Origin of the sequence: Vibrio caribbeanicus ATCC BAA-2122, assembly GCF_000165125.1 — a bacterium.
Taxonomy (GTDB): Bacteria; Pseudomonadota; Gammaproteobacteria; order Enterobacterales; family Vibrionaceae; genus Vibrio; species Vibrio caribbeanicus.
Genome location: NZ_AEIU01000075.1, coordinates 1 through 57,671, shown reverse-complemented (window position 1 = coordinate 57,671; position 57,671 = coordinate 1). Strand labels below are relative to the sequence as shown.

48 protein-coding genes and 1 pseudogene (1 of these 49 running past the window's edge) are annotated in these 57,671 nt (G+C 40.3%); 16 read left to right on the top strand and 33 right to left on the bottom strand.

Going from position 1 to position 57,671, the window contains the following annotated elements; all coding sequences use genetic code 11:
• Nucleotides 1-4,187 carry the 5' portion of a bifunctional hemolysin-adenylate cyclase precursor gene (locus RH40_RS11275; RefSeq protein ID WP_009601635.1) on the bottom strand. It extends 586 nt beyond the left edge of the window, so the window shows 4,187 of its 4,773 coding nt (coding positions 1-4,187); the start codon lies at nucleotides 4,185-4,187; its stop codon lies off the left edge, out of view.
• Between the two features lie 577 nt (nucleotides 4,188-4,764).
• Nucleotides 4,765-6,348: a S8 family peptidase gene (locus RH40_RS11270; RefSeq protein WP_009601634.1), complete on the bottom strand. Its 1,584-nt coding sequence runs from the start codon at nucleotides 6,346-6,348 to the stop codon at nucleotides 4,765-4,767.
• Nucleotides 6,349-6,783: 435 nt separating this feature from the next.
• On the opposite strand from RH40_RS11270, the pseudogene RH40_RS21310 reads away from it, so the two are divergent.
• Nucleotides 6,784-7,548, top strand: a pseudogene (locus RH40_RS21310) (PAS domain-containing protein); the annotation flags it as partial.
• A 15-nt stretch (nucleotides 7,549-7,563) separates the two neighbouring features.
• The gene (locus RH40_RS21305) at nucleotides 7,564-8,091 is read left to right on the top strand and encodes a methyl-accepting chemotaxis protein (RefSeq protein ID WP_241209888.1); all 528 of its coding nucleotides are present in this window, start codon (nucleotides 7,564-7,566) and stop codon (nucleotides 8,089-8,091) included.
• Between the two features lie 57 nt (nucleotides 8,092-8,148).
• On the opposite strand, the gene RH40_RS11260 is transcribed toward RH40_RS21305, so the two are convergent.
• Complete coding sequence (locus RH40_RS11260; RefSeq protein ID WP_009601631.1) at nucleotides 8,149-10,794, bottom strand: M4 family metallopeptidase; 2,646 nt, start codon at nucleotides 10,792-10,794, stop codon at nucleotides 8,149-8,151.
• A 214-nt stretch (nucleotides 10,795-11,008) separates the two neighbouring features.
• On the opposite strand from RH40_RS11260, the gene RH40_RS11255 reads away from it, so the two are divergent.
• Complete coding sequence (locus RH40_RS11255; RefSeq protein ID WP_039954625.1) at nucleotides 11,009-11,755, top strand: helix-turn-helix domain-containing protein; 747 nt, start codon at nucleotides 11,009-11,011, stop codon at nucleotides 11,753-11,755.
• A 165-nt stretch (nucleotides 11,756-11,920) separates the two neighbouring features.
• Nucleotides 11,921-13,774 (top strand): MFS transporter, encoded by a 1,854-nt coding sequence (locus RH40_RS11250; protein WP_009601626.1) that lies wholly within the window; start codon nucleotides 11,921-11,923, stop codon nucleotides 13,772-13,774.
• Here the strand turns inward: RH40_RS11250 and RH40_RS11245 are convergent.
• The 3 genes from RH40_RS11245 to RH40_RS11235 all read right to left on the bottom strand — a co-directional run bounded on the left by RH40_RS11245 (nucleotide 13,771) and on the right by RH40_RS11235 (nucleotide 15,199).
• On the bottom strand, nucleotides 13,771-14,295 hold the full coding sequence (locus RH40_RS11245; protein ID WP_009601624.1) for a nucleotidyltransferase family protein: 525 nt from the start codon (nucleotides 14,293-14,295) through the stop codon (nucleotides 13,771-13,773). The genes RH40_RS11250 and RH40_RS11245 overlap by 4 nt on opposite strands.
• Before the next feature lie 31 nt (nucleotides 14,296-14,326).
• Complete coding sequence (locus tag RH40_RS11240) at nucleotides 14,327-14,596, bottom strand: DksA/TraR family C4-type zinc finger protein (protein WP_009601622.1); 270 nt, start codon at nucleotides 14,594-14,596, stop codon at nucleotides 14,327-14,329.
• Nucleotides 14,597-14,722: 126 nt separating this feature from the next.
• Entirely contained in the window at nucleotides 14,723-15,199 is a 477-nt protein-coding gene (locus RH40_RS11235; RefSeq protein ID WP_009601620.1) for an Lrp/AsnC family transcriptional regulator, read from the bottom strand.
• Nucleotides 15,200-15,338: 139 nt separating this feature from the next.
• Between RH40_RS11235 and RH40_RS11230 the strand changes: the two genes are divergently transcribed.
• The 5 genes from RH40_RS11230 to RH40_RS11210 all read left to right on the top strand — a co-directional run bounded on the left by RH40_RS11230 (nucleotide 15,339) and on the right by RH40_RS11210 (nucleotide 19,871).
• Nucleotides 15,339-15,935, top strand: a complete 597-nt coding sequence (locus RH40_RS11230) for an OsmC family protein (RefSeq protein ID WP_009601619.1) — start codon at nucleotides 15,339-15,341, stop codon at nucleotides 15,933-15,935.
• 272 nt (nucleotides 15,936-16,207) lie between these two features.
• Nucleotides 16,208-16,744: a superoxide dismutase family protein gene (locus tag RH40_RS11225; RefSeq protein WP_009601617.1), complete on the top strand. Its 537-nt coding sequence runs from the start codon at nucleotides 16,208-16,210 to the stop codon at nucleotides 16,742-16,744.
• 182 nt (nucleotides 16,745-16,926) lie between these two features.
• Complete coding sequence (locus RH40_RS11220; protein WP_009601616.1) at nucleotides 16,927-18,024, top strand: flavin monoamine oxidase family protein; 1,098 nt, start codon at nucleotides 16,927-16,929, stop codon at nucleotides 18,022-18,024.
• 9 nt (nucleotides 18,025-18,033) lie between these two features.
• Nucleotides 18,034-19,077 (top strand): alcohol dehydrogenase catalytic domain-containing protein, encoded by a 1,044-nt coding sequence (locus tag RH40_RS11215; RefSeq protein ID WP_009601615.1) that lies wholly within the window; start codon nucleotides 18,034-18,036, stop codon nucleotides 19,075-19,077.
• A gap of 119 nt (nucleotides 19,078-19,196) precedes the next feature.
• Complete coding sequence (locus RH40_RS11210) at nucleotides 19,197-19,871, top strand: hypothetical protein (protein WP_009601614.1); 675 nt, start codon at nucleotides 19,197-19,199, stop codon at nucleotides 19,869-19,871.
• A gap of 88 nt (nucleotides 19,872-19,959) precedes the next feature.
• On the opposite strand, the gene RH40_RS11205 is transcribed toward RH40_RS11210, so the two are convergent.
• Entirely contained in the window at nucleotides 19,960-21,279 is a 1,320-nt protein-coding gene (locus RH40_RS11205) for a S8/S53 family peptidase (RefSeq protein ID WP_009601613.1), read from the bottom strand.
• A 194-nt stretch (nucleotides 21,280-21,473) separates the two neighbouring features.
• A complete protein-coding gene (locus RH40_RS11200; RefSeq protein WP_009601612.1) occupies nucleotides 21,474-22,400 on the bottom strand; it encodes a LysR family transcriptional regulator in 927 nt (308 codons plus the stop codon).
• A 109-nt stretch (nucleotides 22,401-22,509) separates the two neighbouring features.
• On the opposite strand from RH40_RS11200, the gene RH40_RS11195 reads away from it, so the two are divergent.
• Nucleotides 22,510-23,121, top strand: coding sequence for a short chain dehydrogenase (locus RH40_RS11195; RefSeq protein ID WP_009601611.1), 612 nt, complete (start codon nucleotides 22,510-22,512; stop codon nucleotides 23,119-23,121).
• Nucleotides 23,122-23,375: 254 nt separating this feature from the next.
• On the opposite strand, the gene RH40_RS20075 is transcribed toward RH40_RS11195, so the two are convergent.
• From RH40_RS20075 to RH40_RS11170, 5 genes are all read right to left on the bottom strand, one after another.
• Nucleotides 23,376-23,870: a hypothetical protein gene (locus tag RH40_RS20075; protein ID WP_009601610.1), complete on the bottom strand. Its 495-nt coding sequence runs from the start codon at nucleotides 23,868-23,870 to the stop codon at nucleotides 23,376-23,378.
• A gap of 138 nt (nucleotides 23,871-24,008) precedes the next feature.
• Nucleotides 24,009-24,560, bottom strand: coding sequence for a hypothetical protein (locus RH40_RS11185; protein WP_009601609.1), 552 nt, complete (start codon nucleotides 24,558-24,560; stop codon nucleotides 24,009-24,011).
• A gap of 280 nt (nucleotides 24,561-24,840) precedes the next feature.
• Nucleotides 24,841-25,254: a VOC family protein gene (locus RH40_RS11180; protein ID WP_009601608.1), complete on the bottom strand. Its 414-nt coding sequence runs from the start codon at nucleotides 25,252-25,254 to the stop codon at nucleotides 24,841-24,843.
• A gap of 272 nt (nucleotides 25,255-25,526) precedes the next feature.
• Nucleotides 25,527-27,683, bottom strand: a complete 2,157-nt coding sequence (gene ovoA / locus RH40_RS11175) for a 5-histidylcysteine sulfoxide synthase (protein WP_241209887.1) — start codon at nucleotides 27,681-27,683, stop codon at nucleotides 25,527-25,529.
• Between the two features lie 216 nt (nucleotides 27,684-27,899).
• Nucleotides 27,900-29,294: an aminotransferase-like domain-containing protein gene (locus RH40_RS11170; protein ID WP_009601606.1), complete on the bottom strand. Its 1,395-nt coding sequence runs from the start codon at nucleotides 29,292-29,294 to the stop codon at nucleotides 27,900-27,902.
• Nucleotides 29,295-29,395: 101 nt separating this feature from the next.
• Here RH40_RS11170 and RH40_RS11165 point away from each other — a divergent pair, with 101 nt between their 5' ends.
• A complete protein-coding gene (locus RH40_RS11165) occupies nucleotides 29,396-30,289 on the top strand; it encodes an EamA family transporter (RefSeq protein ID WP_009601605.1) in 894 nt (297 codons plus the stop codon).
• A gap of 120 nt (nucleotides 30,290-30,409) precedes the next feature.
• On the opposite strand, the gene RH40_RS11160 is transcribed toward RH40_RS11165, so the two are convergent.
• The 17 genes from RH40_RS11160 to RH40_RS21255 all read right to left on the bottom strand — a co-directional run bounded on the left by RH40_RS11160 (nucleotide 30,410) and on the right by RH40_RS21255 (nucleotide 46,380).
• Nucleotides 30,410-30,817: a GNAT family N-acetyltransferase gene (locus RH40_RS11160; protein ID WP_009601604.1), complete on the bottom strand. Its 408-nt coding sequence runs from the start codon at nucleotides 30,815-30,817 to the stop codon at nucleotides 30,410-30,412.
• An 80-nt stretch (nucleotides 30,818-30,897) separates the two neighbouring features.
• A complete protein-coding gene (locus tag RH40_RS11155) occupies nucleotides 30,898-32,553 on the bottom strand; it encodes a phosphoethanolamine transferase (protein ID WP_009601603.1) in 1,656 nt (551 codons plus the stop codon).
• 6 nt (nucleotides 32,554-32,559) lie between these two features.
• Nucleotides 32,560-32,931: a diacylglycerol kinase gene (locus tag RH40_RS11150; protein WP_009601602.1), complete on the bottom strand. Its 372-nt coding sequence runs from the start codon at nucleotides 32,929-32,931 to the stop codon at nucleotides 32,560-32,562.
• Between the two features lie 314 nt (nucleotides 32,932-33,245).
• Nucleotides 33,246-33,917 (bottom strand): hypothetical protein, encoded by a 672-nt coding sequence (locus RH40_RS11145; RefSeq protein WP_009601601.1) that lies wholly within the window; start codon nucleotides 33,915-33,917, stop codon nucleotides 33,246-33,248.
• A gap of 95 nt (nucleotides 33,918-34,012) precedes the next feature.
• Nucleotides 34,013-34,633: a peroxiredoxin gene (locus RH40_RS11140; protein ID WP_009601600.1), complete on the bottom strand. Its 621-nt coding sequence runs from the start codon at nucleotides 34,631-34,633 to the stop codon at nucleotides 34,013-34,015.
• A gap of 4 nt (nucleotides 34,634-34,637) precedes the next feature.
• Complete coding sequence (tpx, locus tag RH40_RS11135) at nucleotides 34,638-35,138, bottom strand: thiol peroxidase (RefSeq protein WP_009601599.1); 501 nt, start codon at nucleotides 35,136-35,138, stop codon at nucleotides 34,638-34,640.
• Between the two features lie 609 nt (nucleotides 35,139-35,747).
• On the bottom strand, nucleotides 35,748-37,004 hold the full coding sequence (locus RH40_RS11130; protein WP_081455000.1) for an MFS transporter: 1,257 nt from the start codon (nucleotides 37,002-37,004) through the stop codon (nucleotides 35,748-35,750).
• A gap of 257 nt (nucleotides 37,005-37,261) precedes the next feature.
• Entirely contained in the window at nucleotides 37,262-37,795 is a 534-nt protein-coding gene (locus RH40_RS11125; protein WP_009601597.1) for a GNAT family N-acetyltransferase, read from the bottom strand.
• A 138-nt stretch (nucleotides 37,796-37,933) separates the two neighbouring features.
• Nucleotides 37,934-38,530: a pentapeptide repeat-containing protein gene (locus RH40_RS11120; protein WP_009601596.1), complete on the bottom strand. Its 597-nt coding sequence runs from the start codon at nucleotides 38,528-38,530 to the stop codon at nucleotides 37,934-37,936.
• Nucleotides 38,527-39,567 (bottom strand): substrate-binding domain-containing protein, encoded by a 1,041-nt coding sequence (locus tag RH40_RS11115; RefSeq protein WP_009601595.1) that lies wholly within the window; start codon nucleotides 39,565-39,567, stop codon nucleotides 38,527-38,529. Before RH40_RS11115 ends, RH40_RS11120 begins: the two co-directional genes overlap by 4 nt.
• Nucleotides 39,568-39,577: 10 nt before the next feature.
• The gene (gene rbsK, locus RH40_RS11110; RefSeq protein WP_009601594.1) at nucleotides 39,578-40,498 is read right to left on the bottom strand and encodes a ribokinase; all 921 of its coding nucleotides are present in this window, start codon (nucleotides 40,496-40,498) and stop codon (nucleotides 39,578-39,580) included.
• A 144-nt stretch (nucleotides 40,499-40,642) separates the two neighbouring features.
• Nucleotides 40,643-41,521: a ribose ABC transporter substrate-binding protein RbsB gene (gene rbsB, locus RH40_RS11105; RefSeq protein WP_009601593.1), complete on the bottom strand. Its 879-nt coding sequence runs from the start codon at nucleotides 41,519-41,521 to the stop codon at nucleotides 40,643-40,645.
• A gap of 67 nt (nucleotides 41,522-41,588) precedes the next feature.
• Nucleotides 41,589-42,569, bottom strand: coding sequence for a ribose ABC transporter permease (rbsC, locus tag RH40_RS11100; protein ID WP_009601592.1), 981 nt, complete (start codon nucleotides 42,567-42,569; stop codon nucleotides 41,589-41,591).
• Nucleotides 42,566-44,071, bottom strand: a complete 1,506-nt coding sequence (gene rbsA / locus RH40_RS11095) for a ribose ABC transporter ATP-binding protein RbsA (protein WP_009601591.1) — start codon at nucleotides 44,069-44,071, stop codon at nucleotides 42,566-42,568. The genes rbsC and rbsA overlap by 4 nt, the downstream gene beginning before the upstream one ends.
• A 21-nt stretch (nucleotides 44,072-44,092) precedes the next feature.
• Complete coding sequence (gene rbsD, locus RH40_RS11090) at nucleotides 44,093-44,512, bottom strand: D-ribose pyranase (RefSeq protein WP_009601590.1); 420 nt, start codon at nucleotides 44,510-44,512, stop codon at nucleotides 44,093-44,095.
• 449 nt (nucleotides 44,513-44,961) lie between these two features.
• Complete coding sequence (locus RH40_RS11085) at nucleotides 44,962-46,026, bottom strand: ion channel (protein ID WP_009601589.1); 1,065 nt, start codon at nucleotides 46,024-46,026, stop codon at nucleotides 44,962-44,964.
• Nucleotides 46,027-46,218: 192 nt separating this feature from the next.
• On the bottom strand, nucleotides 46,219-46,380 hold the full coding sequence (locus RH40_RS21255; RefSeq protein ID WP_081454999.1) for a glutathionylspermidine synthase family protein: 162 nt from the start codon (nucleotides 46,378-46,380) through the stop codon (nucleotides 46,219-46,221).
• Between the two features lie 681 nt (nucleotides 46,381-47,061).
• Here RH40_RS21255 and RH40_RS11080 point away from each other — a divergent pair.
• Complete coding sequence (locus tag RH40_RS11080) at nucleotides 47,062-49,239, top strand: beta/gamma crystallin family protein (RefSeq protein ID WP_009601587.1); 2,178 nt, start codon at nucleotides 47,062-47,064, stop codon at nucleotides 49,237-49,239.
• Between the two features lie 114 nt (nucleotides 49,240-49,353).
• Here the strand turns inward: RH40_RS11080 and RH40_RS11075 are convergent, their stop codons facing one another.
• On the bottom strand, nucleotides 49,354-49,920 hold the full coding sequence (locus RH40_RS11075; protein WP_009601586.1) for a hypothetical protein: 567 nt from the start codon (nucleotides 49,918-49,920) through the stop codon (nucleotides 49,354-49,356).
• Nucleotides 49,921-50,183: 263 nt separating this feature from the next.
• Nucleotides 50,184-51,101 carry a LysR family transcriptional regulator gene (locus RH40_RS11070; protein ID WP_009601585.1) on the bottom strand — a complete coding sequence of 306 codons (918 nt, stop codon included), beginning with the start codon at nucleotides 51,099-51,101 and terminating at the stop codon, nucleotides 50,184-50,186.
• A 108-nt stretch (nucleotides 51,102-51,209) separates the two neighbouring features.
• On the opposite strand from RH40_RS11070, the gene RH40_RS11065 reads away from it, so the two are divergent.
• From RH40_RS11065 to RH40_RS11055, 3 genes are all read left to right on the top strand, one after another.
• On the top strand, nucleotides 51,210-52,322 hold the full coding sequence (locus tag RH40_RS11065; protein ID WP_009601583.1) for an MBL fold metallo-hydrolase: 1,113 nt from the start codon (nucleotides 51,210-51,212) through the stop codon (nucleotides 52,320-52,322).
• 124 nt (nucleotides 52,323-52,446) lie between these two features.
• Complete coding sequence (locus tag RH40_RS11060; RefSeq protein WP_009601581.1) at nucleotides 52,447-53,157, top strand: lipoate--protein ligase family protein; 711 nt, start codon at nucleotides 52,447-52,449, stop codon at nucleotides 53,155-53,157.
• A 213-nt stretch (nucleotides 53,158-53,370) separates the two neighbouring features.
• Entirely contained in the window at nucleotides 53,371-55,293 is a 1,923-nt protein-coding gene (locus RH40_RS11055; RefSeq protein ID WP_009601579.1) for an LTA synthase family protein, read from the top strand.
• 52 nt (nucleotides 55,294-55,345) lie between these two features.
• On the opposite strand, the gene RH40_RS11050 is transcribed toward RH40_RS11055, so the two are convergent.
• Nucleotides 55,346-55,984: a hypothetical protein gene (locus RH40_RS11050; RefSeq protein WP_039954622.1), complete on the bottom strand. Its 639-nt coding sequence runs from the start codon at nucleotides 55,982-55,984 to the stop codon at nucleotides 55,346-55,348.
• 396 nt (nucleotides 55,985-56,380) lie between these two features.
• Between RH40_RS11050 and RH40_RS11045 the strand changes: the two genes are divergently transcribed.
• The gene (locus RH40_RS11045) at nucleotides 56,381-57,172 is read left to right on the top strand and encodes a CLCA_X family protein (RefSeq protein ID WP_009601577.1); all 792 of its coding nucleotides are present in this window, start codon (nucleotides 56,381-56,383) and stop codon (nucleotides 57,170-57,172) included.
• The last annotated feature ends 499 nt before the right edge of the window (nucleotides 57,173-57,671 follow it).

Below are 57,671 nucleotides of genomic sequence, written 5' to 3'. Positions count from 1 at the left end.
AAATCGTAAGTAACAAGGCCTTGGTAGCCACCTTCGGTACTGCGATTTAGAAATGCTCGCGCAGCTAAGTCATAATCGGCTAATTCGACTTTTGACTCAATTGCCTTGCCAAGGACGTCATGAATAGCTGTTGTATCCCACTGAATTTCTTCTATTTCAGAGAAAGCTAAGAAAGAACTTGATACATCATTCTCTTTGCCTAGCATGTTGGCGATTAGAGCAACAGTAACGTCTTCCATCTTTTCGGTGCCGTTGGCGCTTGGCAATAGATTTTTACGTAAACCTTCATTCTGGGTCAAAAACTCTTCAGCGACCGCATACAATGCTCCAAATTTAAATGCTTGCTCTGACCAGCTGTGAGAGAGGACAATTTTATCATTGCCTTCACCACCAACAACTTCTGCAAACTTGGGTAGCGTGTTTTCGTCATTTTGTGGTAATTCGATATCACCCACTAATGTGAAGGTGTCGTCACCTTTCCCTCCGAGCGCTGCGTGTTCTTGTGCCAAAGTAAAGCTGTCATCTCCATCGCGACCAGCGACAAGGAATGCACCGTTGTAATTAGTGATATCAAAATTATCATCCAAGTCACTGCCTGCAAGTAATTCAATATTTTTAAACTCATCATACAGAATGACCGACTCACCTAACTTACCAGATTCGATATAACGATATTCAACTAGCTCGGTTTTCTTACCCTTAGACACTTCGTATTCTCCGATCTTATCGAGATAAATACGAGCATCGCTATCAATCGTCTTTGCAACTTGAATATTGCCATATTGATTGACCGATACCTCTATTCCTTGCTCAAGATGTTTAAGATTTGCATAAGTTGCAGAGTCTTTACCAGAACCACCATCAAAGATACCTGTTCTATCTGTTTCAGTAATCCGCCCAGTAATATCAGACATTAAGAAGTTGTCATCACCAGCATTGGCCTCGATTGACAATGGAATATCGATCAATTCTTTTTGAGCTCGGAATGACTGCGCTTTAGTAACAATATTGTCCAAGTCAAAGGTTGTATTGTCACCGCCATCTTTAATCGTCCAGCCTTTGAGATTGCTAATATTAATTGTTGTTTCATATCTATTTTTTGATACATGTTCGGTTGATATATTTTCGTTTCCTGCCGCTGCCATGGGAGTAACAAATGTGAGCATATTATCTTTGCCTGTCGCAGCCCCATTCACGTTCGTACGCTCAATAACGCCCTGACTAGCATCAATCTTAATTTCTTCACGATTCCATTCACCAGTTTCAAGATCGGCTTTCTCGATAAATCCTGAAAAATGCTTTTGTGTCTGTTTTAGCTCTCCACCGACACCGGACAAACCAGCTAATTCTAGGTCACTTGCTGTCATTTGAACGGAACCTAAACCTGAGACTGAATCGTAACCTTTTTCGATAAAATGCTTTGCGTCATCAACAAAGTCAGATAAAGCTTTATCAGTAGAATGCTCAAAACTTTGGTCAAAGAAACCTGCAACACCTTCATTAAAGGCACGAATTTTCTCTGCCATATCTTCTGCTACATTATCAAGGTGAACTTGCTTCAAGCCCTCTAGCATTCCTTGCAGACCAGCGGTAATGCCTGCAATAACTAGTGCAACTGGGGCACCAACGCCAGTCGCAGCAGCCGCTGTCGTCCCAATTCCACCAAGAACACCCACCGCGGTACTGGCTGAATAAAAACCAACTTCAGTTCCATGGATATCTTCCAATAGCTCCGTTAGATATTGAGCGCTCGTTTCGTAGGCATCACTTGATTCATCGGTTTTGGCATCGACATCGTTGATATGATCTTTCGATTGTTCAAATGCCGCCCACTGCACTGGATTTATTGCACTTGCTAAAGAAGCGACGATCCCAAGAACAGGTACCGCACTAGAGACCGTTGTTCCTGTGATAGCGGCTTTCGCAGTAAGCACACCAACTGTGAGTCCCATAGCAAGGTTGGCACCTTGCATCACTGCCTCACCAATGTAATGTGCTTTATACTCATCTGGAGCGTCTTTAACGTTAAGGACTGCCTGAACTAGTGACGCAATTTGTGGGCCGACGCCAACTATCGCCGACCCTGCTCCTGTCCCCGCATGCAGGTTCTTCATCCCTTTAGTCGCATCAAAAAACTTAGACAACTCAACAAAACCATCCATACCGTCTTGGACTAGACCCATGTAGGTACTTGCTAGCGAGGTTGCCTGTGCTACTTGACCAGCGTGGTCATTTTCATCAACATCTTTTGAATGCCATTTAACAGCAGAAGCTATATTGTTACCGATAGATAGTGCTCTCATACCAGCATCAGACAGATCTGCAGCCTTACTCCATTTATCGAACTTGTCGAGGTGCTCTGTTTTTATGGTTTCTATATCGGTTTCTAGTGATGTTTTATTCTCTTTCTGAGTATTCAGTTCTTGTTGTGAAGCTTCATAAGCTTCAGAGTCTTGCCTAAGAGTTTCTTTTTTAGATGTAGCTTCAGCTTGTTTAGATATTACATCAGCGTTCACAGCATCAAAATCTGACTGGGCAACGTTTAAATAGCCCTGTTTAAGCTCAAGTTCTTGTGTGTCGATAGCCAATTGATTTTTGCTATTGATCAATTGGCTATCAAGTTGTTCTAGATGTCCTTTACCTTTTGCAATGTCGCTCGCCAAAGTCTCAATTTTTTGTTCAAGTTGAAGCTTTTTAGTTCTGATTTCAGAAGCTTCACTCTGCAAAGCACTCCTCTCTGATGTCAGAGACTCAATTTTTTGTTTGGCATTTGCAATATCTATTTTTTCTTTATCAACCTGTTCCTTTAGCTTGATGACTATCGGTTTATTTTTATCTTCTTTTTCGCTCAAGTTAGCGTTTAATTGCTCTAATTTAACCCGTTCAGAGGCGATGGCAGCATCTAACTCCTCTGTTTTTACTTTATTGTTATTAATTGCGTTCTCGAAAGCCGCAACACTTTTGTTCCCCTCGGCCTTCTCGAGTTCGAGTTGCTTCAAGTGGGATTCCTTGATTTCTTTCTCACTGGTGTATTTATTTTTCTCAGCTTTACTAGAAGCTACTTTCTCCTTCGCACTATTCACTTCCTGCTTTGCATCAGAGAGAGTTTGAACCTTCGAAGCAAGAAGAACCTCAGCAGCACTTAATTTATCGTTAGCCAATTCCGAAGCCTTTTCTGACGCCTCAAAAAGCACCTTTTTTTCGCTGTTTTCCGCTTCGAGTCCTTTTAATTCTTCCTCCAATGCCGTTAGTTTGTCATCCAGTTTGCTCTTGAATTCTGTTAGTTTGGATTTAAAGTTGTCCACCAATTGGTCTTCTTTACCGGGCCGGCCTTCGTGGCCCGTAAACTTCAAATTGACAACCTCTTGGTCTAACGTTGAATTGGTAAGTAGCTCCCTAATTTGAGATTGTACGTTTGCGTCTTTGAATTCGGTTTTCGCGAGTGCTGCAAAGCTATCTTTAGATTGGTTTTTCTCGAATTCGGCTATGGCCAATTGAGGAACCTGCAATGCACTTTTTATTGCTGTAAAAGCAAATTCAGCCATTGCAGCATCGTCTTCTCCAAAAATACCTTTTTTACCGATTAGTTGCCCTAAGGCTCTGCCGTTTTCTATCAGGGCAAGGTTGGTAATCAACTCTTTTCGATAAATATCTACTTGGCTTTTGCCCTTAGCAACGTCGAGTAACTCGCCGTCACTGAGGTATTTTGTCCAGTTGGTGTTTTCTATATCAGATGTATTGTTCTTACCCGTGTCTTTGTCCGCAAAAAAGTCACTGGCTTTCAAATCTCCCCAGTTCTTTTTTACCATGTGACCAAAGTAAGCTGTATTGTTTTCTAGCTTATCAACACTATTGATCATAGAGGCAGTCTTGGCTTTCCATGCTAAGCTCCACTCAACTTCATTTTCGTTTTGTGGAGGGACTCCGAAGATATCCTGACTTGCATGGACGATTTCATCTGCCTGAGATGCATAAAGCTCAACAAGAACCTCTTCTAAACTGATGCCTGTCTCAGACTGTGAAACTAGCTTTTTCTCTATAGTTGCTATTTGTTTTTTGAGCGATTCAATATCAAATATGTTGGCGTCGATTGATTTTGAGTTGATTTGATGTTTAAGGTCTGCCAAGAATTGGCCAAAATCTGCTGAGCTGAGCGTTTCTTTTGCGTCCGTTATCGGTGTCGTCATATTTTACGTCCTGTCATGATACTAATACTAAGCAAATCAATACTAATCACCAAATATGCCCACATCATGTCGTCCAAATGACATGCGTTTTCCTTAACAAAACAGTGGCGTTTTTATCGATCCTTGATGACTTTGTCTACAACATAGAGCTGCTTTCCTCTCCCTTTTGTAAACAAGGGAGAAAAGGACAGTGAATGTATTACTGCATAATCTGAATTTATACTCACCAGCGCCCACCTGACTAATGAGAAAACCATTAATAGCACTAATGTTAAAAATAAAAATATTTGTGTTAATAAAATGTGACTTGAGTATTAATATCTAGATTTAGATCACGTGAAAAAGCAAAAAATGCATAAAAATACGTCGAAAAAACGATAAGTGAGAACAATAAGTGAACAAAAGTAGCATTGTTGTCGATAACTTGAAGAAAGTGACGTGTTTAAAAAACGACGAAAAAATAGATAATTATGCTTAAAAAAAGCACCAAGTAAGGTGAATAAACTGGTGCTAAATGAATAAAAATAGCCAACCCAAGGATAGGCTGACTATTTCCGATAGTTTATGTTGCTTCGTATTAGTAGCTTGCCACTAGTGTGGCTCCATTGTAAGCACTATATGCATTTAGCATGATATGATAGCGCCCTGCTTGAGTGTTCGAAATAGTGCAGACTTCGTTATTACCGTAACGATAAGGCCTACAGTCCCACTGACTCGTTGTGGGCTTTGCACCATGGCGGACATACAGATCAGCATCTCCACTACCGCCATTAAGAGTTACCTTAAGCGTGTTTCCTGCATTAACATCGATAAAGTATTCTTTCTGTTGACCGCGACTTGCCTGCAAGTTGGTCACTGGCACGCCGTTATCCAATTTACCCTCTGGCGGTGGTGGAGGTGGGCAGTCATTGCCACACCCGCTACCGTTTTGGCTATATAACAACTTATTCGTCGTTCCCTTAGTATCACTTACCTTACCCACACTCGCCCTTTGGCTGATTAGGCTCGATAATTCAGCAGGAGATAAATTTCCTTTTTCTTGAAGATACAGCGCAGCTACACCAGCAACATGCGGAGTAGCCATTGAAGTACCACTTATTGTTTTATAACCACCGTCATACCATGCCGATTTTATATCTGATCCAGGAGCAAATACGTCTACACAGCTTCCCCAGTTGGAGAAACTCGAACGACGGTCTCGGTTCGTTGTTGAGCCTACAGTAACGCCAGTAGATTCTCTCGCTGGAGACGAATTACATGCGTCAGCATTTGAGTTACCAGCTGCAAGTAAAAAGCTAACACCTGATTGAACTGCATTTGCAACAGCTTGGTCTAGCGCATTCGAAATGCCACCGCCAAGACTCATATTGGCAACAGAGGGGCCACTTGCATTTTCAGCAACCCAATCAACCCCGCCAATCACACCAGAAGTTGTTCCTGAACCTCTACAGCTCAGAACTCGCACACCGACAATATTGACATTTTTAGCCACTCCATATTGGGCACCGCCTATGGTGCCAGCTACATGAGTACCGTGCCCATTACAATCTGATGCATCATTATCGTTATCCACAAAATCATAACCTGACGTTGATCGTCCACCGAATTCACTGTGCGTATTAGTGACACCAGTATCAATAACATACGCCGTCACACCAGTCCCGTCATAGTTATAATCGTAACTACCGCTGAGAGGCAGGTCTCTCTGATCAATTCGGTCTAATCCCCAAACAGCATTGGCCTGAGAAGCATTATTCGATATTACAGGATCAAGCGTGATAGTCTGATCTTGTTCAATAAAATCAACCGTTGGGTCGCTACGCAGTGATTTGAGTTGCTTTGCATCCAAATTTGCAGTGAATGCGCTTAGAGCACTGCCAAACACTCTGTTGATCTTGAACGCATTTTGATCGGCCAGAAATTGTGCTGTATTTTGGGTATAAAGCTCCAAAGATTCTGTGCCAGCCGTCATTGAAGTCGGTTGTTTTAGAACAACGATATAGCTGCCTTTAATTGCTGCACTTTCAGGAGCATGGAATAGAGGAGCAACGAGGCTTTCCTGTGAAGAAAGTGTACTTTCCACTTTCTGCTGAGCAAAAAGCGGGGCGGATGAAATGAGTAAAGCCGATGCAATACAACAACTGAGCGTTTTGTTATACATATACAAATCCTTTGAACGGTAAAGGTTTTATTGAGCACCACTTAACATTAAGCAGGCATGATTGTTGTTCCATTTATGGAATCTTATTCAATTTCAAAAATATGAAGTGGCTTAGCTAATTGCAAAATAATCATTTTAATCATTCATTAATTTGCCATGCTCCACATGTGTGTCATGTAACTCACACAACGTCTCTCTATTTCAAATGAGACCTCATTCCCAAATAAGAGTTATTGCTCTACTTTTGTTGTATTTCATGCTATCGACCAAGTTATCTTCAGCTAACTTTTTCAACGTTTGTGTATAAATTTAAAAGTCGGTATAAACTTAATGTAATCGCGACTTATATTCTCTGGCGTGATGCGGAAAAAAAATTATATCGTTCTATACTAATTAGTACTTTGCAGCGGCTGTGCCCAATAAAGCGGGGAACCTATGTGGTTATTTCAGAAAGATAAGAAGTCCGAAGAACAAGAAAGTGAGTTACTCAAATATCAACAAATCGTAGCATCTTTGAATCAAGCTTTGGCCAGTATCGAGTTTGATACTAATGGAAATATCCAAACAGCGAGTCCCTCCTTTCTAAAAGCAATGGGATATACGCTCGAGGAAGTTAAGGGAAAACACCATCGAATATTTTGCAACTCTGAATACACCAGAACTAGTGATTACCAAAAATTCTGGGCAGACCTAGCGAAAGGTGACTTAAAATCTGGAACTTTTCAGCGTTACGACAAAGATGGCAATAAAGTATTTATTGAAGCAACCTATTTCCCTATAAGAGATGATAAGGGCAAGGTCGTCAATGTGATGAAAATCGCCTCCGACGTTACAGAGAAAACTTTACAAGCCGCGTCGCAAAGAGATTTAATTACCGGACTGAATCAAAACTTCGCCGTGATTGAATTTGAACCCGACGGAACTATTCTCACTGCAAACGATAACTTTTTAAAGACGGTCGGATATTCACTCGAAGAGATACAAGGTAAACATCATCGTATGTTTTGCTTTGACGATTTTTATCAGCAAAACCCAAACTTTTGGCGTGATTTGTCATGCGGCAAAGCGTTTAGTGGGCGTTTCTTGAGAAAAAATAGTCACGGCCAAGAAGTTTGGATTCAAGCCGCCTACAGCCCTGTCTGTGACGGAAAACACCGAATCTACAAAGTCGTTAAGTTTGCCTCTGACATCACCGCAGATGTTGACAGAGAAAAGATGGTTGCAGAAGCTGCCAATATCGCGTTCAGCACATCAGTCGAAACATCCAAAGTTGCTCAAGAGGGAAATAAGGTTCTTCAGGATACCGTTGGTATCTCGCAAAAAATGGTAGAAAACCTCACCAAGTCGATCTCCAAAATAGAGGAGTTGGGTACCTTATCAAATGATGTATCTGAGATCGTGAAAACCATTGGTGGTATTGCGGATCAAACTAACCTTCTCGCTCTCAATGCGGCCATAGAAGCTGCGCGAGCAGGTGAACAAGGGCGTGGTTTTGCGGTTGTTGCAGATGAGGTAAGGCAGTTAGCATCTCGAACTTCTGAATCAACCGAAGAAATTACGCAGGTTGTAGACAAAAATATGTCGTTGACTGAAGACATTACAAAAGCCATGAACGATGTAAATAAGATAGCCGAGGAAACCAATGGCCGTATTGTTGAAGTCTCCTCTACCATGGATGATATATACAAGGGAGCGGAGAGTGTCGCGAATGCAGTCGGTCAATTGAAAATAGACAAAAATTAATTTGTCTGTTGTTGACTTGTCTCTCTGAAAAGCCAGCCTCGCTGGCTTTAATCATCTTTATCGTAAACCTTTACCAAACAACCTCAAGCCAATCAAAAATGAAGAAACCGTTCGACAAGACGATATAACAGATAGCACTAACACTAACCAAAGTGGTAACCCACCGCCACCGCCACGACTAGCGGCAGAAACATCGCTAGACGCACTATCGATGGTTTGGTTTGAAACCGATAATTTAGCACCTTGAAACGCCTGCGCGCCATAAATCATGACGTAATAAGTGCCTGGGTTTCTTGATATCGTGCAGGTTTCTTGATTTGAGCCAGAGACTGAAAGACAGTCATAATCAGAAGTACTCGGCGCAGAACCCACTTTTACATACAGGTTAGCGTCTCCGATCCCGCCAGACAAATTAAACGATAGGCTCTTTAACGATCTTTGCACTATGAAAGCTTCTGAATTGATGATGAAAGAATAGTATCTTTTGTCTCCTTGGTTACCCTCAATATCCGAAATGGGTGATAGTACATCAATAGGAACAGCCAATTCTTCGGGAGACAGAGAGCTGGTCTGGTCTATCAATGATAATACCACATCTGAAAAGGAGGAATAGCCATCAATCATGATATAAAACTCATCACCACTTTCACCTATTGCATTGCAACTCTCATCATTCCCATAGTAGTAGGGGCGACAATCATAATCAGCCTTTGAAGGCACCATACCTCGTTTAAGATATAAATCTGCATCCCCTTCTCCTCCAGAAATGCTCACTTTGACCTCCTGAGCATTATCGCTTAAAGCAAACTTATAAAATAGTACGTCGCCACGGCTACCAGACAAACTTGAAATGGTTTGACCGACACTCAGCGTTTCTGGGGGGGACTCGACAACATCTAGCTTTAATGATGCGTTGGCGTACTCGCTTTCTCCGAAAATAAGCACATTATATTCACCACTACCCTGTAAGGTAACATTGCATGTCTCGGTATTGTTTGAGGTAAGCGACGCACAATCATAATTATCTTTAGTTGGCCAGCTATTGTATTTTAAGTAGAGATTCGCGTCACCACTGCCACCTGCTAGAGTCAATGTTGCAGCTTCTGTATTTTGAGGTAAATTGAAATAGTAAAATTGCTCAGAATCTCTGACTCCACTTATATTACTGATAATATTGACACTTGAGAGCTCGGTAGCGGAAAAACACGACCTCACACCAACCTGAGAAAAAGCACTTACTACATCGTCTGTGTTATAGCCCATGTCCGCGGAGGCTCGCTTGACACCACAGCCCCCTTGGTCAAATGTCGTTGTTGGTGTCCAATATAGTTTATTTGCGAGCGCATAGACTTCAAATGCTTTTTTGACGTTCCAATCAGGCATGTTCGCCAACAGATAAAAAGCTCGATTGAAAACTCCGCTAGAATAATGAACATCTAACCCATCATAATATTGATTTGCGTGATCAATTGAACGCCCATCTCTCGAGGGAGTTTCAAAATAGCGAAGCGCCCCGGTTGATTTAAAAATTGCACGCCCAACTTGCCAATCAACGTCACCTTTCCAGTAATATTCTGCGGCTTCACCGGCGACATCAGAAAAAGCTTCATTAATTCCCCCTGACATACCGGAGTAAATCAAGTCTGAGTTCTGGTCGGTAAAGCCATGACTAACTTCATGAGCGGAGACATTAACATCAACTAAAGGGTAAAACCGCGAATAGCCATCACCAAAGGTCATAGAGCTTCCATTCCAAAATGCATTCTCATAATTGTTCCCGTAGTGAACTCGCATGACTAATTGAAAAGTAAGTGGAGGTATACCCAACCACTCTTGGTACATGTCAAATACCAATTGACCGAAGAAATGAGCATCATTCAATGGCGAAAATGCACCATTAATTGCCTTAAAGGAATTAAAGTTGTTCGAATCATTACAAGCATATGAAAAAGCGGAAGAACCATATGTACCATGATGCAAATTTACAGTTTTGACACGGGGTGTTTCTAATCGACAAGTGTTACCTACCTTATCAATTTTAAATTTACTGTAATCTGTTCCAAATGTGTATTGGCCAACTTTTTCATTCCCACCAGGCCCTGTGGCCAGATCTTCGATGTGAGCAAGACCCTCCCACATTTTGATTATTCGACCAGATTTCGCATCAATATATGCGTGTGGACGAGTTGGCTTCTTTGCAGCCAGAAAGAAGCTAACTTTATAAATTAGTCTTGGAACGTTTTGCGTATCTAACCAAATAATCAGCTCAGACTTTTCGTTTTCTGGAGTAAGGACTTCGACAGCGGGTACATTAATGAAGTGTTTTTCTTTAAGAATCGCGAGGGCTCGACTGTGAGTGAGGTTGGGTTTGGTTACCTGCTGATCCAAGGTCAAGCCGCTAACTTTGAGTCCTTTCGCATTAACGTAACGATTATTCTCAACATCAGAAACGGCTCGGCCTTTTTCAACAGGAATTCCCATATAATACTGTCGATGTTTAACTTTCACTTTACCGTTAGGAAGAACAACACGTTCGACTGGATAGAAGCCAGTTTTATTAGTGGCGCTCGATAATGACTGGACTTGTGAGGTAGTCGAGGTAAATATTGTATCATCCACCTCTTCAACAATTGCAGCTTCAATATTGAACGCTAGAACTAAGCTGACAGGCAAAAGTCTATGTAACCACACACTATGATTCATACCCCTTACCCCCAGTCATTTCGATGTAAGACAACATGAACTTAATAAGGATGGTTTATGAAAAGGCGCAGATAAAGTTGAGAGACGATTTCCTATACAATTAAAACCTAAAATGTATAAAAACTGTGAGCTCAGTAAGAAAAACTGGGTAACTCAAAATTTAATCAGTGCCAGAATGATAATCTCACTTGGATATTTAGGGCTTAGGATCAATATGTCGTCCACTCGTATACTCATCACTGAACTCAAGAATCAGCTCAAAGCTCGAGGGCTACGTTATTGTGATATTGCTCAGAATTTAAAGCTAAGTGAAGGCTCTGTCAAAAGACTCCTTGCTGAAGGTAACCAAATAAGTTTAGAGAGACTTGAAAGTATATGCTCGCTGCTCGACATGGACATGTCAGAGTTATTCAAGTTAGCTTACAGCAAAGATAACACGATCACCTCCCTGACACTTAAACAAGAACAACGCTTGATAGACGACAAACGGCTCCTATTGGTTGCTATATGTGTTATCAACGGTTACCAGTTTCAACAAATCGTACAGCAATATCAATTTACAAAGGCTGAGTTAATTCAGAGACTTGCTGAGTTGGACAGGCTGAATATTATTGAGCTGCTACCAGAAAATAAAATTCGTTTGCGTATTTCCCCATCATTTAGATGGCAACACGGCGGACCAATCCAAGCTTTTTTTCAGCAGCAGGTCAAAGAAGCATTTTTCAACAGCGACTTTTCCGGCAGTGATGAAGAACTTGTCATGGCAACCGGACTGATGAGCATACCAACGAACAGAAAAATGCAGCAAAAATTACTCAAGGTAGTGGAAGAGTTCTATCTTTCTTGCCAGAGTGATGAGTCACTAACTATCGATGAAAAGCATGGAACTTCACTTATCGTTGCGATTAGAAAATGGACCTTACCACTCTTTAGGGATATAGAGCACAAACACAATGACTAGACACCAAGTTCATTGGCGTCTTTTAGCTCATCAGTATAAAAGTAACATATAGCGTTACTTTAAGCTTCGTTAGATAAGACTTCATCATCTGTTATAGCCGCAGAAATGCAAACAGATACAATAAGCGCACTCCATAGCTATATACCGAAACAACGAGGAGCCGCTATGTTTGCCACAAAACGATTTCTCCCTTTTTTTATTACCCAATGCTTGGGGGCGATCAATGACAACTTGTATAAAAATGTTTTATTGATACTCGTCACCTACTCACAAGTCGAAATAACATATTGCTCAAGCGAACTCTTCGTAAACATCGCAGCGGGCCTGTTTATCTTGCCGTTCTTCTTGTTTTCTTCTCATGCAGGACAAGTTGCTGATAACTCGGATAAAGCTAAACTCATTAGACGGCTAAAACAGACAGAGTTAATTATCATGCTATTAGCTGGCGTTGCTATCTTAGCGAAAAGTGCGACCACAATGTTGATACTGCTTTTTTTAACGGGAACTCAATCTGCATATTTTGGCCCGGTAAAATATGCTCTATTGCCTCAAGCACTAAAACAAAATGAATTAGTCAAAGGCAACGCTTGGGTTGAGGTCGGTACGTTTCTCTCCATTCTTATTGGGACACTTAGTGCTGGTATCATAACGGCTGCCTCATATGGTGATAAGATTGCTGCGTTTAGCATTTTTACTCTTGCTCTACTCGGTTACATCAGTAGTAACTTTATCCCTGCAGCACCCAATCATAAGGCTAGCCCTCAAAAGTCCATACAGAGACCATTTCTAGGATTTTTTGAGACCCTAAAGCTAGCCAAAAATGACTCAAATATCTGTTTCGCTATTCTTGCGATCAGTTGGTTTTGGTTTATCGGTGCAAGCTATTTAACTCAATTCCCTAATTTTACCATGCACTATTTGTTGGGAGATAGCACCGTTGTTTCTTTACTCCTCGCCCTATTTTCCGTCGGAATAGCGATGGGTTCTTGGCTGTATACAAAACTATCACGTAATAAAATTGAGCTCGGTTTAATACCTCTTGCCCTAATTGGTGTATCTCTGTTTAGTGCGGACCTTTTGCACGCAATGCCGGCACCACACACTGATGGTCAGAAATATTTGAGTGTTCAATTGTTCATTGCAAAAACCGAACATCTGCGTGTCATGTTCGATATCTTATTTATCGGACTCAGTGGCGGTATTTTTATCGTGCCTTTATATACTTACGTTCAAAGTAAAGCCCCCAAAAATAAGTGCGCTCAGATGATTGCTGCAAACAATATTATCAACGCATTTTTTATGGTTGCCGCTGCATTAACTTCGATTCTAGTCCTGAGTATTTTTGACCGTAACATTGCTGATTTATTCGGCTTGATTGCAACATTAAACGTCTTTGTCGCTCTAATTATTTATAAAAAAACGTCGAAGTTCACCTTGCGATTTATTAGTGCATTTCTGATTCGGATCATGTACCGAGTCAAGATCGAAGGTCAAAAAAATATTCCCACTACAGGGCCCGCGCTTTTGGTCTCTAACCATGTGACATACCTTGATGCTTTGATCTTGATGGGAGCTTCTCATCGCCCGATTCGTTTTATTATGGATAAATCAATAAGTGAAATACCTTTATTAAAATGGGTGTTCCGTCAGGCTGGTATCATCCCGATTTGTTCACCAAGACAATGTCAAACCACTTATAATCAGGCCTTTATCACTATCAACGAAGCACTGAGTAACAATGAAGTGGTGTGTATCTTCCCAGAGGGACGTTTAACCAATGATGGGCAGCTTGGTGAATTTCGCTCAGGTGTTGACAAAATAATCAAAGAAAATTCGGTGCCAACTGTTGCGATTGCACTAAACGGAATGTGGGGTTCATTTTTTAGCCACAAAGGCGGGCACGCCTTGACGACTAGACCAAGACGATTTTGGTCTAAAATTGGTATCAATATCGGAAGTGTCGCTTACCAAGAGAACTCTATAACACTCAGACAAAAAGTTCAGACCCTAATAAGTTAAATATAATGCTCTGGCTCAAGGAGAGGCCACTTCTTGAGCCATTGCTTGGTTTTCAACCGAGATTGGTATACGTGCTTATCTCTCTTATCGTTGTAAGATACTTTACCCGCCAGCAGTGATTCAAAACCAAAGGCACTGATAAAGTCATAACATCCATCTTCTAATAATCTCACTCCAACGGCTGTCTCTTTCTCTGGCCAGTAACTCATGGCATCCAAAGTACTCGTGTAAGCCGGATCGTGATTTTTCTTGTGCATAACGGCTTGATTTCTTACTTGCCAGTTCAGGTGAGGAAGACAATTACTGAGGTATTTTTCGTACGCTAAATAGTGATCTGGCTCCTGCTCTGTTGGGTCAAAATATACAACATCAACATCATTAAGGGGCGTCGGTACACGGTAGTTGTGCAGCGAATCCCACACTAGATTACGCAAAAAGCCGGCAGCAATATAACATTGAGGCAACGACAAGGATGAGACACAAAGCAGCGCCTGTTTTCTCTCAAAGTCTGACTCAAGCATCTGTATTAGTCGATCCAAGAATAATTCTCTCTTAACGTAATTGACTGTCCTTACTCCCTCTACGGTTAAAAAGGTTTAACGCCTTTTCATTGTCATCTTTTTCACTCTGACATTGGATACACAGCTCAACTCCGGGTAGTGCTTGGCGCCTTCCTAAAGGGATCTGTTCTCCACATTCAATACAGTATTCCGTCGTATTTGACTGGTGGTGTAATTTTGAGCGTGCACGAACAATGGCATCATCGATGGTCGCATCGATTTGCTCTTGAACGCCTCCATCTTTTGTAAAACCATTTGCCATGTTAAACCTCTCACATTTTCTAACATGCTACCCATTATTAGAAAACATCAGTGGTTTGATAATAGCTAAAATAGCAATTTTGCATTACCGAGCTGAAATAATCTTGGCACATCAACGTAAGAAAAGCTATTCAAATAATCTCAATTGTTGAATGGGTAGCTCGGTAGAATGCTTTACCTCATCGAGGACGAAAAGCGTCTGCGCATCTCGAACTCCCGGATAAGATCTCAGTGTTTTCAAAACAAACTTTGAGAGCTCTTTATTATCTGTTGCCACCACCTTCATTAAGTGGTCATACGGCCCAGATAATGAGTAGCACTCCAAAATGAATGGGTCGTCTTTCGCGGCGTTCTTGAACTGATCAAAAGCAGCTTCACTCTGTTGATCAATACTCACTTGAACAAAGGCTGTCACAGCAAATCCTGCTCGGTCAGAATCAACAATAGCACGATAGCCTTTAATAATTCCGGACTCTTCCAAAGAGCGAGTACGACGAAGACATGTCGATTCAGACATCCCAGTGATTTTTGCCAGTTCAACGATGGGCATTCGTCCATTTTTCTGCAGTTGTAAAATGATTTTTTTATCTTGCTGGGTCAGCATGACGGGTCCCTTCATTTTTAAATGCAAGATTGAAGCATACCACCAAAACTCATCGTTTAAATGCAAATTTTGACGACTAAATTCACGAAAATTTGATTAAGATTTATCGACTGATTAAGGAAAAAACAAGGAAAGTAATATGTCTGAAAGTAAGCAATATCACGTTGGTGAGTTCTGTGCAGAAAAACCAAAACTCACGCAGTATAAAACAAACTCATTCACTAAGGCGCGTCACCCAGAGCCCTATCGTTTCGAGGTAAATCTTAGCGCAGAAGCTGGAGATATGCAGAAAAAAACAGGCGTTGTCTCAGTCAATATACCCGGATTTAGCTCTGTCAGACTTTACTGTGATGAGCAGCCACCGGTGGGCAATGATACCGCGCCACCACCATTGGCTTTTTTCTCTGCTGGAATCGGCTTCTGTTTGATGACACACCTCACTGACATCCTTACTGCTCGGAAGATACAAGTTGATTCCCTAAAACTTGAGCAACGTATTGTCTTTCGAACAAACCTAGGTCATATGCGAGATCATGGTTACATGACTGAAGGTGGATGCGATGTGGTAGAAACCCACGTTATTATCAATAGCTCGGAACCTGAGGAAAATATAAAGTCATTACTTGATGAAGCCGAAAATGGCTGTATGGCGCACTATGCCTTGAGAAATCCTATCCCTTGGTCAACACGCCTTATATACAATGGAGAGGAAGCTTTGGCTCACTCTGGCGAATAACACTAGCCCAATAAAATCCTTGGATAGCCTAGCAAGTTGGCTATCCCGTCCCTCCCCCAGAAAGGTAATGTCTCATTGCCACTGAGTTTAAAACCATGAGTATTTCAGACAATTTAAAAAACTGGTCTGATGAGAAAAAAATCTATAGTCTATTCTCATAAATGATAATAATATCCGCAGTCCTTATTATTATAAATATAAATAAGATGAGTACACTCGTCAGCAAGTAGTTAATATACTTCAGATTAATAGTCTTAAATTGAGAAAAAACCATGAAAGCTCTCCTTTTAATTGCACTGTGCATCGCTTCATTGCCTGCCTTTGCTTGTAATGATGCTTCACATCAAACCCAACGCAAGATTACGGTCGATATGATTGACCTAAACAGCAACAAACTAGCGGGTAAAGTTGTCATTACTGAAACTGAATTTGGCGCGGTTTTTACTCCGGATCTGACGGGTTTGGACACTGGAGCCCACGGCTTCCACATTCACTCAAATCCCTCTTGCCACAGCGCTGTGATTAATGGAAAGGCGGTAAAAGCTGGTGCAGCCGGCGGACACTATGATCCCTACGGTGCTGGCAAACATGGCCTGCCGTGGGCAATCAATAGTCACCTAGGGGACCTCCCAACGCTACATGTGGATATTGATGGGAACATAGAGCACCCTGTCCTTGCTCCACGTATAAAGCTGCACGAAATCAGAAATCGGGCACTCATCATTGATTCTTTGGGAGATAATCACTCCGATTTACCCACCTTATCTAATGCCGACAACAAAAGAGTTATCTGCGGTATTATTAAATAATACTCGGTCAAAACTGATAGCGATGACTCTTAATCAAATAAACTTACCTACCAGAAGGTAGATAAAATGATTGACCTTTATTTACTGATTCATTAAAGTAGCTCTATCTGTTTTGGGGACATTCGTTGTCCCCATTAAAATAACTCGATAGACTATCTAGTAGTAGATAGTAAGGATATAGAATGAAAACACATAAAATTGCTATCATTGGTGGTGGCCTAAGCGGTTTATACACGGCATATCTACTAGAGCAACATGGCATTAGTGATTATCTCTTAATTGAATCTAACTCATCTTTAGGAGGACGTATTCTTACGGAGAAAGTAGAAAACAACATGGGCACTAGCATGTTTGACCTGGGCCCGACTTGGTTTTGGCCTGGCTATCAGCCTCAGTTTTCTCAGTTAATCAATAAGCTAAACTTAACACGATTCGCCCAATTTGATTCGGGTAAAATGGTACTGGAACGTTCACCAAATGAGCAGCCTATTATAATGCAGGGATACACTGGTGAGCCTCAATCCATGCGTTTAAAAGGTGGTATGGGTGCATTAATCGATGCGTTAGAAATGCGTATCAATCATGAGAATATTACGTTCAATGAAAAAGTATCAAGGGTAGAAAAACAAACAGGCTCTATCGAGATCACTTGCGAATCCGGTCAGATCATTCACGCAGAGCACATTTTTCTTGCTCTACCACCGAGGTTACTGTCGCAAAACATTGAATTTATCCCAGCACTACCGAAAAAGACGCTAAAACAATGGGAAGCTACACCCACTTGGATGGCACCTCACGCAAAATATGTTGCGGTATTTGAGACGCCATTTTGGCGAGAAAAAGGGCTATCTGGCGACGCACGTAGTGCAAGAGGACCAATGGTCGAAATCCACGATGCCTCATCAGAAGGTGGAATGGCCGCGCTATTTGGCTTTGTTGGCGTCCCCGCCAATGTGCGTAAAGATCTCGATGACGCAACCCTTAAGCTCCATTGTCGTGCACAACTCGAGAGACTTTTTGGCCCTGAAATACCAGAGCCTAAGTATGAGTTTCTAAAAGACTGGTCACAAGACAGCAATACGGCAACTGCGCTGGATCTCATCGGTAGTGGCTCGCATGGAATAGCACCCGAAGCCTTTATCAATTCCGGTGAGTGGCAAGATCGTGTCATCGGAGTGGCCAGCGAATGGTCTAGACAATACCCCGGCTTGTTAGCTGGAGCGATTGAAGCTACAGGGCTCGGAGTTCAATCCTATATCTCTAAGCAAAAGAAAGACTAGGACAACACTATGATGAAAACCTACAAAGCGATGCAAATAAAAGAACCAGGAGTGCTCGAATTGGTGAATAAGCCTGTTCCAACCCCTGATCAAACCCAAGTTCTGCTCCAAGTCGAAGCTTGTGGTATGTGCGGTGCTGATATCGCCGACATTGAAAAACACACCAATGTCCATCGCACTCCGGGGCACGAAGTGGTCGGTAGGATCATTGCTATTGGAGATGCAAAACAATCTCAATGGGAACTAGGCCAACGCGTTGGCGTTGGCCGCCTAGCTGGACATTGCAACCAGTGTACTTCCTGTCGACAGGGCAAGTTCCAACACTGTTTAAATCAAGAAGTTGTAGGGGCAACGATTGATGGAGGCTACGCAGAAATGATGCTTGCTCCCCTATCTGGTCTGGTTGAAATTCCGGATGAGTTAGAGTCCCATGAGGCAGCACCTATTCTCTGTGCGGGACTGGCAACATTCAACGCACTCAAAAAGTGCGGTGCAGAGCCTGGTGATACGGTGGTTGTTTTAGGTGTCGGTGGTCTTGGCCACATGGCGATTCAATATGCCCGTAATATGGGTTACAGAGTGGTGGCTATTGGTAGAGGTGAAGACATCAGAAAGACGGTTACCAAGCTGGGCGCGCATCACTACATCGATACAAACCAAGAAGATATCAAGCTTGCTCTTTCCAAGTTTAACAATGTCAGTGCGGCCGTCGCAACGATCAACCATAGAGACTCTGTACGCCAACTTTCAGAATGTATGGCACCTAACTCTCGTCTAATGATATTAGGAGTCGGAAAAGAAAATGTTGAGGTCGGCTCTGGTGTATTAGTCAGTAAAGAGCTCAACCTTCAGGGGTCAATCACAGGTACGCCTTTTGAAAATGAAAAAGCGCTGCAATTTAGCGCCCTTACCGACTCAAAGCCTTGGATTGAAACTGTAGCTCTTGAGCAAGCGAATCAAGCCTATCAGAAAATGAAAGCCGGAGATGCTTGTTTCCGTATGGTCATCAATCTCTCAGACCGTAACATATCGGAAATTAATGAGATTGGTTGAATATCATAAAAAATAAGACATTGATTTTAGTGACAATTAATATTAAAAATGACTAATTAGTTCATCATGCTCTGCAACATGAGTAGATAGACAATCGTTAAAAATAGCCGGTAACCACTATGTCAAATAATTACTACTATAAAAGCTTGCATCAATACGCAGAAAAACTGTCAAAGTCCCAACAACGCAACACGATCCCACTTTTTGGCGAAGGTCATCCCCTCGCCCCTTCAATGGCTGGTGGTGTATGTGCAGAAATGGCAGTGATCTGGCTGAAGGAACAATTAAACCCTCCACTGTGGGGAACTCAATTTCCACGTTTAGCTCATAAGGCGGTTGCCAACAGTAAAAGAGCAAAAGCACTCACTGCTAACGCGGCTATATTACGACAGGCCGCTAAAAGTGATGACCATTACTCTTATAAAACACAACTTTCGATTTTGTTGCGAGAAACCAATATACAAACGAAAAATATTTTTCTGCCCAGCGGCTCAGCGACTTTCGATAATCTCCACAAAGTAATTTCACAATTTCCTGAACTGGGCAATCGTCGCTGCGGCGCTTTAATTGGTTTCGGGGTCGGATCTAGCTTCCACTGTATATCCGTGTTTGTCGATACGTCGAAAAAAATCTCTTTCTACGATGGGAATGCTGGCTCATATTTACTCAAAGGTGAGGTTGGCAGTAATGATGTTATCCGCTTTTTTAAAGATTACACAAACATCTGCTTGGCAAAAAAGTGGCCTTCGATGAGTATAGGTAACAGACTAAATTTGGCTTACGTCTACAGCTAAAATTCAGCTTATAATCGAGCTGTGTGTCTAACTCGAAAGGAGTTTTCTTCAAGTTAGACACTCAAGCTTTTTAATTTAACAACCTCAATTAACGTCCTAAAATGTTGTCCAATGCACTATCGGCATCGACTAACCCTAATCCGGTATTAAATGAACCTAAAACTGAAGGACGCACATGAGTTTTAAGGGCTTGGGTTACCTTATTGACGATATCTGATGACTGCTGAGGATGTTGCTCTTGATAAGCTTGCCATAGCAATGCGCTGATAGCCGCTAATTGAGGTGCCGCAAAAGAGCTACCTGATTCGAAATTACCCGTGGACCACGTATATACCGCATCAGCAGGCGTACCGAGACTTCTTGATGTAGCTAGCGTATTATCACCGGGAATTGTGGCGTTTAGTGCGATTTGTTCAGCAAAAGTGTCTAGATTGACAGCCAACAATAGGTTATCGGTATTAGTGCTTATTGTAGGCAAAAATTCTTTAATTAATGCCAAATCATAGGCAAATAGATTTCCGCTAGCTCCTAAGCCAAGACTCTGCCGCAATGGTGTAATATTCTCGTCTAGATCTGTGCCCGTATTACCAAGAGATTTAGTCACGATTGTACGACTAAGTATCTTGTTTAACCGTTGTGAAAATTGCGGATCTAGCCTGTTATCTAAAGCAGAGAAAGCGCGGCTCATGTTGATGATGTGAATGTCAGTTCGAGCTTCAAGGTAAGCCATAGCTTGATTATAGGTGTTAGATTCCGCACTTACGGGAATAATGGTGGCGTGAGGTGCAATAGAAACAATAATATCAATGACTGAATTACCATGATTAAGCTGGACGGGATTGCCGAAATTCTGCACTGCCTGTATATTTGCATCAGAATAATACTCGCGCTGGCTTGCAAGTAACTTTGGTTCAAATAAATCAAATACTACTATTTTTATATTTTCCCCTTTATATTCACTTGCAAGAGAGTGATGGTTTAAATTAAACCCTGGATGGACACTAAGTACAAGTTGATTAATATCGTACCTAAAACTATTTATCACCTCTTTAGCATGGTCAAATTCAAATTGAACATTTTTTTGATACTGTTCTGACTGAAATGATAATAACAAGGTTGCCAGATCTAAAAAGTCTGTTATTTTTTGTCCCCAACGAGGCATTTTGAGTTCGCTCATCAAATAATGAGCATCGATACGACTATTATCAATATTATCATAATCTTGTATCAGCCCCGACACTTCTTCTTCCCATGTCCAAAATGTAATACGCTTCAGCGTATCTAACGCCGATTGAATCTCAGATTGAGCATTTAAATGCGAATTTTCATTTGCTGAGACTGGAGACATTAAAAATAATAAAATCATTATTAATACTGTTACCAGATTATATTTAACTCCATAATTCATACACTTCATCCTTGTGTTTTTATTGGATTGTTTATGTTAAATACTGATATTTAATTTTTGAAATATAGAAATAAAATTATGAGAGCAGAATTTAGGGGAAGTGAAGCCAAAATCATTCGAGACTGTTAGACAAGGAGCCTTTTGAACTAAAAAAGTGAATTCAGAGTGCCAGACCCATGAGTGACACTAGGCTTTTATTTATGTGGCATGAGCAACGGCTCCGAGACAAACCATTTCTCATGACTTTCCTTCCAATCGACTAAAGCACCGATAAAATCACGCAGCTTTTTGGGATAATTTCGCTGATAAGCGTACACCAAGTGAAAATAGTGAATTAAGCTGTACCAACCAGGAAGCACTTCGACCAATTCACCCGATGCCAAGTATTTTTCAGCAATCGGCATTGGTAAGTTTGCGACTCCTTCACCGAGTAAAGCAAACTGCAAAATGCCATCATAACTTGAGCAAGCCAATTTACCGCCAGATGGAACCACTACTTTTTCATTGTTAGCAGAAAACAGAGGCCATTGATCCCAATCACTATTGATTAAATTACCTATACACTCTAAGCCAACCAGGTCGCTGGGCGCCTTGATCCTGTGCTTACTTTGAAACTCAGGGCTTGAGACCACTAAGTTTTTCATCCAACCAAAATCCTTTGCAACTAGGTTATCACCAAGTTCGCTGTATGCGCGCAAAGCTATATCCATACTGCCAAATTCGACATCTTTAATCAGAGTCGAGAAGTCAATATCAAGATTGAGATTAGGATAACGTGCTCGAAACTTCGGAATCACCGCTCGACACAAATTGGGGCCAAGACTAATAGGAGCGGTAAATCGAATTACACCTTGATCTTCTTGAAGTAAATCATGAATTTTCTTTTCTGCACCTAATCTCAACACTTCAATCTCTTTGGCTATCAAGAACAGTTCTTTGCCTGCTTCAGTTAAAGAGACATTGCGAGTATTTCGATAAAAAAGGGTACATGACAGCTCAACTTCAAGGGCTTTTATGTGTCGAGAAACTAAGCCTTTTGAAACTCCCAAATGATCAGCTGCGGATGAAAAGCTATTCATTTTGGCAACAGAAAGAAAAGTGTCTAGATGAGTAAGATTCAAATTATATCCAAAAAGTAAACAGTGTTATTATATTTTGCGGTTTTTCTGCCAATCATTCAAATATATGCTCTCAATTGTTGAATAAACGATTCTTATTGGAGATGAAAATATGAAAATTGCAGTTATCGGAGCAAGCGGTACGATTGGTAAAGCTGTCGTAGAGTCGCTAAAAAATGAACATACTATTGTAACTCTGGGCACTTCGCAGAGTGATATTCAACTCGATATCACTGATCGTGAATCGGTAAGAGAGGCTTTTGCTAAAATGGGACAAGTTGATGCCATAGTCAGCGCAGTGGGTGCTGTATCATTTAAACCATTTGGTGAATATACAGAGGACGATTGGAACCTAAGTTTGCAACACAAGCTGATGGGGCAAATCCGAATCGCAGAAGAAGGAACTCAATACCTTTCGAATGGTGGTAGCATTACCCTTACATCAGGTATTACATCAGACTTCCCTATCCATTACGGCACAAGTGCGACAACGGTTGGCGGTGCAATCGAGTTTTTTGCGAAATCAGCGGCCCTTGAAGCACCCAATGGAATTAGAATTAATGTTGTAAGCCCAACCGTTCTAGCTGAGTCAGCGGCGGTTTATGGTCAATATTTCCCCGGATTCCTAAGTATCCCTGCTGCTCAGGTAGCAACCTACTACCAGCGCTCTATATTCGGTCTTGAAAATGGCCATATCTTTAAATGTTTTGCAGGTAATAGCTAACATCACGCTTTTTCCTCTTGCAATAAACGCCAAGACCACAGGTCTTGGCATTCTATTATGAGGGCTGAGAGTGACGTAAATTAGCTAGAGTTAGGTGGCCTCGCCGAGTCGTGCCTGAACTGTCTTTTCGATTCCTCCTTGATAGTTCTAATGAATAACATAGGTTCACCACAGAAATAGATCGAACAATTTACTCACAGAAAGCTTAGGCTTGTTCAACACTCGGGATGGATTTAACACTAACTACACAACGCTTAATCCTGACTTGTAAAGAGATTATTACTCACCTTCTTTATACGTACTTTCCCAAGTTCATTTAAACGACTATGTCGGTACTTTGGGTAGTAAACCCAATATAAGTATGGGTACTTGGAATCTTGAGCAACTTGCAACTTAACCTCCCCTTGGAGGTTGACTATATGTATACTCATCTTTTCTAAGGGGTGAGTTCTATGCGTATAAACGAATCGCTTGCTCTTTAGCGCTTTGAGGAACAATTCAGTATCAAAGTCTTCATAAGTTTCAACCACAAAACTGTCTTCACTAATTAGTTCAGACACTTCATTTGTTATCTTATTTTCCAACACAAGCAATGATAAAACACTGAAAACGGTAATACAGAAGCATGGAATTACTACGATCCACCTTTTCTTCCACTTATAAAATGGGATTGTGAGAACCGATAAGAATACACATAATGCAACTATCCAGAACACTGAAGATATCCATAAATCGTATATTTCTGTCATTTTCTCCCAATCACCTAACGCCCAGTTAAGTAGTGAGCAACGCTACCTCCAACTAAACCATTGTGCCGTATACACTAAAGCCGATTCATATTGTGAGTTCCAAACGTTGCGGATCTGCTTGAATTGATTGTTATAGCTTTATCTTTGGGTAAAAGCTTTAACGATGTTATCCACTACGGAGTTACTTTCTAAATAGTACTCTAGCGAAACGTATGGGGATTTTTCGTAAACTAAGCATGAAGCACCAACTCGCAAATCTCCAACCATTTTCGAATAGCTCGCCTTACCAGGTTCAAACTGAAATATAGGATAGTGCTCCTGAAATTTTTCTATTAAGGAACTCAATGCAGCAATGCACTCACCCTTATTAATAAAAGCTCGATTAACTTTAACTCTCCCCACCAATTCAGAATCGTTGTCTATTGTAACTTCGAAGTCTGATAGAAAGCTAAGCTTAGTTTCATTTTCAAGAGCTAATGGCACTCGAAAGTTAGTAACTGGACTATTAGTTGTAATATTGAAATTCTCCAGAGGTTTCACTGGGAAAGAGCTGGCAACTTCGACTTCAAATAAAGATAACCCTTCACCTTGAATCACTGTATTGCGTTCAGCAGATTTGAAACCACCACCCAACATGAATCCAAGGGCAGTCATGCATACCATGACTAAAGCTATTTGTATTTTGTTCATCTGATTCCTTTGACTATAGATATTGCTATAACAGCCATATAAAACAGAATAACTCTGCACTTAAATATAGAAATGTTCTGTCTAGTATCTTAATAACGTAAATAATACATCTTTTTTAATATAACTAACAATAGATTAAGCACTTTTTAACACTATTCCATGAAGTTTAAGTTGATAAGCTTACTAAGTGTCATTTAAGAAAATAAATACCTATTGCCGGTGTGTGTCCCGGATTTATATCTTTGACAATAATTCAGGACAGATGCTAATAAAAGCCGAGTTAACTGGCCATGCTATTTAATTGTAATAAGTCCCACTTAGTACCATACAGGTCTTGAAACACTACTACTGTGCCGTACTCTTCTACCCGCGGCTCTTCTAGAAATACCACACCATTTGATTTCATTAATTCATAGTCTCGCCAAAAATCATTGGTTTGTAAAAACAAGAATACGCGACCACCAGTTTGATTGCCTATGGCCTGAGATTGCTCTTCGGTACTCGCCTGGGCTAGTAGTAGATTTGTACCATTAGAGTTTGGAGGAGAAATCTGCACCCAGCGCTTACCACCGCCTAAATCAGTATCCTCAACCAATACAAATTGAAGTTTCTGTGTATAAAAATCAATAGCATCATCGTAGTTTTCAACGACTAACGCTACATTACCTATTTTTTGCTGGACTGGCTCAGACATTCTTAAATCCGACTATTTAAAAGCACGACTCTACACTATTTTGTCTTTAAACAGTGAAAATATATTACATTTTTAGCAGCATGATGATTGATATGCCGACTAGATAATTAAGTCAGAAAAATAGAGAATAGAAGTTAGGGTCCTCCGTCAATAGAACCTACATTTTGACATTTGGCACCCATTTACAGATTTTGCGTACATTCGCTAGGCTACATTTTTATAGGCGTTCATAACGCCAAGACCAGAAAGTCTTGGCGTTTTTATGACAAAACTCAGCGTTTACGCCAAATGCTCATCTCAGATAGGGAATGTTGGAATTTACGCCGGGTTTCGCGGATAACAAAGGGGACTTCTTTCACTGCAATCAACTCGTAAGAATTGATTAGGGCTTCGGTTAAACCATCCAGCGTGGTCTGATTTTCACCGTTAACCTTAATCCCGCCAAGCCATTTACTTTTGTCGGTATAATCCTCAAGCCAAGTGTATGGAGATGCAATGACTAGGTATCCTCCTTGATTGATCCTTTCTGTTATTTTGTCCAAGAAAACCCTTGGGTCAGAAAGTCGGTCAATCAGATTCGAAGCATAGACTAGGTCATAACCACTAAACTGTGGCTTAAGGTTACACGCGTCGCCTTGCATAAAGTTCACTTTATTGGCTAAATGTGAATAGCCAAGTTCTTGTAAAGAAGCACACTTAAACTCAACCAAGTCACCTTCAGTACGAATCGTATAGCGCTTTTCACCATGCTCAGTCAAAGCATAAGCTTGTTGAATAAACCGCGCTGAAAAGTCTATGCCATCCACATGCTCAAAGTGCTTAGCAAGTTCAAACGTTGCCCGTCCTACCGAGCAACCGATATCTAACGCTTTCGAGTGCTGCTTAAGCTCAATACTTTGCATCACCTGCTCAATACCATTGACCGAAAAGTTGGGGACATGGAAGTACTCAGCGCCATAGTGAAACTCAAGATACTGTGAAATTAACTCGTCAGTCTCGTAAATATTCATTGAGTTCATTTCTTGGGGGTTTTGCTCAGACTGAACATAACGAAAGCCTGCGTGCTGATAGAAATGACGACGAAATGCATAACGTGATGAGGAAAGCGCTTCATTGCCAGTCGAAATCCAAGAGCCGCCTTTGATCAGATTATGCTTACCATCAAACGTTGGGGTAGAGAAGTCATCATACAAGGGATGTACTTCAAAGCCGCTGTATCCATCGATGGGGGTTTCGGTATGCTGCCAAACATTCCCTGCAATATCATAAATACCCGCATGCTCAAAACGATTGACTGGACACGAGGACGCATAAAATGCCAACTGTAAATTACCCGGAACCTCAGGCCATGTTGGCGCGTCACCATCAATATTCTCACGCAGTAGTGTCCACTCGGCTTCTGTTAATAGGCGGACTGTTTTTTGCTCTTTTTCTGCTTTCCAATTACAAAACGCTTTGGCTTCCAATTGATTGACTTCCACCGGCCAATTCATAGGCAGCGGGATCTCTTCGGTTAAGTTGCGCTGCCAAAGCTTCCCTGATCTTTCTATCCAAAACCTTGGCATTTGAGCTTTTGTGTAATCCAGCCACGCTTGACCTTCTTGGCTCCAAAAGCGTCGTTTTAGGTAACCTTGCTGCTGAACAAACTCAAGATATTCTTGGTTAGAGACTAAATATTTAGATACTTTAAAATCACAAATACGACAGTTTTGTTGACCAAATTCGTTGTCCCAACCGTAAGTGGCATCGGCTTGTGATTTACCAAGAACAACACTCTTACCCGACACACTTACCCAGCTATTATTAGGGGCATTGCCTGTATCGGTGCACGAAGCCCACAGAGGATGCTCACTGACGTCTTCGATTGGAAGCTGGCGAATAATGACCGATGATGTTTCAAGATGAATTCGCTCATGCTCAATACCCATTAACACCGCCCAAGCAGGCTGATCTTGGGTAATAGGAAGGGTTATCTCCATATCATCAATGACGCAATGGATGAGATGTCTCACCTCCTCTCGATACTGTCTCACCGCACGTACAGACGGCCAGTCATAATGCTCTTGGTTGAGGTCATCCCACGACATCTCATCAACGCCGATGGCGAACATTGCCTCAAAATCTTCGTTTACACGCTGTTCAATGATTTTCCCAAGCTTGAACTTATTAATAAAAAAGGTTGCTGTATGCCCATAGTAGAAAATGAGCGGATGGCGCAATGGCTCCGCTTTCTTGTAGTAGGCATTATCATTGTTAATGACTTCAAAAAGAGATTCGTATAAACGCCAAGTCTGCTCAAAATACTCATGTAGCTCTTCGCGCTTTTTTGACACACTCTCTCCGGTAAGAAGAATGGTTTGATGATCCCGGGTCAAGTTCATAAGGTGCTCCCAATGCAACTGAATTTCCATGGCTATTTGATTGCTCATAGGAAATTCTAGGAGAACTTGATGATTTTGTTGAATAAATCTATATAAGTGTGATCGACTTTAATAACCGTATGTCTATAAAAATGCACTTTTCAGTCATAGTTTGATCTTTCGAGCCTCTCTGTTGAGATCATAAGAAGAGGAAACAATAATCTTGGTGACTTTCTGGCTACAAATAACATCACAATCGCGCTTAGTTTCTTAGCATTATCTCGTTCAAGAGGACCGAATAATCAGGTGAACCAGTGTGTCTAGTGCATCAAGAGCCTTCCCTTCCAATGGATAACCGAAGTTGACACGAAAGCAGTCATCATAAAGATTGAGTGTACTAAAAAGATCGCCAAGACGAATATCTAGTTGACTGCTCTCAACCGTATGTCGAAATTCCTTTACGTCAAGTGTAGGTACCTGAAGCCACAACACCATGCCACCCTGTGGAGCACTAATCTTGACTCTGTCTCCTAATCTTTGCAAAAGATAATCCGTATACTCTTTTTTGTTTATTTGCAATTGATGACATTGCTTTGTTAGATGTTTTGCATAACTTCCAGACTCAATAAAATCACCAATCGCGGCTTGAACTGGCAATGAAATGCCATAAGTAGAGAGCCCTACTTGATTTTTGTACTGATGAATAAATCTTCCGGGTAAACACCAACCAAGTCGATATGATGGCGACAGAGTTTTCGATATTGAGCTGCACCATAGAATATAACCGCCCTTATCATAATATTTAGCTGGCAAGGGAGGCTCAGGCAAATGTGATAGTTCTAGGTAAACATCATCTTCTATAATAGGAACCTGATGCTGATTCGCAAGTGACGCCAATTTTTGTTTTTGAGCAACCGTCATGGTGATCCCTTGAGGGTTCATATGAGACGTACAAAATACTGCTGCATCAAGTAGGCCAGCGTCTAAATGCCTTTCTAATTGTTCTAAATCAATCCCATCTTTATTTGACGGTATTTCAATAATTTTCCTTTCCATGAGGGCGAGCAACTCTAGGATACCATTAAAACACGGGGAGCTTATCGCTACGGTATCACCTGCACGAGTGCAAGATTCAAGTGCAAGTTTGATCGCAGCCATGCATCCTTCGGTAATCACGACTTGCTCTGCGGAGAATGGAAAATTTGCTTGTGCAAGATGCTTTGTAACAGCTTGCCTTAAAAATAAACTGCCTTGATGATCTGGATACTCATCTAAATAATTACCTATACGTGAAACACCGCGCCGAAAGCTTCGTTCTAACTCGAGCCTTGTCAATTCATCGATAGGCGCTGAGGATACACCCAATGGCCCTGCTTGATTGAAAGAACGGGCTGCCCTCTCAATTACTGTCGTAGGTATCTGAGTCACCTTACTCTCAAAATTAACCCATTCTGGAGTGGAATGTAACGATGGTTGCACCGTCACAAAGAAGCCAGATTGGGGTCTAGCATGAATCCATCCTTGTGACTCCAACTCTTGGTAACAATTGACAGCTGTAGACATACTCACAGAGTATTGTCTTGCGAGTTGGCGCAAAGAAGGCATCTTGCTGCCCTCCTTTCTTCTACCCTGCTCAATTTCTAAAACAAATTGATTGGCCAGTTGCTTGTATTTCGCCATTGATCCTCCCCTCAAAACTGTACTCATTTTTTATACAAATACTGTATCTGTACTCTTTTTGTTGATCAAGAAATACTGCTGAAACTAATTCAGGAGTGTTTATGAAAAGAAATGATTTGTTGCTGACTTTACTCGTGATGGTGATTTGGGGCTTTAACTTCTCTATGATAAAAACGAGCGTGAGTGAGATAAACCCGTTGTTAATTACCGCTGCCCGCTTTGCTATGGCAATAACACCAGCAATATTTTTTATCGCTAGGCCAAAGGTGGGCTGGCACTTTCTTATCGGTTATGGGGTTGTATTTGGTGTTGGCGTATGGGGAATGGCCGCTTGGTCAATTGCATCTGGGCTCTCTTCCAGCTTATCTTCTGTGATGCTTTCTGCTAACGTTCTCCTATCTATGATTCTAGGTATATTAATCCTAAACGAGCGCGTCTCAACCAGGAAATGCATCGGAGGTATTATTGCGCTGGTGGCCTTGATACTACTTTTCCATACAACAACGGGAACAACCACATGGAAAGGGATGATTCTTATCTTTGTTGCAACCTGCTGCTGGACACTGTGTGGATTTATACTCAAAGCCTCAAAAACCCAAGAAGCATTTGCATTTAGTCTTTGGAGTCTGCTGTTTGCCCCTGTCCCACTGATAGCTTTTGCCATCGTACTCAATGGACATCAAATAATAGAACAAGCGTATGATCTGTGGAATTGGGACACCAGCATTGCCGTCTTGTTTCAAGCCTACCCAACAACACTTTTTGGATATTGGGTATGGAATAAAATGTTAATACGCTATCCACTGAGCACGGTCGCCCCCCTAAACCTTCTGGTTCCAGTTTTTGCTATGCTAAGCGGGTTTCTATTTTATGACGAAGCGTTGACAATGAATCAGGTTGTGGTGTCTGTGCTGTTTTTACTTGGTATTGCTTTGATTGTTAAACCCAAAGCAAAATCTTTAAACCACTTATCTTCGATACAAAAAATGCAATGAAAAAGAAGCCAAGATCGTTAAATTCTACTCGACTATTTTGAACCAAGTAATGAAGAATTGGCTCGCGATTCCCCAATTAGCACTTGGAATATACCCAAGTGTTAATTGGGGCTAGCTGATTTACTTACTAAGAAACTTTTTCGTCATTCCTTGGCTCGATGGTGAAACAAGCCTGTAGCCCAACTTTTGATAGAAAATGGGTTCATCAGCGATCATAGAAACATACGAGCCTTCAAGAACTGCGGACGCTAAATATTCATCAATATACTGCATAACCTTCTTACCAAGACCTCGCCCCTGATAGGTTGGATCCACTGCGACATCGACAACTTCGAAGTTACAGCCACCATCACCCACTACCCGTCCCATTGCAATCAGGCGGCCATTTTCTCTTGCTGAAATACCGTAAAGACTATTTGGCAAACCCATTTTTGCAGCTTCAATTGATTTAGCTGATAGATCAGCCCTGACCCGCATATCACAAAATTCCTCTGCGCTGGGCACCACTTCTTCAAACACTATTGCCATCAAATTATCCTCTTTTTTCGAGGTGTAACATAATCAAAAACTGTATAAATGTACAGTTAAAATAATCGCAAATACATTGATCACCCCAAACGACGGCAAGAGTGAAATACATCTAAATTCGGGTCATATGCTTGCGTCTCGATATCCATAATTCCGAGTAGAGAATGAAAAATATTATCATGAGAATGTGTCTCTCTCTTTTTGGCAATAGATCTGAGGCAACTTAAGTCCACCTGCTTTTCTTGCTTAAAGCCGGGTGACATCCAGAATAATAGTGGTACTCTCTTTTGATAGTCAGGAGCTAAGCCATAAGGCATACCATGAAGATAGAGACCGCTCTCACCAAGTGACTCCCCATGGTCTGAAATATAGAGTAATGCGGTGTTGTATTGCGCTTCTAGTGCTTTAAGTTTCTCAATCGCCTTTGCGAGCACCAAGTCGGTGTAACGAATTGTATTGTCATAAGTATTAGTAATTTGTTGTGAAGAGCAGTTTTCAATATCAGCTCTAGGGCAATCGGGAGAGAAGATACTTTGCTCTTCAGGATAACGTTGAAAATACGTTGGACCATGACTGCCAATCAAATGAAGCGCAATCAAACGATTCCCTTTCATGTTAGCGATCTGCTCCTCAAGGCCATCGAGTAACCCCATGTCGAAACAAGTATTACCATTACACCACTTAGCATTAGTGCTAGCGTCTAACTCTATTTTCTTGATGTTATGTGCAACACCTTTATCTCCGCCATCGTTTTCTTTCCAAACAATGTCAATACCTGCACGCTTGAGTATATCTAGCGCGTTATCTTGATTATCAGCCATATTTCGATCAAATTCGTTGCGTGTCAGCTGCGAAAACATACAAGGTACGGAAACGGCCGTCGCGGTACCACACGAAGCAACATCTTGAAATGAAATAATGTTCAGTTTACTCGTATAGGGGTTAGTCTTTCTTGGATAACCGTTTAGCTGATAATTTTGAGTACGTGCAGTTTCACCGACAACAAGTAACACAACCGTAGGCTTATGACCCGTTTTGCCCCCATCTTGAGTACGCTGCCTGGCATCTAGACCAATATATTTATAAGGCTCAGGCGTAGTGAAATATTCATGGTTTATAAATTTAGCTATGCTATAAACGTAATGCGTTGGAATAATCATTTTATTAAGATAACTGTTATTTCTTCCTACAGACACGTAGTCTTGGTAGTACAAAGCAGCAATCAAAATAATAACAGCAAGTGAGCTTAGCATGGAGACCAATTTGACCAACAAAAAGCGAACCCAGCTGTCACTCTCCCGAGCTAACTTTGTTTTCAAAACAATAAAAGCTGGCAGTATTCCCATCAGACTAACCCATAAAAATGAAGATAAACTCAGATAAGATTCCGCTTCACTTTGATTCGTCTCAACAATATTTCTGACCATATCAGTATCAACAAGTATACCGTAATTAAATGTGGCATAGCTGACAATACTGGAAAAAATTAATAATAAAGAAAAAAATGGCTTTGCTATTTTAGGCCAATTGAAAATATTAAAAATAAAGTTCAAAGTTGCAATAAAGAAAATAGGGATTGAGATGATAAAGCCTAGCTTTACTGAATCTAGTTTATTAAGGATTTTTATTAATTCACTAAAAACCGGAATATTAACTATGACAGTAAAATAAATAGCAAGGAGCAATGAAAACATAAAATAGGATAAGCTGCTGCTTTTGATAAGTGCCTTTGCCATCGCTGATTATCCTACCAAGTTGTCAACTAAAATTGATATCCAAGTAAAAATAGCTAAGATCAAGGACACAAAAACCGCTGCTGAACCAATATCTTTAGCGCGTCCGCTTAGTTCATGCCACTCATCTCCAATCCTATCTACTGCTGCTTCTATCGATGAATTAATGAGCTCGACCACCACCACAAGTGCTAGACTAAAGATCATCACAACACGCTCAAGAGCTGTAACAGGTAATATATAAGCAAGGAACGAAAGCGTTATCATAAGTATGATTTCTTGTCTAAATGCTGCTTCATATTTCCATGCAGCCTTCATTCCCTTCCAAGAATAGCATGTTGCATAAATAACCCTTGTTAAGCCTTTAGTATTTGGCTTCATATAAACCTCTATTTAAAAAATTAATGAAATAGTATTTCATTAGATAGAATATATAATCAAGGTTCATTTCAAAAATGAAAATTAATTTTCCAACATGAAAAAATGAAACAAAATATAATTTTAATTATTAAAAAGGAAATTTAAAAACCTAATGAATTTAACTTTTATTTAACCACGGGATTATTTACTGTTAATTTTATTAAAATTTAATTTAAAGCAACGCTTTTTATATTTAATCAATATGCCGAAAAAACACTATGAAGAATTTAGGCTAAACCAGAAAAACAACTGCTTTAGCCCTTTTTAGACTAAAACTATCTCACATCAACCAAAACAAAGCGTTCTTTATTTTTATCTGAGATCATCGCATAGGTAACATTATCATAAATAAACAAGACCATATCAGCATCACTTGATGAGAGGTTTGAGGAATCATCAGAAAATGGTTTGCTGTTATCAAGTTCCCAGTATCCAGATGAGTCTTGCTCTAAAGTCCCTTTGTAAGTATTACTGCTTACTGAATCATAAAAACTAAAGGACCCCTCATTAAAGTTCCAAGCCGCATTAGCATGCGATAAGTCAAGACTCTGAACTTTACCCAAAGATACATCGAACTGCTCAATGTACGCGGTGTTTTCCGAAAATTGAATGCGCAAGGTCTGACCATCAGAATTACCCCAATCTGATTGGCTACTTTGCTTGTAGGCACTATAAACAATACTATTTTGAGTTTGAATAAAGGATTGAGGAACTATTACCTCATTAAAAGGGGAGGGAGAAGATGTAAAATTAAACAAAAAAACATCGCCTTGATCATCATCTGCAACCAATGCGTAAGTTTTATCACCGGATTTTGAAATATATAAGCCTTCATATCTTGTCTCGATCTTTTGGCTTATTGGATTTGCTTCGTCTTTCGCTTGCCCTCTATCGAAGCAACCTAACAAAAAAGTAGATATTAAAGTGACGCCTAAGAGTTTTTTCAATGTAACATCCTTGTTGTATTGATTTGGTCGAGTCACCAGCGTCTATTAATAAAACATGCTACATAAAGCAGCATGTTTTATCTTTAATACGACTATCAAAGTATTTTTTGCGCTCGATCAACTGCATTTTCCAAATCAGGAATTGTTGTTAATTCTGGAACTCTCTGAACATAAACAATTTTATTATTCTTATCAACAACAATGATACTTCTTGTCAATAATCCTAACTCCTCGATTTGAGAACCTGTATTCATTCCAAACTCATGCTTTGATGAATCAGAAAGGTAAGTTACCGAAGACAAGGAGTTATTTTTGATATAACGCTGCTGAGCAAAAGGGGTATCAGCACTGATAGCGTAGAACTCAATACCTTTAAGTTTTGATTGATGCTTAGAGATATAGTTCGACAAGTCGATCCCTTGTTGAACACAAACCGGCGTGTCTACAGAGGTCAAGACACTGTATATCTTCACACTGTTTGTCTTATCACTCGTATCAAAAGGCTTCAGATCTGACGTCATAAGATTAGCTGAGGGCATATAATCCCCTACCTTGATTGCCTTCCCTGAGAGCGTAAACTTATTGCTTGCGTTTAAAGTCACAATTTGCTCTTTTCCAAAGGGGGCTGTCTCAGACGTTGTTGAATAGGTATCTTTTGATTCAGCAAAGGTACCTGCAGAAAAACATAACGCAGTTGCTAAGATTATTTTTTTCACTGTCTTACCTTAAAGCTTCCATTGCAGCATCGTAGTTTGGAACATCAGTAATCTCAGAAACCAGTTCAGAATGGATAACACGGCCTTCTTCATCAAGAACAACAACTGCACGAGCAGCCAAACCAGCCAATGGTCCCTCAGCTAACTTAACACCGTACGCCTCCGCAAATTCAGGAGAGCGGAAGAAAGAGGCTGATTGGACATTTTCGATACCTTCTGCACCACAGAAGCGAGCCATAGCAAAAGGTAAGTCAGCTGAGATACAAACTACGGCAGCATCATTTACCTCAGTAACTTTCTTATTGAATTCTCTTACACTCGCCGCACAAACAGGAGTATCTACGCTTGGGAAGATATTAAGTACTGTCTTTTTACCTTTTAGAGTTTCGAGTGTTACTTCATTTAGCTCAGCGCCGCAAAGTGTAAACTCAGGAGCTTGGGTACCTGTTTGTGGAAATTGACCAGTAAGATTGATTGCTTGACCTTGAAATGCAACTTGTGTCATTTTTTTTATTTTCCTAGTTTATAAAACGTAATTCAATTAAGTTTTATATCAATATAAAAATAAAAATCAAGAAGTAATTCCAAAGAGAATTATTATGTATTTTTTTGTCAAAAATGATGACAAAAAAACAATTGATGAAACAAAAATACAATGTTTCTTATAATACCAACCAAGTCAAATCATATATAAAAACAGATAAAATAGGTAAAACTATAGTATATCCCTTGGTTCCCTAGAACTTAAAGTCAACCAAAAAAACGAAATTATATCATTAACTTAAAAAATAAAAACAAATAAGAACATAACCAAAAACACGCTTCAAAACCGGAAAGTTTGTACAGTTTCCTAGTTACTCAAGAGCAAGGTCGATATAGATACATTTGTCCAATTTAGATAAAAATAATAAGCGCCACAACTAATAATAGGATTTTTTTGTTATGACTTATCGCCCAAATCTTAACAAAAAGTGTCTACATATTGAGACAACCAAAATAAATCTCATTGAAAATAGATAATCCTTAGATTCAAGGAATCTAGATCTTTTGAGTCTCGAAAAGCAGACTGACTCGATAGTGGTTTGAATCCTTTGTCTTGGAATAATCGGATATTTTAAGCAATATTCAACTCGCTCCTTTCTACTGTCACCTCTTTTACTCCAATATTTTTCTTGAAAACAACGGCAGAGAGAATTACCCCTGATACTGAAATACCAGCTAAAGTAAGAAAAATTAACCAATAGCCATCATTCTGGAAGCGATCGAGCCAATAGCCAAATAAAGTCGACATAAATAAGTCTGGAGTGTATCCGATTAGAGATGCAATACCTATCGCCGTCCCTGCAACTTTTAATGGAATACCTGTTTCACGTATGATCGAGAATACCAAGCCGTAGAGCATGAGCCCAAAAGCACCCGGTAACAATGTATAAACACTTATCCATAGCTCTCCCATTGAACTAGGAAGAAACAAGACACCTGATAAAGTCAGTGCTAATAGGCTGAAAAGGAGGGTAAAGAGTTTAGCTGTCGATTGAAATATTCTATCAGCTAGATAACCGCCTAAAGGTGCAATAAGATAAAATAAATGACTCCGAATAATCGAAAATAAGCCAGTATCCTCAATCGAGATACCAACCACATTTGAAAGATAAGGAGTGAAATAGGCGGTACTGCTTGAGACAGCATAACCTGAAAAGACGATCAGGGAAAAACACCATAAGGTTGGCATCTTTAAGAGTCCTTTTACGTCAGCAAAATTGAATTCATCCAGCGCCTCTACCTTATTCGTGTCTCGAATAACAAGTAAGACCAAAATGCCACAAAACAAACAAAAACAGCATAACGTTGCTAGAGAATAAATAAAGCCTTGAGTAGGATCCTCAGTAAGTGTCGATATCTTTAAAGCGAGAACATTGATCACTGTTCCAGCTAGACCATTTCCAGCGTAATAGAGACCGTAAAGTCTCGCTTGTTCGTCTTCTTCACCAACTAAACTTATGGCTTTAATCAAAGAAGTCCAGAATACAAAAGTCGTCGTGACAGCAAAAAGAAACCAGATAACCAGAGCAACACTATAAGATAGCGTAAACATGTACACCACCCCAAGAGTTGCAGTACCTATCAATGAAAACCCCATTGCCTTGCTCTGAGAGATACGGTCAGTCAGCATCCCCCCAGGAATGTAAGTGAGCATGCAGCCAAGAGCGTAGACTGAAATGAGCATGCCAGATTCCATATGACTGATGTTCATCACAGAAAGCTGAACGTCATAAAATACATACTTTATATAAGGGAGAGCATAGATAGAACTTCCAGCCAAAGAGAGCACGAGTATAGTAAGATACTTATGCACTGTTTTATTCATCATCTTTCCTCTGGCTAAAGTTGATAGCGGTTATGGGGTTATAAGTAAGAAAGTTTACGCAGATGAATTAAAACATAGGCTGTAAATGTGACAAAACACTCGATAATTCAATAATGGAGGTAGCCTTCACAGCTACAGCTATTCCAGCAATATTAAAATAATAATAGTGAGTTAATGAACTCTAAAAGACAAATTTAATAATGGATCAGTGACTTATTAAGTGATGAGTAATTACCACTCAAAGCGTTTTCATTTTGAAGTCACTTAGGTATAGAGTTTTGTTCCCATTCAGATCTCAGCAGTCCGTATTTTACTGAGTCATAATAACACCCCTCATAATAACGAACCTTCCTAAGCCTTGCTTCTTGTTGAAAACCCAGCTTTTCAGCAAGAGCCATCATTCGGGGGTTCCCTGACCATGTTGTCAAACCCACTCGTTCAATTGTATTGTGCTTAAAGAGGTGGGAAACCCAAAGTGGGATTGCTTCTAACGCGATACCTTTTCCCCAAAATAAAGCGTCATAAATCACGATGCCTGCCTCTAGCCAACGTGTTTCTTTACATTCCCAATAACAACTGACCATACCAACCACATGATTTTCATAGACAATGACCTGAGCATCTCGTCCTACCAAAAGAGAGGCAAACGTTGTGCTTTTGAATTCTTCTAAAGACGGGGGCGTGTAAGAAAAATAAGGCCCATTATACCGAGTCCACTCTTTATTGGACGTCACAAGAGAATAAATCGTTTTTAATTCATTTTGGGTGGCGGGCCGAATAACCACTTTTCCCATTTTTATACAATCTCGATATCTGTTGATTTAAATCTAGATATGTCCAATTAACTAAAGTTAACAAGACGCCTTCACCTACAAGTTAAGCTATTATCGCTCAATCCGGTAATCTGAGAACTCTGGATATGTTAGACTCTTTTAGTCAACTAAATCAATATCTAAACTCTCAAGTAAATTCAATGCCTCATATCGAGAAAATTTTGCTCCCGTCACGCGATTTTGTAGCACGTTGATGGTAAAATCGGAGGAATCACTGAAGTCTACATTTTCTAGATTCGTGTGCATGAACAAACTTCGGTTCAACTCACAGGCAATAAAACTCGACTTAGAGAAATCCCCCTCCCTAAAGTCAGCATCACGAACCGTGCATTCTTCAAACACCAGCTCTTGCAAGGTTAAGCCATAATAAGACGCATCATTAAGGATGCATCGATAATATTTAATGCCAAAATCATTATGATAAACGGGCCATTCTGCATTCGTCCAATCTATGCCAATTAACTTACATTCTGAAAAGCTGATATCCATGAATCGAGTTCTAGGAAACTTAGTCAGACTTAGATTACAAGATTTGAATGTACAGTTGATAAAACGGCAATCCTGAAAGCAGGCGTCAGAAAAGTCGCAATCTGTAAAATGGCATTCCTCGAACTCAATACCCTTAAAATTTTCTTCAGAGACTGAGCCTTTGTCAAAAGACCGAGCAAAATAACTATCATTATCAACTATATTCATTTTTTATTTGCGTATTCAGAAGTTTCAATATCAGTAATGTTTCTAACGCTCTTACGAACAACCAAAGTCGGCTCTAGTTGTACGACTTCAGGCTGATCCGATTGATGATTAAGCTTGCGTAATAACGTATCCACTGCAGCTTCACCAAGACGATATTTAGGCTGATGGATGGTTGTAAGAGAAGGCGTCATAAATTTTGCAATGTGGACATCATCATAACCTATGATGGAAAGATCTTCGGGTACCTGAATACCCAATTCGCTCGCTGCGTTAATCATTCCCATTGCCATCATATCGTTAGAAACGAATATAGCACTGGGTAAACGGCCTCTATCCGACATGGTTTTAAAAGCATGATAACCACCTTCACATTCAAAATCTGACTCAACGATCCAGTCGGCGTTAAATTCAAGCCCCTTCTCTAACATTGCACGCTTATAACCTTCATATCGCATTTGAGCCTGATATTTGATAAGCGGGCCCGTAATACAGCCGATATTGGTATGACCGTTATCAATAAGATGCTGGGTTGCCAAATAGCCCCCCAATAGAGAGTTGTCTTGAATTTTATCTTTGGTGAACAGCATAGGTCCCCAGTCCATAACAACGACAGGAACGTCCGGATAACGCTCAAATACATCAATACGCTCACCTTCAAGCGAAGAGCACATCAATATAAAACCATCAACACGCTTTTGCATTAAGGTGTTAATTGAATCACGCATTCGAGCGTTATCGCCTTCGGTATTACAAAGAATAAGGTTGTAACCTTGCTGATAACAGTTTCTCTCAACACCCTTTACGACTTCACCAAAAAAAGGATTGGTTGAAGTCGTCACTAACATTCCTATTGTGTTGGTACGATTAACTTTCAGACTGCGAGCCAATGCTGACGGTGCATAATAGTTTAACGCTTTTGCTGCATTATTGACCCTAAGTGAAATTTCTTCACTAACAAACCGGGTCTGGTTAATAACATGGCTAACCGTAGAGGTGGAAACTCCCGCTAACTTAGCAATATCCTTCATTGTCGCCATATTACCTCCCTCAATACTGACTTTCTTTAAAGACCTCCACCTCATGCCTGTTTGGAATCGACGTTTGTGCCCCTAGACGAGTCACTGAAATGGCAGCCGCGGCATGTGCAAAGCTAATTGCTGATCTTACTGTCATTTGCTCCAATAAACCAGTGACAAATGCACCATTAAAGGTATCGCCCGCTGCTGTGGTATCTTTTGCTTCAACACAAAAACCTGGAATGAGCTCGCCCTGTTCTCTTTCACTCAAAAACACGCCCTTTGCGCCCAAGGTTATGATCACCACATCAACGCCTTTTTCATGGAGAATCTTGGCCGCCTCTTGTGCACTCTCTGCACCATCAACTTTCACTCCGGTCAATAATTCGGCTTCAGTTTCATTCGGTGTAATGATATCGATTTTCGAAAGTAGCTCATCTGAGAGTTCTCGAGCTGGTGCTGGATTTAAGATAATTTTAGTTTTCGCTTCCTTTGCAACTTGCGCTGCTCTCTCGATACCGCAGATTGGGGTTTCTAACTGCATCAATAAATAGTCAGCTTGACGAACTTTTTCTAGTGCTGACTCTATCGCTTCTGCTGTTAATTTAGCGTTAGCCTCTGGTGAGAGACAAATATTGTTTTCACCACTATCGGTAACCTGAATCATCGCAATACCGCTTGGACAGTTAGGGTGCATCTTAACGCTATCAATATTGATACCTTCGAGTCTCAGATTCTCTCTGATATTTATCCCGAAAGAATCATCTCCGACGCTTGCGATAAAACCAATATCAGCATTTAATCGTGCTGCAGCAACTGCCTGATTAGCACCTTTCCCACCTGCGATCACCTGATAATTAGAACCTTGTACTGTCTCTCCAGGGCGAGGAAAAGAAGGTACTTGGAGAACATGATCTGCATTAACACTCCCCAAAACGACTAACTTATTCATGCGTACTTCCTGAGCTTAAGATAAGCCTGTTAACATACTAAATGACTTTGACCTTTCGATATGCAATCAGCGCATCTAAAGGGTCAAAGACACAAATTTACCCTTCCTCTTTACCTAAGATGTATAAAGGAAGAAAAATAATGTTTATTTTGCAATCACTTTGAGTGGAACTGGAATATGCTTTTTAACCTTATCACCTTTCAACATGTGATCCGCTGTCTCAACACCTAAGGCACCAATCAACTCTGGTTGTTGCGCAATAGTTGCAGCTAACTTGCCACGATTAACCGCAGCAATTCCATCTTTAGTTCCATCAAATCCGACTATAAATATCTTTTTTCCTGCTGCTTGTACCGCACGCAACGCACCCAATGCCATCTCATCATTTTGTGCGAATACTGCTTCCACATCGGGGTTAGCAGCCAATAAATTTTCCATCACATTGAGACCTTTAGTTCGGTCAAAATCAGCAGGTTGGCTTGCGAGCAATTCCATTTTATTTTCTTTAACAGCATTCATAAAACCCTCACCACGCTCGCGGGCAGCTGAAGTGCCAGCTATTCCCTCTAATTGGATCACTTTGGCTTGCTCGCCAACTTTTTCTACGATGTATTGACCCGCCATTTGCCCCCCGGCCACATTATCTGAAGCAATGTGGCTAACAACGTCACCACGGCTGGCACCTCTATCTAATGTTAATACCGGGATGTTAGAGCGATTTGCGATTCTAATCGCATTAGACACAGCGTCCGAGTCAGTAGGATTGATCAAGATAGCTTTCACACCTCTTATGGTCAGGTCCTCGACGTTCGACAGTTCTTTACTTGGATCATTTTGTGAATCAAGCACAATCAAATCGTACCCAAGCTGTTTTGCTTTTGCTTCCGCACCCTCTTTCATGGTGACGAAAAATGGGTTATTCAAAGTAGAAACCACAATCGCTATCGTATCTTTTGCTTGAGCAGCCATCGAAACGGATGAGACAAGCAGAGCTGCGGAAAGTAGAGTCGTTAATTTTTTCATCATTTTAATCCTTACTGTAGGGTGAGCCAGTGCTTTGTTTACTGGCTCTTATTTTTATCTTGTTTCACTATTTACTTTTGTTATCAACCAAGACCGCGAGTAAAATTACGGCAGCTTTAGCAATCATTTGATAATAAGAGGAGACGTCCAATAGATTGAGAGCATTGTTTAGAAAGCCAATAATGAGCGCACCGATTAAAGTGCCCATGATCCGTCCCTTGCCTCCCATTAAACTTGTTCCGCCAAGAACCACGGCAGCGATGGCATCCAGTTCATAGCCCATTCCTGCAGTAGGCTGCGCAGAAGAGAGACGTGAAGCAACGATAATACCTGCAAGTGCGGCCAACAAACCACAGAGACTGTACACACCTATTTTCACTCTATCGACATTGATACCAGAGAGACGAGTTGCAGACTCATTACCACCGAGCGCATATATATAGCGGCCAAATCGAGTATGATTTAACAGATACCAAGCCGCAGCAAACACTATCACCATCAACCAAACTGGAACTGGTATACCCAGCGCATAGCCAGTGCCAAACCATGAAAATGTGTCTGCGGTATCGGTAAACCCTGTTGATATAGGCCGTCCGTCTGTGTAAACCATGGTGACACCGCGCAGTAAAGTCATGGTGACTAACGTCGCAATAAATGCTTGAACCTTGCCTTTAGCAATAATTATCCCACTCAGTGCACCTAATAACGCACCAGCGAAAAGAGCTGTGGGGACAGCCACTAATACAGGGATTTCTATAGCAATCATGCTTGCTGCAATTGCCCCACACAATGCCAACACAGAACCAACACTCAAATCGATCCCTGCAGTTAAAATTACTAGAGTCATGCCGACAGCAATAATGGCATTCACAGAGGTCTGGCGAAGGATGTTCAAAATATTATCTATTGTGAAAAAGTTGGGATTTAAAAATGACACAACAACAATCAGGAACACTAAGGCAATCAATGATTTTTGCTCTACTACCCAGGCTTTACTCAGCCATCTTTTACTCATAGGTTTTGATTGTTTGAGACGATCAGTGCTCATGCTAATTCCTCATTGACCTTTTTGCCGACCCCACAGGCAAGCAGTGTTTCTTGATCGACAGTCTTAGCGTCAAATATGCCATTTACCTGTCCCTCGTGCATAACGATAATTCGATCACTCATTCCAAGGACTTCTGGCATCTCAGAAGATACTAAGAGAATACTCATACCATCGGCCTTAAATTTATTGATTAATTGGTAGATTTCTTTTTTGGCACCAACATCGACTCCACGAGTCGGCTCATCTAGGATTAGGACTTTTGGGTTTGTCATCAAACCTTTTGCAATCGCAACTTTTTGTTGATTACCGCCAGATAAGTGACCAATAACTTGTTCGCGATTTGGGGTTTTAATATTAAATAAATTGATAAAATCATCGACCGATGAGCGCTCTTTGGAGTGATCAATTTGGAGTTTCTTACTAAAAGTATGAAGGGAACTAAGCGACATGTTCTCCTTTACGGATAACCCCAGTATCAGCCCTTCTCCTTTGCGATCTTCTGAAATATAAGCGATGCCTTCAGTTAACCCGTCTTGGGCACTTGATGGTTCAATTGATTTGTTGTTTAGCCGAACCGTCCCTTTGTCTTTTCTAAGGGCACCACAAATTAGCTTCATCAACTCGGTTCGACCAGAACCCATCAAACCAGACACTCCCAAAATTTCGCCACGCCTCAATGAAAAGCTAGCCCCATAAACACATTCACCATGCAAGTCGTTGACTTCGAGACAATCACCACTATGACTGACATCAATACGCGGGTACTGATCTTCGAGTTTACGCCCAACCATCATTTCTATGAGACTATCTTCATCAGTGTCATTTACCGAACACTGGCCAATAAACTTACCATCGCGCAGCACCGTAATATCATCACACACGTCGAAGATTTCTTTTAGACGGTGAGAAATATAAACCACACCGCACCCCTGTTGCCGCAATTCATTGATCACCTGAAATAATGCGGTTGTCTCTTTTTCAGTAAGGGCGTCTGTGGGTTCATCCATAACGATAACTTTGGACTCAAATGACAGTGCTTTAGCAATCTCTACCATCTGTTGCTCACCCAAACTCAAAGTACCAAGCAAGGTTTTTGAGGAATGCTCTACACCCAACTTTGCAAGCAACTTATCCGCCTCATGGTACATTTGTTTCCAACAAACCCTTCCAAGTAGACTCGTGGGCTCTCGTCCTAGAAAGATATTTTCAGCAATACTCAGTTCAGGAATAAGATTTAGTTCCTGATGAATAATGCTGATTCCCCCAAGTTGAGAATCTCGAGGACAATTAAATTGTGTCGACTGTTCCTGATAAATAATGCTTCCAGAATCCATTTGGTAGATACCTGTTAACACTTTCATCAGCGTAGATTTGCCGGCTCCGTTTTCACCCATTAAAGCCATAACTCGACCGGGATAAACGTTTAAGCTCGCCCCATCTAAAGCTTTAACGCCAGGGAAGGACTTTTTTATGTCGTTAAGTTGTAAAATGGCTTTTGTCATAATGGGCCCTGATATATTGATTTAAAACACAACGCCAGATTGAAAAATTATATTCGCATAAGGGGTACACTCCCCGGTTCTTATCACTGCCTTACTCGATTGAGTTCGAACTTTAAATACCTCATGGGGAACATAAGTAATATCGATAGTCCTACCACTTTTATCGCCTTCCTTTCTCAATTCCAAAATTAGTGCATCATGGTGAGCTGGACTAACTTTGGCAAACTCTTTGGCTAAGACGACACCTTCAACCTGGCATTCAGACAGGATAGTTGTGACTGTATCTAGAAAACTGGGTATACCATAAGTCAATGCTAAATCTATACGCTGAACTTGCCTTGGAATAGGTAAACCAGCATCACAAATTGTAATTTCATCGGTATGGCCTAATGAAGCAACCAAGCCAGAAAGTTCGGCGTTAATCAGGGTACTTTTTTTCATCTCGTTGTTCTTCGGTTACATGAAGGTTGAGTTATAAAATAATGTATTTTCTGTCCGCACTGACTGTACGAACCATCATCGAAACGTTTCGATGCATAATAAAAGCATCAAGAAATTCCGCTAGAGAGAGTTCCATAAGCTGTGAGAAAGATCTTTTATTGATAGTTATAAGATTTAAAAAATCAATCTTAAATCACATTTTCCATCGAAACGTTTCGATTGAAAATTAAAGAGGAATTAAAAAAGGATGGCTAAGTCACACTGTATTTGTAATGTATATACCCAAGTAACTGTAAAATGCACGCACTTGCAAGACGAGTTGTCTTGCTTTACACACGTCGTTACCGATATTCAATTGAGGTGACGAGATGTTGAGAACATTTCGTTGTCTACAAAGCATGCCACTCTCGCTGAACCTAGCACCTTAAGGTTACTTGGGTATACGTTATTTAACTTGCTGGGTCTCCAACTTCAGGCCAAGCATTAAACTCAACCCTTTCGTCACTAATGTAGTAGAGAGTGTCGCCGGAGTTCACTATCGTATCGAGACCGGGATTAAGCAAGACAACTTCTTCGCCTTGTCGTCTCATGCCAATAATCGTTGAGTCAGTTTTTAGCTTAAAGTCAATAAAAACATCTTTTATCTTAAATGAAGATTTAGACTGAACTTCAATTCCGTATTGGGTTTGACCACGCTCAGCGCTTACCATCTCACTATGCAGGAGACTGGAACCACAATCAATCACACTTTTTGCGAGAAGTTCTGTACTGAGGTTTGATATCACTTCAGCATTAGGGCACTGCTGCCTGAGGATTTTAGCTTTTACCGAGTCACTAAAATGAGCCACTAAGTGAGCATGACCATTAAGTGCGCTAGCAAAGAGAGATATTGTCAACGTATTTTCATCAGTATCTGTATCGATAATAATACAGCTAGCTTTACTTAAAGCAGACCGTTCAAGCTCATCTTCATTTGTAAATGAAGGAACATTAATAAAAGACGTCAGATCCGGCATTGGGTTTTCATGCTGTTCGCAGGAAATAAGCACTATGTCTCTTTTGTCTTCACGTGTAATCTGCTTTATCAGTGATGGAGTTCGATTTGGGTTGTATCCAATTAAAACAATATGATCAGATTTGTTTCTTAGGTTATGCATACCTTTCTGCTTCCTATACCAAAGCGACATTCCTTTGGCTAATAATTTACCTGCAACCAGTGCGAATAATCCCAGAGCGCCCGGAATAACAAACAATGCCGTAAATACCTGTCCAGAGGGAGTTGAAGGAGATAGATCTCCAAAACCCACTGTCGAGCCTACGGTAACCAAATAGTAAATAATCCTTATCGGGGATTCGATTAAATGCCCCTCTCCTATAAGGAGATAGCCAAAATAAACAATAAAGACAAAACTCAATGTCAATAGGCCTAAATGTAGTTTACTTAAAGCCTCTACAATGTTGGAGAAGTACTGATCCCAAAGTTCAGCTAGCTTCTTGGAGAATCTCTGCTGCATATCTAGTAATTCTTAATGTCGATAGGGTTTACGTTTATACCAACTGATTCGATAATCATCTGATTTTCATTTAAAACAAAATTAGTTGGAACATGGTCGTGATATATGATGGTAATGTCAACAAAAGTCCTATCACGAGCTGAGGCCTTTGATTGTGTTTTTATGTTTTGTAAAGACATTTCTATATCCTGACTAAATAATAATGTGTGGCACGAATCGCGCCACATCATTTGTAATCAATTTATCTGATTCACGAAAAGAAATACCACATCCAGTCTTACCGATAACCCAAGATCCTATCACAACCCATCCATTTTTAAATTTAGCTAACGGTGCATATGGGTTTAGATACAAACAGAATTATAAATATATTATATAAGTCTCACATATGTTTCAGTTTTTTCTAGTTATTCCTCTTGCAAGCCAGCAAGAGTGATTGACCTTCAAGCATGGGTGAGAGTAGCAATCCTGTCTCCATATCAATCCCAAAAGCTAGATCAGGTAACCAAGAAAAACACACAAATCGCTTTATTTTATTTGAATATAAATTAGCAATTTCTAAATATGAGCAAAAACCGCCGCTCAATGAATATTGATGTTCAAAATTTACCGTCCACCTCGTAACTCCAAAATATAGAGGTCGACGTCCTACTATAATCTGTACATGTGCTATCTCCTAATTAATTCAATATACAGGGTTCAGATATTAAAAAAAAGAAATAGACATTTATCGTAGTTGCAAAGCAATAAAAAGCAAGCATAAAAAGTGCACGGAAAAACAAGATAAAAGTCGAAAAAACAATGGTAAATTTAGACTTAAGTATCAGATAAATCGAAAATAACCTGAAAAAAAAGAGTTAGATCAACTTTCTATTACATTTAAAAAGAAATATAAACAATTTTTAATTAGTACACATTTATTTTTATTTTACCTTTGTCATTAATTTATAGGTGATACACGTCACAGTCGTTGATTCTGTTACATGAAATATTTTTCGACGATTCGAAACCACTCAAAAACTAATGGGAAATACCATGAACCTATTATCCAATGGCAGTGCTATTACTAATATTACCGAATTAATTAATGTAAGCCCTTTATTTACTTACGATGAAGATAAAGGCTTCTACACGGAATGGCCACAGCCAAATATGCAACGGATTAATACCTTATTTGCTGGTATCAACTGTCCAGAGGTATACAAATCTAAGCCACAATTTGATCAAACCTTGAACTCTCTATGTGCCTCGTTCAATGAGTTACTACCCCTTGAAGATACAGGTGATAGTTATAGAAAACTTGTCCAACTAGCACAAAACGTTGAAGAGTTTGAACAGCAGTTGTTTGCTCAAAAAAATGCGTTGCACTTCTCATTGCCCTACTTTGATCAAGTCTTTTCTCTTCACTTTGCAATGATTCAAGGAATGCAAATGCTTAGAGAATGTGAAGACCATTTGGAAGCTGCCGTCTCTTTGACCTACAAGTCTTTGGAGCTTCTCGATAGAGCCACTGCATGTGCTTATGAACAAAGATATAATGCTGTAAAAGTTATGCGTTGTGGGCCCAATAACCAATTTGCTTATGTCCAAGATCATGCCAAAGAAAAAGCACTGACGACATTAATGCCCTACAACGAAAATCTTGACAAGTTAAATACAATTACAGAGCACTTTGCCAGCCAAGAAGCGCTTCGCTACGTTGAGAACATCGATTTTTCTATCGCTCAATGTGTAGTTGATGGCACGATTGAGTTTCTAGGTAAATTAGATAACGAGGAAGTCCTTGTATCTTCGCTCAAACTACATAATACAATGGTCGATACTTGGCAAACTGAACAGTTAAAGCATTCTGAAAATCAGCATATCAAGGCCTATGAGGCCCCTTGGGAACCCGAAGAAAAAACCTGCTTTGACTATGTGAAAGAGTACTATAAGACCGTTGCGATTGGTCTCATCGGTGATCTCCCTATCCCCGGTGCCGCCGCGCTCTCTGCGGTAACTGGCCTGTTTGTAGGCTGGATTTTTGATGATAGAGGGGCGCAAATCCAAAGGTGGAAAACATATGCCAACCAAATCAACCAATATATTGACCAAAAAGTAACTGACGTAGAGCTCAAATCCATTGAAAATGAGCTGATTACTGCCGAAGAAGAGTTCGATAAGATAAGTCGTTATTTAGACGATAACCCCGACCAATGGGGGCCAGGTATAGACTTTCCAAATGAAGAAATAAGAAGCCGTTTTATTTGCTTAATCAATAACATACAAATAACTAAGCACAGAGTGTTTAATCCAAATTGTGCAAAGCATGCCAGCTTTCCCTATTTCGATCGCCTCTTTACTCTTTATGGCTCGATTATGGGCTCGGCAACTGCCAGCCTAGAAACTTATAACACTTATGAGGAGTTCCAAACATTCTTCATAGAGTCAAGAGAGTACCTCGATAACGCAATGCAGTCTGCCATCGATTACCGCACAGGAAAATTAGATGGCCACTACAATGGCTGTACCAATGTATCGAGGATGTACGATTACCAGTTGGGCGACGAATCAACCTACAGTGATAAAAGGCCACTTCACGGATACGATAACCGCTGGGATGGCTACAAAGCATTGCAGCGCTATCTCGATATTGAGCTTGGGTATGTCTATCCAAATCGCCTTAAAATCTTGGCAGGACTGCATAATTTTGACAAATTCGTGACTAAATACAATGAGTTTTGGAATCTGCATAATGAAAACCATCAAGATATAATGCCACTTACTGATGAGTGGATCGGTAAAATGGAGTCTCAACGCGGTGTAGCGAATGGGCAAAAAGAAATGATTGATAATGGTTATAAAGCATGGGGGAATGGCCCAGCAGTGTATAATGACCTTTATTTCCATGAACACATCTACGCTTCTCATTTCCAGGGGCCACGTTTTTATCATAGTGGCCAAGATGAGCATATGTACCTTGCTTTACAAGATTATCCCGCATTATCTCGTAAGGACAATAATTCTGGCGAAACCGAGGTCATCGTACCTATCGAAAAATTTACCAATGTCGATTTTAGTCCTTGCTATGAAATCGTCGTTTTTAGTGAAGAAAATTTCCAAGGTAAGTCGTATACCTTCTCCAGTGGCGATGGCTATTTTCGGTACCCTCCTCTAAGTGATTGTGGATTTGATATCAAGAGCTTAAAAATTCAATACACTCGCGGTCATTAACAGTGAACAAAATCGCCATTAAAATATGGCGAGGATAGTGATCAAGGCAAGTTACCTCGCAAGAGCAACTTGCCTTAGTTTTTAATCTGTTTGAGCTAAAATCAATCTATTAATCTATAAGTTAACAATTTCTGACTGTATTTTCTCAAAACTGCCTGTGTACTCTTGCGAGTTAAAAAAGTGAAGGTAATCTTCTTTTCTCAGTGCACGCCACGTACTATTGTAGGTGTTGTCTTGATTAAGAAATCCATTAAACCTTGCAGGTTGATTATAAGCTTTAAATAAAACCTCGTAGTCAGACAGCATGATTGTCTGGTTGAGCAAAACTTTGATAAATGCATGCTCAACAACTTTCGAGCGAGCAGCCTCAGAGGTAAATGCAACCACTGTGCTTAAATTGCCATTCATTCTGGTTTGGCCATTTCCTCCCAAAGACAAAGCGTTAGAGAGCTTTCCAAAATCAACTGACTTGGGAACATCAACATGGTTATAGTCGGTTAAATCAAAACGCTGGTTATTTGTGGTGTAGGCAACCAACTGAAAATTCGGCGCTCTAAAGTGGTAACTAGCGCCCGCAACATTGACAGTAGTTTCTGACTTAGATGCTGCATTTTGGATATCTGCTTTTCTAAATTCAATTAGGAAATGCTTATATTTATCTGTCGTTAATTCCAAATCCATAACTTCAACCTATTTTACTAACATTATTATTTAAATGATTAATACTTAATTTATTCAGACTAAAAAAGATATTAAAACCTTTAGTTTTAAATATCTACGAAAATAATATAAGTAAATTTTATATCGAAAAATTTAGGATATAATCGTGTTAATTTTCTAACCGATTAAAAAACACAATCAGAAAGATTGAAATATCAAGTGAAACTTATCAGTTATATCTTATTGCATATTCTCTTAATTTCTATCTACCAGTCACAATGACGTTAAAGCTCGTCAGCCACTGCTTTCATTGAATCACGAACCCATTTATGTAAATCGTCTTGATGGTGAAGGTGGTGCCAAAACTGCTCAACGCGAAAATCACGCATTTCAAAAGGTAGACTAGCTTCAGAAAAAAAATAGTGGTGGGCCAACCTTCTTACGATGCGACTTGGTAGAGTCACTAAGAGATCGGTGTTTGTCACGATATCAGGTGCAAGAGAAAAATGGGGGATCGAGCTTATCACGGTTCGGCTACGATCAAGTCTCGCTAACTGCCTATCTATCGATGTTTCATCAATACCATTGGCCGAAACAATGACATGCTGTGCATTAGCATACGCGTCCAGATCTAACTTACCTTGATTAAGGGGATGTTTCTTGCACATGATAACGGCATAATTATCGCTAAAAAGCCGCTGTTTGTAGATGAGTTCCCCACAATTATTCGTGGAATATAAAAGTAAATCGGCGTACTTTTCCAAATAATCCTGAACGGATACAGTTGCATGATAATGCATCACTTCAATCTTTAATTTTGGTGCCTGCTCTCGCACCTTCTTTATCAAGCCGGGTAACAGCATCATTATTTCAAAGTCTAGTGCGCCAACAGTAAAAGTGCCCGCAGCATGAGACGGATCAAAAGGCTCTTGATTAAGTAGTCCCCGAATATCACGTTGCACGCAAACAAGCCCGACCTCAATTGCCTTGGCCTTCTCGGTCAACTCATACCTCGTGCCTACTTTCACAAGCAAAGGATCATTAAATAGAGACCGCAAACGCTGGAGTGCACGACTTACAGCAGGCTGACTCATACCCAGTGCTTTAGCTGCTGCACTAACATGCCTAAATTCAAATAACTTATCCAAAATCGGTAGCAAATTTAGATCAATTTTTCGGAGGTTTAAATCACGCTCGACCATAACATTCTTCTTTTGTTTTATTCACTAAACGCATAATGAGTATGCCAACAATGCATTGGAGTGAAAAGCGGTGTTTTTCTAGCATGAGTACAAAATAAGGAGAAACCTATGCCAATGAACAAAAATATATACCTCACTTCGCTTTACTTTGCATTTGCGAGTACGACCGCAATAGCTCACCAGAACAACAACCAAGCGATCATTTTTCCTGACCAAATTCCTCAAGCACAGGGAAACTATGTGGCTGCTTCGAAAGTCGAAAGCCTCAAGCCAGGCCAGAAGGTCGATAATTTATTTGATCTGCAGTTTGACGATAAACAAGCTACAATCCAAAAACTCGGAAACAATACCTATTGGATCGGTGTTAACTATTATAATACTACTGTTATTGTTGATGATAACGCTGGCGTCATGCTGATAGACCCACTGGGATCTGAAAGAGTCGATACTGTGTTAAAAGCTATAAAACAGATCACTGATAAGCCAATAACAGCTATGGTCTATTCCCACTACCATTTAGATCACGTAGGTGGAGCAAAGCAAGTCTCTGACTATGTTGAACAGCATCAAACAGAGCCGCTTCGTATTTATTCCAGCGCAGCAGTTTACGACAAAATTCTGCGCCACTCCGAAAAAGATGATAACAACCAAATTAAAGCCAAAGTTCCCCTACCTACTAATGTTATAAAATTAGACAGAGCGAAAACGATCAAATTTGGTCAACAAAAAATACGTATGATCGCACCCAAAGGAGCCGGACACACCCCTGATAACACATTAATCTGGGTTAAAAATGACAAGGTGGTTCACTTTGCAGATATGATAAATCCTGATCAACTGCCCTTCTATAACTTTGCAGGTGCAGAGGATTTCCATGGCTACGAAGAGGATTTGAAATGGTTACTGAAAAAAGGAATCAAAGGACAATGGCAATACATTAATGGTGGTCATGGTAACATAGGTTCAATTGATGATGTTAAATCACTCTTGGGTTACTTGGATGACTTGCGTCGTGAGGTAAATAAGCAATTAGAGATTGCGCCTTATGAGCCCAAACTGTCGGATAGAAACCACTTTATATGGGTGAAACGTTGGCAGGATACTATTGCCGCTGGAGTAAAAGAAGCTCTTGAACCCAAATATGGAAACATGTATGGCTTTGATTCTGGTGCAGTAGAAACCCATGCCATTATGGTACTTTTTGATATAGTTGATCACTAATTCTTTACTGGCCCAGTTTATACTGGGCCTTCTTTATTCGTACAGAACCTCGTTAAAAAACACTTCTACTAAGTACTTATTTTCTATTATGATGAAAGCTTAAAATTTTTAGTCCGGTAATCTTATGGCACCCCAAAATAAGTTGGTTCGATTTAAGAGTATTGATATTGAGGACGTATTTGAAAAAGAGAGCAAACTACTCAAACAAGTACAATCAGGGAAACTCTCCAAGGTCCTAATATTGTGGCAAGCCAAAACCCCAACACTCGTGCTGCCTTCTGGGAAAAAATGGCGTCAATCAGATGAACTAATAACTGCATTACAAACGCTAGGATGGCACCTTATCGCGCGCAAAACCGGGGGAGCACCGGTCCCACAATTACCAGGCATTATCAACCTCTCTTATATCTACCCGTGGCCAAACGAACGCCCTTATGACATCAAGTTGTCATACCAAAACTTATGTTCAATTTTAACCGAGTTCTTTATAAGTCTTGGAATAAAAACCGACATTCATGCCACACCTCACTCTTATTGCGATGGTGATTACAACTTAAATATTAAAGGAAAAAAAGTGGTCGGCACAGCACAGCGCGTCGTGTTAAATAAGGACGGTAGCCGAGTCGTATTATCGCAAGCTTGTATTTTAGTTGATGCCGTTATGCCCAAAATAGTCGAGCCTGTTAACTTATGTAACCAGTTATGCGGTTACCCAAATAAGATACTGGCTGATGTGCATACAACTCTCTTTTCTCATACCAATCAAAGACCCTGTATAGATAGTCTTTTTCAAACGCTAACCAAAGCGTTTATAGACAATGCCCAGTATCTGTGATTCGTCTTTGCCGAAAAATAGAGCAATTCCAATGAACCAGCCTCATTTCAAGACTCCGTTAGACAACAAATTAACAACGTAATTTCGACATTCGTCAACATATTCTGTGCCAAAAAGAGGTGCCGGTACAACTGTGTTTATTTCGGTTTGTGAATTTTGTTCATCGTGCTAAGTTACCTACCGTTTGAAGAACTCCGCAATCAGGACGCAACAATGTTTGTCAGGAATACCATCATTACATTTTCCTTATTACTGGTAGTAGCATTTTTAAGCAAGTGCATCGCTCTCGCCACTTTCGAACAATTACCGGTAGAACTCTTATCGAAATCAGGTATCGAAGCACTCTTTTTTGGCCTTCGCCTTGATGGAACTATTGCAGCTTTGCTAACTGCTCCCATATTTTTACTGCTATGCATTACCACACCCTTTAGAAAAGACATCTCCATTTTGATCAAAATATGGCTGAGCTTTGCAGTGTTGTGGATTATTGGGACCACTTTCTCGGATGCCGTGTACGCAAAAGATGCAAGTAAGCATGTCACATTTGAATTGTTTACTGCCGGTGGAGTCGAAAAAGAGCTTTTTATTTCTACTATTAGTCATTACTTTTTTGATTTCTGCCTCGGCACACTATGGTTTTTTGCCTGCACGTGGTTGATCTGGAAAAAGCTGCCACTCTCAGCTCAGTCAATACCGAAGTGGTATACAGGCATTGTGTTTGCTCTGTCATGGCTATTGATCACTGTTACTTTTGTTCGCGGCGGTTGGAGTGATGCACCGCAATCGCCAATGAGAGCTTATACCATAGGAGATACTGACCAAGCTTTTATTGCGTGGTCTGCGCCGTATAGTATTACCTATTACTTAACATCAGGTAAAAAGCACTCGGTTGAAAAAATCACCACGGAGCCTACTGGTGAAGAGCTCAAGCAATGGAAATACGCAAAACAAAACAGCATCGCGCAAAATTTAAGCTCTTTGAAAGAGGCTAATATTGTCATCATATTGCTGGAAAGTTGGCCAGCTATTGATAGCAAAAGTTATTCTGGTGGAGAAAATGTCACTCCATTTTTCGATAGTCTTCGACAAAAATCACTCTCAGCCTATTCAAGCTATGCGGATGGCTATCGTACCGTGCAAGGTATGTTTTCGACATTTTGCTCCTACCCTAACCCAATCGATGGCTTTATTGGCAATAGTCAACTACAAACCTCAAAGTATGTTTGTTTACCCAACATTTTAAAAAGCCGAGGTTGGGAAACCACCTTTATCCAAGGAAGCGGAAAGGGTCTTGTCGGTTCATTTTCGCAAACACTCGGTTTTGAACACTCGCTCGGAAAAAAGGATTTTCCATTTGAGGCGGTGAAGAACTATTGGGGATATATGGATACATCAATCTACCGCTTTGCCCTTAATAAAATAGAAGAAACCAGTCAGTCTACCAAGCCTTTCCTTATTACTATCAATACAGGAACAACACATGACTCTTTTATCCCAGAAGGGCATGAATACCGTTTTGGCAAAGATACACCTGATAACGAAAGACGCAGCGTGATTAATTACGCAGACTCTGAACTTAGTGAGTTTATACCCAAACTCGATAAAAAATTGTCTCAATTGGACAAGCCTACTGTTGTTGTTGTGGTATCTGATCACACTGCAAGGACATCCCAAGGTGGTTTTGTGAAAAATGCGATTCCCTTTTTGATGTACAGTAGCGATGGTTCACTGCCGACTGAAATAAGACCTATTACCTCGTCGCAACGTGATATAGCACCTACTCTGCTCGATTGGCTAGGTGGATACGCACCATGGTTTACAGGACACTCATTGCTAGATCCGAATTATTCCGGGCGCTCAAGTTTTTCTTTTGGTAGTGGCTTTTTCTGGATGAAAAAGGATCATGGGATTTCCATAAATGCCAAAACAGGTGAGCTAGCACAGTGCTTTAATATCGGAGACAATGTTGTAAGCAAAAAGACCGTAAACTGTGACGAGCAAGAATGGGCACAAGAGCTTTATAAAGAGGGCAGCTACTACAATAACCTGTCGCAATATCATCTATTTAATGGAACCACGACGGATTATCGTTCTAAACCTACCAGTTCTGAGTTTCAATACAGTTCGCAGAACTAACCAACAATAACAGATAAAAAGGCACCATTAGTGGGGTGCCTTTTTATTTAGATTAGAACTCAAAATGAAGTTGGTCAGTATATGGTCTTGAGTCTTGGCTCGGTTCATAACCTCTTTCTATTATATTGAGTAATAGTCTCTCTTTGTATCCATTACAAATTTCATTGAGAATACCTGCGATTAAATTTAATTCCTTAGCATAGCCCGATTGAATATTCTGTGTGCCAGTCATATCCAATGTTTTTCTCTTAACTCTATCAGTTGAAACAGCAGTATTCACACTTGTAGCAAAATTTTCATCCAATAAGTTGGGCTTTTTTGTTATTCGAGTTTGTAATTTAGTTAGTTTATCAGTGATACGCTGTAATACATCAATAAACTCAATAAGTGAATATCTTGAACTCTGTTCATAAAGACCGCTTTTTCTATATTTATGGTTTATGTCAGATCGCAATATATCGAGTCTGGCTCTTAGTTTAATCACTGTCATATAGTTTGCAGTTACCATACCATCATAGGCTTCATGCATTTGCTCATGGCGATCGTAAACGACTTTATGCTCTTTATAAATATCAAAGATTTGTTGATGATCTAAATCAACAACTTTAAAACCAGTAAGCATGTTTTCAGAATGCACTATACCTGAAGGTAATGAAGTAAAAAGTAATGTTAGGAGTGTTTTTTTTATCACTTTAAGTTAACTCGATTATAAATTTCGCCTTAATGATAATTCACTCTTTTTAATTTTGTGGTCTGACCTTTGTTTTTAACAAAAATAAAATCAATAAAATTAGTTTTTAACTTAAAAAACAAAATGTATCTATGACACATATATTATTACATCTTGCCAACTTTCAAGCACAAGCTATTAACATGCTTCTGATGATTTTAATTCTGTGACACAATGGTAGAACACATTGTATACTTTGAAAACTAGGCTAATTGAGAGCAATGTCTCATCGATATTTGAGTCTATCCTATCTTGACGTAGAAAAGATGAAGCATGTAAGCAGAAATAGCCATTGACCAACTATTAAGTAATAGAAGCCAACATACTGAAAGTTTTTCCAATGAAACAAGGTAACCATTGAAATTAACTCAATTTAAATATAAAACGCGAAAAGGCCCTGACTACCGTCATGGAGAGCAAGTATCCTTTATCGATATCAAACAAACTTTCAATATAGGCAGTATTCGTGTTGGACGCTGGGTGACACGAGAAGAGAAAGATCTCGCTGCCAATTTAATCTTCGATTCACTCGCCGATCTTGCCTATATCCTCTCACTACCGCCAGAAGCCATCGGACTACGCGCAACACTAGGGTTGGCATTTGGCTCGGGAGGAAGAAAGGGGGTACAAGCTCATTACGCACCGAATCAAAGAGAATTAGCCTTAGCGAAGAATGCTGGTGCCGGCGCTTTAGCCCACGAGTTTTGGCATGCCTTTGATCACTACATTGCAGAAAAAGCGTTTGATATTGGCGATAGGTCTGGGCCACAAAGCGAAATCATGTTTGCCAGCAACTGTTGGCTAAATGATGAATGTCCCCTACCTCACCCACTTAATGATCGCCTCATGGACATATTTAGTGCAGCCTTACTTAACGGCGATAAAAAAGATAAACACGACTATGTGACGCGAAGTGTTAAAGCTGATATGTCGCTATCTCAACGATATTTTTCACTACCAACAGAAATGATGGCACGGGCTTTTGAGTCTGCTATCGAGTCATGCCCAGATATTAACAACCCTTATCTCGTTTCAGGAACAACAAAACCCGACACACAACTGATCTATCCTGACCACACACACAGAATCGAAATTTACCATGCCCTCCGAGCCTACTTTGTTACCTTGGGACGTGCACTAACTAAATAAATATATACCCAAGAGACTGCAGAATATAGGACTAGGAACATCGCCACCGAGTCGAGTTCAAAGAGGCTAAAATAACTGATATAGAGCTGTTCCTGATCAACCAATCATAAAACTGACTATTTTAAACGCATTCAAAGGCGGAGTAACTTTGCATACGTCTTTGTCGATTGTAGGTTTCACATATACAAACTACTGTCTTGTCCCAACTCTCACTGAAACTAGCACTTTGAGGTTGCTTGGGAATATAAAAACTAAAAATTATCAGTTAAATGAATATAAAAATTAACAATACTAAATTTATAATATTTACAATCTGGATAGTGCCATCCCAACATAGTTAATAATTATATAATATAAGCATCCAGATTAAATTAACAGAATAAAGTTCTTTATATTAAATCTAAACTCTATTTACTAAACAAATACAAAACCTATAAATATTTCGATGTTAATTGTATTCAAAAAAAAGTAATTGATTTTAATTTACATCGATCTAACC

What these genes read in the sequence shown, in the direction of transcription:
- RH40_RS11075 (WP_009601586.1), bottom strand. Translation starts at nt 49,920, where the DNA reads ATGGATTTGGAATTAACGACAGATAAATATAAGCATTTCCTAATTGAA.
- RH40_RS11155 (WP_009601603.1), bottom strand. Translation starts at nt 32,553, where the DNA reads ATGGCAAAGGCACTTATCAAAAGCAGCAGCTTATCCTATTTTATGTTT.
- RH40_RS11065 (WP_009601583.1), top strand. Translation starts at nt 51,210, where the DNA reads ATGCCAATGAACAAAAATATATACCTCACTTCGCTTTACTTTGCATTT.
- RH40_RS11260 (WP_009601631.1), bottom strand. Translation starts at nt 10,794, where the DNA reads ATGAATCATAGTGTGTGGTTACATAGACTTTTGCCTGTCAGCTTAGTT.
- RH40_RS11205 (WP_009601613.1), bottom strand. Translation starts at nt 21,279, where the DNA reads ATGAATTATGGAGTTAAATATAATCTGGTAACAGTATTAATAATGATT.
- RH40_RS20075 (WP_009601610.1), bottom strand. Translation starts at nt 23,870, where the DNA reads ATGACAGAAATATACGATTTATGGATATCTTCAGTGTTCTGGATAGTT.
- rbsD (WP_009601590.1), bottom strand. Translation starts at nt 44,512, where the DNA reads ATGAAAAAAAGTACCCTGATTAACGCCGAACTTTCTGGCTTGGTTGCT.
- RH40_RS21305 (WP_241209888.1), top strand. Translation starts at nt 7,564, where the DNA reads ATGGTTGCAGAAGCTGCCAATATCGCGTTCAGCACATCAGTCGAAACA.
- RH40_RS11055 (WP_009601579.1), top strand. Translation starts at nt 53,371, where the DNA reads ATGTTTGTCAGGAATACCATCATTACATTTTCCTTATTACTGGTAGTA.
- RH40_RS11120 (WP_009601596.1), bottom strand. Translation starts at nt 38,530, where the DNA reads ATGAATATAGTTGATAATGATAGTTATTTTGCTCGGTCTTTTGACAAA.
- RH40_RS11160 (WP_009601604.1), bottom strand. Translation starts at nt 30,817, where the DNA reads ATGGCAATAGTGTTTGAAGAAGTGGTGCCCAGCGCAGAGGAATTTTGT.
- RH40_RS11215 (WP_009601615.1), top strand. Translation starts at nt 18,034, where the DNA reads ATGATGAAAACCTACAAAGCGATGCAAATAAAAGAACCAGGAGTGCTC.
- ovoA (WP_241209887.1), bottom strand. Translation starts at nt 27,683, where the DNA reads ATGAGCAATCAAATAGCCATGGAAATTCAGTTGCATTGGGAGCACCTT.
- RH40_RS11125 (WP_009601597.1), bottom strand. Translation starts at nt 37,795, where the DNA reads ATGGGAAAAGTGGTTATTCGGCCCGCCACCCAAAATGAATTAAAAACG.
- RH40_RS11270 (WP_009601634.1), bottom strand. Translation starts at nt 6,348, where the DNA reads ATGTATAACAAAACGCTCAGTTGTTGTATTGCATCGGCTTTACTCATT.
- RH40_RS11165 (WP_009601605.1), top strand. Translation starts at nt 29,396, where the DNA reads ATGAAAAGAAATGATTTGTTGCTGACTTTACTCGTGATGGTGATTTGG.
- RH40_RS11235 (WP_009601620.1), bottom strand. Translation starts at nt 15,199, where the DNA reads ATGCTGACCCAGCAAGATAAAAAAATCATTTTACAACTGCAGAAAAAT.
- RH40_RS11085 (WP_009601589.1), bottom strand. Translation starts at nt 46,026, where the DNA reads ATGCAGCAGAGATTCTCCAAGAAGCTAGCTGAACTTTGGGATCAGTAC.
- RH40_RS11180 (WP_009601608.1), bottom strand. Translation starts at nt 25,254, where the DNA reads ATGTCTGAGCCAGTCCAGCAAAAAATAGGTAATGTAGCGTTAGTCGTT.
- RH40_RS11195 (WP_009601611.1), top strand. Translation starts at nt 22,510, where the DNA reads ATGAAAATTGCAGTTATCGGAGCAAGCGGTACGATTGGTAAAGCTGTC.
- RH40_RS11070 (WP_009601585.1), bottom strand. Translation starts at nt 51,101, where the DNA reads ATGGTCGAGCGTGATTTAAACCTCCGAAAAATTGATCTAAATTTGCTA.
- RH40_RS11225 (WP_009601617.1), top strand. Translation starts at nt 16,208, where the DNA reads ATGAAAGCTCTCCTTTTAATTGCACTGTGCATCGCTTCATTGCCTGCC.
- RH40_RS11060 (WP_009601581.1), top strand. Translation starts at nt 52,447, where the DNA reads ATGGCACCCCAAAATAAGTTGGTTCGATTTAAGAGTATTGATATTGAG.
- rbsA (WP_009601591.1), bottom strand. Translation starts at nt 44,071, where the DNA reads ATGACAAAAGCCATTTTACAACTTAACGACATAAAAAAGTCCTTCCCT.
- RH40_RS11115 (WP_009601595.1), bottom strand. Translation starts at nt 39,567, where the DNA reads ATGGCGACAATGAAGGATATTGCTAAGTTAGCGGGAGTTTCCACCTCT.
- rbsK (WP_009601594.1), bottom strand. Translation starts at nt 40,498, where the DNA reads ATGAATAAGTTAGTCGTTTTGGGGAGTGTTAATGCAGATCATGTTCTC.
- rbsC (WP_009601592.1), bottom strand. Translation starts at nt 42,569, where the DNA reads ATGAGCACTGATCGTCTCAAACAATCAAAACCTATGAGTAAAAGATGG.
- RH40_RS11230 (WP_009601619.1), top strand. Translation starts at nt 15,339, where the DNA reads ATGTCTGAAAGTAAGCAATATCACGTTGGTGAGTTCTGTGCAGAAAAA.
- RH40_RS11170 (WP_009601606.1), bottom strand. Translation starts at nt 29,294, where the DNA reads ATGGCGAAATACAAGCAACTGGCCAATCAATTTGTTTTAGAAATTGAG.
- RH40_RS11210 (WP_009601614.1), top strand. Translation starts at nt 19,197, where the DNA reads ATGTCAAATAATTACTACTATAAAAGCTTGCATCAATACGCAGAAAAA.
- RH40_RS11185 (WP_009601609.1), bottom strand. Translation starts at nt 24,560, where the DNA reads ATGAACAAAATACAAATAGCTTTAGTCATGGTATGCATGACTGCCCTT.
- RH40_RS11240 (WP_009601622.1), bottom strand. Translation starts at nt 14,596, where the DNA reads ATGGCAAATGGTTTTACAAAAGATGGAGGCGTTCAAGAGCAAATCGAT.
- RH40_RS11130 (WP_081455000.1), bottom strand. Translation starts at nt 37,004, where the DNA reads ATGATGAATAAAACAGTGCATAAGTATCTTACTATACTCGTGCTCTCT.
- RH40_RS11250 (WP_009601626.1), top strand. Translation starts at nt 11,921, where the DNA reads ATGTTTGCCACAAAACGATTTCTCCCTTTTTTTATTACCCAATGCTTG.
- rbsB (WP_009601593.1), bottom strand. Translation starts at nt 41,521, where the DNA reads ATGAAAAAATTAACGACTCTACTTTCCGCAGCTCTGCTTGTCTCATCC.
- RH40_RS11080 (WP_009601587.1), top strand. Translation starts at nt 47,062, where the DNA reads ATGAACCTATTATCCAATGGCAGTGCTATTACTAATATTACCGAATTA.
- RH40_RS11150 (WP_009601602.1), bottom strand. Translation starts at nt 32,931, where the DNA reads ATGAAGCCAAATACTAAAGGCTTAACAAGGGTTATTTATGCAACATGC.
- tpx (WP_009601599.1), bottom strand. Translation starts at nt 35,138, where the DNA reads ATGACACAAGTTGCATTTCAAGGTCAAGCAATCAATCTTACTGGTCAA.
- RH40_RS11255 (WP_039954625.1), top strand. Translation starts at nt 11,009, where the DNA reads ATGTCGTCCACTCGTATACTCATCACTGAACTCAAGAATCAGCTCAAA.
- RH40_RS11245 (WP_009601624.1), bottom strand. Translation starts at nt 14,295, where the DNA reads ATGCTTGAGTCAGACTTTGAGAGAAAACAGGCGCTGCTTTGTGTCTCA.
- RH40_RS11220 (WP_009601616.1), top strand. Translation starts at nt 16,927, where the DNA reads ATGAAAACACATAAAATTGCTATCATTGGTGGTGGCCTAAGCGGTTTA.